The sequence below is a fragment of the Phytohabitans rumicis genome (assembly GCF_011764445.1).
In the GTDB taxonomy this organism is placed as follows: domain Bacteria; phylum Actinomycetota; class Actinomycetes; order Mycobacteriales; family Micromonosporaceae; genus Phytohabitans; species Phytohabitans rumicis.
This window is the reverse complement of the sequence record NZ_BLPG01000001.1, coordinates 2,290,643-2,348,313: the sequence shown is the minus strand read 5'-3', so window position 1 is coordinate 2,348,313 and position 57,671 is coordinate 2,290,643. Positions and strand designations below refer to the sequence as shown.

Below are 57,671 nucleotides of genomic sequence, written 5' to 3'. Positions count from 1 at the left end.
GCGACGCGAGCACCTCGGTGCCGCCGCCCGCGGTGAGTGCGACGCCGTTGCGGTCGACGTACGGGCCGGTGATCGAGGCCGACCGCCCGACCATCACGCGGTACGTGCTGTCGGCTCCGCGGCAGCAGAAGTCGAAGGACGTGAACAGGTAGTAGAAGCCGCCGCGCCGGTGGATGACCGGGGCCTCGACGGAGCCGCTGACGCTCGACGGCCGGGTGGCCAGCGCGCGCACCGCTGTGTCCAATGTGGAACGCAGGCCGGTGGCGGGGTCGAGCCGGATCAGCTTGATGCCGCTCCAGAACGAGCCGAAGGTGAGCCACCACAGCCCGTTCGCGTCCACCGCCAGGTTGGGGTCGATCGCGTTGTAGTTGACCGACGAGCTGCTCTCGATGACCAGGCCGCGGTGCGTCCACGAGCCGGCCGCGCCGGTCGGGCTGGTGGCCAGGAAGATGGCCGAGCGCTGGGAGCCGAACGTCGAGGCGGAGTAGTACAGATAGTACTGTCCATTGTGGCGTGAGATGTCGGGTGCCCAGAGGTTGGCGGCGCCGCCGGTGTACGCGGTGGTCCAGGGGGCGCCGTTCGGCCAGACGGTGCCGGCGTTGCGCCAGGCGATGCGGTCGGTCGACGTCTTGATGGACAGGTTGTTGCCGGTGTGCACGAGCAGGTACGTGCCGGTGGGCGTCTTGACCACGCTCGGGTCGTGCGCGCCGGTGCTGCCGGTGACCCGGCCGGGGTTCGGGTACGCGACTGCCGCGGAGGCGGTGGCCATGCCGTTGAGCGCCAATCCGGTCGCTGCCACGGCGACCAGCGTGGCGACCCGCCGTCCAGTCCTCGTCATATAGATCATCGTCAACTCCCTGGAGGGGGTTGAAACGATACACGAGGCATCGGTCGCGCGGAAGGCCGGCGGAGGCGGCGCAGGGCCGGCCAGGCCGTGATGAGGCCGAACGCCATTGCCAGCAGGCCGAGGCCCACCGGTATCACGGTGCTCAGCAGGAACACGCCGCGCTCCTGGGCGGCCGCCGCCGCCCGCAGGTCACTGGCCGTCTCCGGCGCGAAGTGCGCCTCCAGGCTGAACACCGACCCCAGCGGAACGGTGAACGAGCCGAGCGCGAGCACGGCCTCGACGTCCTGCCGCTGGTTCACGTCCAGCACGTTGGCGGTGCTCGCGTCGACCCAGTAGGTGGCGTCGCTGCTCGCGGTCAGCGTCAGCGGCACCCCCGGCGGCATCATTTTGAGGATGTCGGGGTCCTTGACCGGCCCGCTCGCCTTGATGTTGAACCGGTACGCCGTGCGGTCGCCGATTTTCTCCGTCCCCACATAGCGGGCCTGCGCCACGGTCTGCGTGGCGAAATCCCAGAATGGATAGTCCCGCGCTTGCACATCCAGCGGAAATCCGGCGACCAGGCCCTCGTGTGGCTGCGCCCCGCTGCCTGGTGGCACCGGCGCCGCCGCGAACGTCCGGCGATTTATCGACCAGTTGCGCGTGGTATCCGAGAGAACGGCATTGTCCGGCCCCGTCACCGTGGACCGATTGGCGATAACCGCGTCCCCGTCCTGAGTGGAGACCACCTTCACATTGTTGACGATGGTGACCGGCACGTCCTCGCGGATGAGGTTTCGCACGTCGAACGACCGGATCGCCGCCTGGTCTACCAGGCTGGCCGTGCCGGTGAGCTCGATGCTCGCGTCCAGGTCGGCTGGCAGCTTCAACAGGCTCGGCAGCAGCACGAACCGTACGCCGATCGCCCCGGTGAACAGGACGACAGCGAGAACCAAAGCCACCAGCCGCCGTTTACTCATGTGCAATGCGTACGGGCCGCGGACCGGATGAGGATGTGGGTGGATCTGATACTCCATCCGGCCGCGGTTGTCATCGAACTGATAATCCGCCGGGACCGCTCGCGACATATACCAGGCGCTGCGCCGTGGCGCCAACACTCCATCTTCAACAAAAGCCGGAAGCCTACGTTCGCGCCGCCACAAACTCGGTCCGGTCCGTCCAACGTAGATGCGGACAAGTGGCCACACAGGTTTGTTGGGAAGTCCGGCGCACTCGCGCCGGCCTGAAAGAAAGTGGGAGATCGTGCGACAACTGCGCAATCGAAAGGTTCTGATCGCAGGCGGCTTCGCGGCGGTCTTGGTGAGCCTGGCGGCGGCCGGCCTCGGTTCGGCCAACGCGGACCTCCTGCCCGGCTTCGGCCAGGGCGCCAACACGGCCGCCGCGGGCACGAGCATGAACGCGACGGCCCGCGCCGCCCTGCGTGACGCGGCCCGGAGCCTGGCGGACGCCAGCGACGCGGCCATGGAGGCGGGCCAGAACGTGGAGCGTGCCTGCGATGACGCGGACACCCAGGCGGGCCAGAACGCCGCGGTGGCCGGTGAGCAGGCCGCGTCCACCGGCATGGCCGCTCGGGCCACCGCCCGGCAACTGCTGGCGGCCACCCGCAACGGCGGCTCGTCGAACCTGATGGCTGACGCCGAGGCCGCCTTCGCCGCCGCGCAGAACGCCATGCAGGAGGCCCGTGCGGCCGTCGCCGACGCGCAGGCCGCCGTCGCGGCGAACCCGAACGCATCGCGCGGCAGTGCGCGCATGCTCAACGGCGCGGTGGAGGACCTCGACGAGGGTGCGGCGGACATGGCCTCGGCCCGGACGTCCATCGCGAACGCCCAGACGCTCAGCGGCAACTGACGCGGTCATACCGGGAAAGGCCACCACACGATCCTGGATAGGGTCGTGTGGTGGCCTTCGGCCGTGTGCACATTTCGGTCACGCACCAGGGCCTGTTTTATAAGGGCTGGCCGGCCTGCGGCGGACCCAGACGACGACCGGCGGCACCGGTCGAAAGGCCGCATACAACACCGGTATGCGACCTTCCGCCCGGCTTGCCGGATCGCCGCCTGGGCCTCGCCTCGGCTCGACCGACCCTCATAAAACAGGCCCTAGTGCTGTGCGTGACCGTGACTACGTCTCAGCGTGACAGTGATGATGGCGGATGCGCTCACCTCGCGTACTGACGCATGCCTGCTTGGTCTGGCTTTCTGGGGTGCGTGAGGGTATCGGGCCTGGAACGAGTGCGTGATCTGGCACGGGTGACCTTCCGGCGGGGCCGCCACAGCCGGGTCACCCTGTGGACGTACGACACGTTCGCCTTGCACGGCCGGCCGCTGCCGGTGCGGATGGTGGCTGTGCTCGTACCGATGACCGCGGTGGCCGTCGCCTTCGGGTGGGTGACCGTGCTGACGTCGTTCAACCAGGCCCGGCCGCTGGGCGACGCGGAGCGGTACGCGGCGGTCAGCACGGCGAGCGTCCGGCTCGTGGAGCGGCTCCAGGACGAGCGGGACCAGGCGGCACGGACGGTCGCGCTCAGCGCGACCGGGCCGCGCCTCGATCCCGTGTACGCCGCCACGGAAGAGGCGGTCAAGGCGTTCGAGACGGCCGTCGGGGCGGTGCCGGAGTCGGCGTTCGGCGGGCAGGTGGCGCGGGCCCGCGCCGGCATCGCCGACCTGGCCGGGCTGCGCACCCGCGCGTACCGGCAGGGCCTGCCGCCGCTCGCCACCATCGAGGCGTACAGCAGGCTCATCCTGCCGGTGATCCACATCGGCAGCGGCGCGGACAGCCGGGCCATGCGGCTGTCCGGCAACTCAGGGGTGTTCGCGCGCACGGCCGGCCTGTACGACCTGGTCCTGGCGGCCGGCGCGGCGTCGCAGCGGCGCGCGTTGGTGACGGCCATGCTGTCCCGCGACGAGCCGTGGCCGGGCGAACGGGACGCGCTGCTGGTGTCCGGGTTCCAGAGCAGCGTCGAGCTGGAGGCGTTCCAGGCCAGCGCCGGCGCGCCCTCCCTGGCCCTGTTCCGGGAGGCGCAGGCCGCGCCCGCGGTCCGGGACACCGACGCGTTCGTGCGCCGGCTGCTGGGCAGCAGCGGCAGCTACGCCGACGCCGGGCTGTCCGTGGACACCTGGCTGACGGTCTCCGGCGCGCAGCTCGACAAGCTCCGGCTGGTCATCGGCAACGGCGTGCGCGGCGCCCTCGACGACATCCGCGACCTGCGGGTCGCCGCGTGGCGCGTGGCGGTGAACAACACCCTGCTGTTCGCGCTGGCGGGCGCGTTCGCCGTTGTCTTCGCCGTCGCGGTCGGCGGCGGCATCGTGTGCGACCTGCGCCGGCTGCGCAACGGCATGCTCGCGGTGGCGAACGACCGGCTGCCCCGGGTCGTCCGCGCGCTCTCCGAGCAGCCGCCCGAGTTCGTCGACCTCACTGTCCGGCCGGTCAGCGGCGCTTCGCGGGACGAGATCGGCGAGGTGGCCAACGCGTTCGACGCCGTGCACCGGGAGGCGGTCCGGCTGGCCGCCGCGCAAGCCCGGATGCGTACGACGGCCAACTCCGTGTTCAGCATCGTGGCGTGCCGGGCGCAGAAGCTGGTCGCCCAGCAGATCCGCGTCATCAGCGAGCTGGAGCGGGACCAGATCGACCCCATGCAGCTGGACGGGCTCTTCCGGCTCGACCACCTCGCCACCCGGATGCGCCGGTACGGCGAGGTGCTGCTCGTGCTCGCCGACGACGACCCGGGACGGCGGCGCAAGGACCCCGCGCTGCTGGCCGATGTCGTCCAGGCGGCCGTCGCGGAAAGCGAGCAGTACGCCCGGATCGAGCTGCTGTACCTGCCGGCGGTGAACGTGGCGCCCGACCTCGTGGTGGACCTCGTGCACCTGCTCGCCGAGCTGCTGGACAACGCCACCGACTTCGCCGAGCGGGGCAGCGCGGTGAACGTCATCGGCAGCCGGGAACGGGACGGCGACGTGCTCATCGAGATCCACGACGACGGTCCGGGCATCCCGGAGCGCGACGTCGACGACCTCAACGCCCGCCTCAGCGGCGTGCCCGGCATCAAGCTGGGCGAGGAGCCGCAGCTCGGGCTGTTCGTCGTCCGCCTGCTGTCGGCCCGCCACGGGGTACGCGTGCGGCTGTGGTCGGCGCGCGGCGGCACCACGGCGTCCGTGCTGCTGCCGGGCGAGCTGATCGCGCCGGCGCCGGCCGGGTCGCGGTACGAGCTGCCCGAGCCGGTCGGCTTCGGTCCTATCCAGGCACGCGTGTAAGCCGTCCACCTTCGACAAGTCCGAACCGCTTGTGCAGTCGGGTCAGGACCGGCGGCGCCCACCAGTTCCAGCGACCGAGAAGCGTCATGGTGGCCGGGACGAGCAGGCACCGCACCAGCGTCGCGTCGATCGCCACCGCGGCGGCGAGGCCCAGGCCGATCTGCTCGACCGAGCTCATCCGGGCCGCCGCGAAGCACCCGAGCACAATCACCATCAACAGCGCCGCGGAGGTGATCATCCGGCCGGTCTGCTGTAGACCCCAGCGCACGGCCGTGCCCGGCTCGACGCCGGCGTCGACGTACTCCTTGACGCGGGCGAGCAGGAAGACCTCGTAGTCCATCGACAGGCCGAACGCGAACCCGAAAATGATGACGAGGAACACCGGGTTGAACCCGCGCACCGTCACCGTGTCCAGGACCGAGCCGAAGACCCCGTGGTAGAAGACCACACTCATCACGCCGAACGTCGCGGCCAGCGACACCACGTTCATCACGATGGCCTTGACCGGCACGACCAGCGAGCCGGTCATCAGGAAGAGCAGGACGAACATCGCCAGCGCGGTCAGCCCGACGGCCCGGGGCAGCCGGGCGACGATCAGCGCGGACAGGTCGCGCAGGATCGCGGCGTCGCCGGTGACCCAGGACCGGTCGCCGGGCGGCCGGTCGGCGCGGATCCGCTCGATCAGCCGCCACACCGGATCGCCCTGCGGATCGCCCCGGACGTCGAACTCCACGATGGACATCTCCGCCGACAGCGGCGCGGCCGGGCGGACGGTGGCCACCACGCCCTGCTGGCGCCAGCGCGCCGCCCACGTGTTGAGCGCGTCCGGGGCGGTGCGGGCCACGACGGTCACGGCGGCGACCGGGGGCAGGCCGAACCGCTGGACGAGCGCGTCGGCCACCTGCACGCCCTCGATCGAGCGCGGCAGCGTCTCGACCGTGTCGAGGCGTACCGCCGTGGGCAGGATCGGTGTGGCGGCGGCGATGAGCGCCGCGGACGTCGACAGCGCGACCAGCCACGGCCGCCGCTGCACGCGGCGGGCGAGCCGGGCGAAGAAGCCGGTGTCGTCGTCGCCGTCCGGCGGCGCGATCCGGCGCACGCCGTGCCGCGCCGGCCGGATCCACCGGGTCAGCGATCCGAGCAGGGCGGCGGTGAGGGTCAGCGACGCCAGCATCGCGACCACCGCGATGGCCATGCCCGCGAGGCCGAGGGTGGAGATTCCGGGTACGCCGAACGCGAGCATCCCGACCAGTGAGGCGGCGACGGTGAGCGCGCTGAACAGGATGGTCCGTCCGGCCGTCGCCCAGGTGCGCTCCAGCGCCACCGGCGGCGGGTGCGGGCCGCTCAGCTCCTCCCGGTACCGGCTCAGCAGCAGCAGCGAGTAGTCGATGGCGAGCCCGAGGCCGAGCAGGGTGGTCACGGTGACCGCGTTGACATCCAGGTCGGTGGCGGCCGCGACGGCGAGCAGGACGCCGGTGGCGGCGGCGACCGACACCAGCGCGACCAGCACCGGCAGGCCGGCCGCCACCGCCCCACCGAACACCACGACCAGGGCGATCGCGGTCAGCAGCAGGGAGAGCGCCTCGCCGCGCGCCAGGTCGGTGCGGATCGCCTCGTTCGCCTGCAGGGTGACCGCGGTGGTCCCGCCGACCTGGACCCGCGCGCCCGCCTGCCCGGCGGCCCGCAGTTGGCGTTCGCCTTCGCGGAGCGCGCGGGTGACCGCGTCGGTCGCGGCGGCGAGCCCGGCCGGCTCCAGCCGGTCCAGCGAGACCTGGACGAGCAGGGCGGTGCCGTCCGCCGTCACCGGCGCGCCGCCCTCGTACGGGGTGACCACCGCCGTCACGCCGTCGATCGACGTGAGCTGGGCGGCGGTGGCCTGCACCTCCGCCTGGACCACCGCGGCGCGCACGTCGACCCCGTCCACCACCCCGGTGATCTGGCCGCCCTGGCCGGTGGCGCCGGCCAGCACGTCGATCGCGGCGACCGACTCCAGTTCGGACGGCCCGCGACTGACTAACCGGTCAAACAGCGGTCCGGCGGACACCCCGCCGGCCACCATGGCGACCAGCCAGATCGCGATGACCAGCCACGGGCGGCGGAAACACCAGCGGCCGGCGCCGGCGAGCACGCCGTCGATCGAGGCGGGCGGCCGGCCGGCGCGCGCCTTGTACAGCCTCACTACCGCAGCGTGACCCGCCCGTCGGGCGGCCACAGTGGAGCGCGCGCACGAATCCCGGCGCGATCCGCGCGCTCTTTGACAAGCCGACCCGGGTACGCGGAGGCGCCCGCCGCCGGGCGCGGGTGGTCACTCGGCGTCCACGTCTTGTTACCGCGGTGACAACAGTGGTGCGCCGAACTGTCGCTCCGGTGCGCGCGAGACCGGTCGCGGCCGGGCGTAGTACCCAGTGGCGGCGTCCCGTCCCCGTGGCGGGCCGACTTGGGAAAGGCGTGATCTGCGTGAGCGGTACCTACCTGCCTGTCTCCGCGGCCCAGCGGGAGATCTGGCTGGCGCAGCAGCTCGCTCCGCACCGCGGCGCGCACCAGATCGCGCAGTACGTGGAGATCCACGGGCCGGTCGACGCCCCGGCGATGGAGGCCGCGATACGGCAGACTGCGCAGGAGGCCGAACCGGTCCGTGCCCGGCTCGTCGAGGTCGACGGCGTCCTGACACAGGCGGTGGTCCCGCTGACCGGCTGGAGCCTGCCGGTGCTGGACGTCAGCTCCGCGCCCGACCCCCGCGCGTACGCCGAGGAGTGGATGCGCGCGAAGGCGGCCCTGCCGATGGACCTGGCGGGCGGCCGCCTGTTCACCTGCGCGCTCGTGCGGCTGGGGCCGGACCACTTCGCCCTGTTCCAGTGCATGCACCACATCGCCGCGGACGCGTACGGCTCCGCGCTGCTCACCCGGCGGATCGCCGAGCTCTACACCGCTCAGGTCACCGGCCGGCCCGCGGGACCGCCGCCGTTCGGGTCGCTACGGCAACTGGTCGAGGACGACGCCGGTTACCGGTCGGCGGAACGGTTCACCGTGGACCGTCGCTACTGGACGGAGCACCTCGCCGGACACCCCGAGCCGGCCACGCTCGCCGGTCCCCGCCCGGTCGCCGGTGCCCCGGCCGCGGATGCCGCCGCGCTGTGCCGTACGGCCGTCCTGTCGCCCGGGGAGGTGGAGCGGCTGCGGGTGGCCGCGCGCGCGCGGCGTACGCACTGGGCCAGCCTGCTGGTGGCGGCGACGGCGGGCTACCTGCACCGGGTGACCGGGCAGCGGGACCTCGTCGTGGCGCTCCCGGTGGCCGGGCGGGCCGGCCGGCACCTGGCCAGCGTGCCGGGCACGACGGCCAACGTCCTGCCGCTGCGCCTCGCGGTCACCCCGGCGACGCCGCTCGCGGACCTGGTCGGCGCGGCGACCGGCGAGATCCGGCACGCCCTGCGCCACCAGCGCTACCGGGGCGAGGACGTCGCCCGCGACCTCGGCCTGGCGGGCGGCATCGGCGACCTCGCGCGGGTGCGGGTGAACGTGCTGGCGTTCGAGGAGCCGCTGAGCTTCGCCGGGCTGCCCGCCACCATCCATACGGTGTCGGTCGGGCCGATCGACGACCTCGCCGTCACCGCGTACGACCGGGGCGACGGCATGCTGCACCTCGCCACATACGCCAGTCCGGACCGGTACGGCGCCGCCGACCTCGCCGGCCACCACCGGCGGCTGCTCACCATGCTGGGCGCGGTGGTCCGCGACCCGGCGACGCCGGTCGGCGCGGTCGAGCTGCTGGGCGCCGAGGAGCGCCGGCTCATCCTGGGGGAGTGGGCCGGGTCCGGCCGGGCCGCCGGCGGCGTACTACCGGACGCGTTCGCCGCCCAGGCCACACAGAGGCCGGACGCGGTGGCCGTGGTCGGTGGCGGCCGGGAGCTGACGTACGCCGAGCTGGACGCCGTCACGAACCGGCTGGCGCGGCGGCTGATCGCGGCCGGTGCCGGCCCGGAGCGCACGGTGGCCCTGGCGGTGCCGCGCTCGGTGGAGCTGGCCGTCGCGGTGCTGGCGGTCGCGAAGAGCGGCGCCGCGTACCTGCCCGTGGACGTGCGCTACCCGGCCGAACGGATCGCGCTCCTGCTGGCCGACGCGTCGGTCGACATCGTACTGTCCACAAACGACATCATCGACGCGCTGCCGGAGACCGACGCGCCGGTGCTGGCGCTGGACGACCGGGCGCTGACCGCGGCCTTCCCGGACGCGCCGGTCACCGACCGGGACCGCCGGGCGCCGCTGGATCCGCGCCATCCCGCGTACGTCATCTACACGTCGGGCTCGACGGGACTGCCGAAGGGCGTCGTGGTCAGCCACGAGGCCGCCAGCCGGCTCTTCGCGGCGACCCGGGACGAGTTCGGGTTCGGCCCGGACGACGTGTGGACGCTGTGCCACTCGGTCGCCTTCGACGTCTCGGTGTGGGAGCTGTGGGGAGCGCTGGCGCACGGCGGGCGCCTGGTGGTCGTACCCGATGAGGTGACCCGGAGCCCGGCGGACCTGCTCCGGCTGCTGGTCGACGAGCGGGTGAGCGTGCTGAGCCAGACGCCGAGCGCGTTCGCCGGCCTGGCCGAGGCGGCGCGGAGCGCGCCGGATCTGGACCGGGCGCTCGCCGTCCGCACGGTGGTGTTCGCCGGTGAGCCGCTCGACTTCGGCCTATTGGCCGAGTGGTACGGGCGGCATCCCGAGCACGCGCCGGTCATGGTCAACATGTACGGCACCACCGAGACCGCGGTGCACGCCACGCACGTCGCGCTGCGCCGGGCGGACGCGGTCGCCGGCAACGCGCTGATCGGCCGGCCGTTGCGGGACCTGCGGATGTACGTGCTCGACGCCGGGTTGCGCCCGGTGCCGCCGGGGGTGGCGGGGGAGCTGTACGTGTCCGGTGCCGGTTTGGCGCGGGGGTATCTGGGTCGGCCCGCTTTGACGGCGGAGCGGTTCGTGGCGTGTCCGTTCGGTGGGGCGGGTGTGCGGATGTACCGGACCGGGGATGTGGTGCGTTGGCGCCGCGACGGTCAGTTGGAGTTTCTGGGCCGGGTCGATGACCAGGTGAAGGTGCGTGGTCATCGGATCGAGTTGGGTGAGGTGGAGGCCGCGCTGGCCGGGTGCGACGGGGTCAAGCGCGCGGCCGCGGTGGTACGGGACGGCAGGCTGCTCGGCTACGTGACACCGGCCGATGTGGACCTGGCGGCCGTGCGGGAGGCGGTCGCCCGGCGGCTGCCCGGGTACATGGTGCCGGCGGTGGTCGTGGCGCTGCCCGACCTGCCGCTGACCGGCAGCGGCAAGCTCGACCGCAAGGCGCTGCCCGCGCCCGCGCACCAGCCGTCGCGGCCGCCCAGCACGGCGCGGGAGGAGGCGCTGTGCCGGGCGTTCGCCGCCGTGTTGGGCATCGACAGCGTCGGGGCCGACGACGACTTCTTCGGCCTGGGCGGGGACAGCCTGTCGGTGGGCCGGCTGGTGGCCCTGGTGCGGCGCGACCTCGGGGTGGAGATCGGCGTCCGGGACGTCTTCGAGGCGCCGACGGTGGCCGGGTTGGCGCCGCGGGGCCGGCCGGCCGCGCCCCGGGTGCCGCTGCGGGCGGGCGTGCCGCGTCCGGAGCGGCCGCCGCTGTCGTACGCCCAGGAGCGGCTGTGGTTTCTGCACCGGCTGGACGGGGCGACCCCGGCGTACCACATGCCGGTCGCCGTCCGGATCGCCGGCGACCTCGACGTGGCCGCGCTGCGGGCCGCGTTCGACGCCGTGGTGGCGCGGCACGAGGTGCTGCGCACCGTGTACCCGGAGGCGGACGGCGTGCCGTACCAGCGGGTCCTCGATCCGGCGTCGGCGGGCGGCGTCCTGCGTACCGCCGAGGTGAGCGCGGGCGCCCTGGACGCGGCGCTGGACCGCACGGCCCGGCTGCCGTTCGACCTCACGCGCGAGATCCCGGTCCGCGCCCACCTCTTCACTGTGGACGGTGGGCACGTCCTGCTGGTCGTGGCGCACCACATCGCGGTGGACGGCTGGTCGGCGGGGCTGCTGTGGCGCGATCTGGCGGCGGCGTACGAGGGCCGGTTGCCGGCGCCGTCGCCGGTGCAGTACGCGGACTTCGCGCTCTGGCAGCGGGAGGCGCTGGCCGAGCCGGACGACGCGTACTGGCGGGAGGTGCTAGCCGGGCTGCCGGAGCGCCTGGAGTTGCCGGTGGACCGCCCCGCGGCGGCTCCGTCGTACCGGGGTGATGTCGTGCCGTTCGCGTGGTCGGCCGAACTGGCGGCCGGCGTGCGCCGGCTGGCCCGCGAGCGCGGCGCCACGCCGTTCATGGTGGTGCAGGCCGGGTGCGCGGCGTTGTTGAGCCGGCTTGGGGCGGGGACGGACGTGCCGGTGGGGGTGCCGGTGGCCGGGCGGTCGGATCCGGCGACCGCCGACCTGGCCGGCATGTTCGTGAACACGCTGGTGCTGCGGGTGGACACGGCGGGCGACCCGAGCTTCGCCGAGTTGCTGGGGCGGGTGCGGGAGCGGAGCCTGGGCGCGCTGGCGCACCAGGAGGTGCCGTTCGAGCACCTGGTGGGGGTGCTGAACCCGGACCGGTCGGCGGGGAGGCATCCGCTGATTCAGGTGCTGCTGGCGTGGCAGCACGCGCCGGCGGCCGATGTGACGCTGCCGGGTCTGGTGTGCGAGCCGGTGCCGCTGCACACGGGCACATCCCGCCTGGACCTGTCGGTGTCGGTGGGCGAGCGGGACGGTGGGCTCGCGGGGACGGTGGAGTACCGCGCGGACCTGTTCGATCGGTCCACTGTGGAGGCGCTGGTAGGCCGGCTGGAGCGGTTGCTGGCCGCTGTGGTCGTGGACCCGGGGAGCCGGGTAGGGGACATCGAGCTGCTGTCGGAGGGGGAACGCGGGCGCATCCTCGGGCCGTGGGCGGGCTCGGCGGAGGGGGACGCCGCCGCGCTCGCGCCGGAGCTGTTCGCGGCGCAGGCCCGGCGGTCGCCGGACGCGGTCGCGGTGGTGTACGGGGACCGGTCGCTGACGTACCAGGAGTTGGACGCGGCGTCGGACCGGCTCGCCCACCGGCTGATCGCGGACGGGGTGGGTCCCGAGCAGGTGGTCGGGCTGGCCGTGCCGCGTTCGCTGGAGTTCGTGGTGGGTCTATTGGGGGTGCTGAAGGCCGGTGCCGCGTACCTGCCGGTCGACCCGGACTGCCCGGCGGAGCGGCTGGGGTTCCTGCTGGCGGAGGCGCGCCCGAGGTTCCTGCTGACGGCGGGGGACGTCGTCGTGGAGGGGCCCGCGCAGGCACCGGCGGGCGTCCGGCTCGACCCCCGCCATCCGGCGTACGTCATCTACACGTCCGGGTCGTCGGGGCTGCCCAAGGGGGTGGTGGTGCCGCACGGCGGCGTCCCCGTGATGGCCGCCGGACAGGTACGGCGGTTGGGGCTGGGCCCGGGGAGCCGGGTGCTGTGGTTTTCGGCGCCGACGTTCGACGCGTCGGTGTGGGAGTTGTGGGGTGCGCTGCTGTCGGGGGCCACGGTGGTGGTGGCCGGCGACGACCCGGTGGGGGAGTTGGCCGCTCGGGGCGACGTCACGCATGTGACGGTGCCGCCGAGCGTGCTTGCCGGGTTGTCGCCGGCCTCGGTCGGGGCCGGGGTGGTGGTGTCGGCGGGGGAGGCGTTGCCGGAGCGGGTGGCGGCGGCGTGGTCGGTGGGGCGGCGGTTGCTGAACGCCTACGGGCCGACCGAGGTGACGGTGTGCGCGTCGGTGAGCGAGCCGCTGTCCGAGGGCGGTGGGGTGCCGATCGGCCGCCCGATCGACGGCACCCGGGTGTGGGTGCTGGACCGGTGGTTGCGCCCCGTGCCGCCGGGCGTGGCCGGCGAGTTGTACGTCGCGGGTGCGGGGGTGGCCCGCGGCTATCTGGGTCGGCCCGGGTTGACGGCGGAGCGGTTCGTGGCCTGCCCGTTCGGCGTACCCGGTCAGCGCATGTACCGGACCGGGGACGTGGTGCGGTGGCGCGCGGACGGGCAGTTGGAGTTCGTCGGCCGGGCGGACGGCCAGGTGAAGGTCCGGGGGTTCCGGATCGAGCTGGGGGAGGTGGAGGCCGTGCTGGCCGGGTGCGAAGGGGTGCGGCAGGCGGCGGCCGCGGTGCGGGACGGCCGGCTGGTCGGGTACGTGGTGCCGTCCGATGTGGAGGGTGTACGGGAGGCGGTGGCGCGGCGGCTACCGGCGTACATGGTGCCGTCCAACATCGTGGGACTGGACCGGTTGCCGGTCAACGACAACGGCAAGCTCGACCGCAAGGCGCTGCCCGCGCCCGCGTACGCGCCGTCCCGGCCGCCGGCCACGCCGCGGGAGCGGGCGCTGTGCCGGGCGTTCGCGGACGTGCTGGGGTGGCGAGCGTCGGCGCCGAGGACGGCTTCTTCGACCTCGGCGGGGACAGCCTGTCGGTGACCCGGCTGGTTGCCCTGGTGCGGCGGGACCTGGACGCGGAGATCGAGGTACGGGACGTGTTCGAGGCGCCAACCCCGGCCGGGTTGGCCTCGCGGATCCGCCCGGCCGCGCCGCGCAACCCGCTGCGGCCGTACGCGGAGCGCCCCGAGCGGCCGCCGCTGTCGTACGCCCAGGCCCGGCTCTGGGCGCTGCACCGGCTGGACGGGGCGCAGCCGACGTACAACGTGCCGGTGGCGCTCCGCCTCACCGGCGCCCTGGACGTCGCCGCGCTGGAGCGGGCGCTCGGTGACGTCGTCGCCCGCCACGAGGTGCTGCGCACCGTCTACCCGCAGGTGGGCGGCGTGCCGTACCAGAAGGTGCTGGACGCGGACCGGGCGCGGCCCGCGCTGCGCGTCGAGGCCGTCGACCCGGCCGGCCTGCCCGAGGCGCTGAGCCACGCCAGCCGGTACGCCTTCGACCTGGTCGCCGAGGCGCCGCTGCGGGCGCACCTGTTTCGGCTGGCCGCCGACGAACACGTGCTCCTCGTCGTGACGCACCACATCGCGGTGGACGGGTGGTCGGCCGGCGTGCTGTGGCGCGACCTGGCGGCCGCCTACGGGGGCCTGCCGGCGGACCCGCTTCCGGTGCAGTACGTGGACTTCGCGCTCTGGCAGCGGGAGGCGCTGGCGGAGCCGGACGACGCGTACTGGCGGGAGGTGCTGGCCGGGCTGCCGGAGCGGCTGGAGCTGCCGGCGGACCGCCGCGCGGTGGCGCCGTCGAACCGCGGTGACGTCGTGCCGTTCCGCTGGCCGGCCGAGCTGCTGGCGGGGGTGCGCCGGCTGGCGGGGGAGGCCGGCGCGACGCCGTTCATGGTGGTGCAGGCCGGGTTCGCGGCGTTGCTGAGCCGGCTCGGTGCCGGCGTGGACGTGCCGGTGGGGGTGCCGGTGGCCGGGCGGTCCGATCCGGCGACCGCCGACCTGGCCGGGATGTTCGTCAACACGCTCGTGGTGCGGGTCGACGCCGCCGGCGACCCGAGTCTCGGCGAGTTGCTGGGGCGGGTGCGGGAGCGGAGCCTGGGCGCGCTGGCGCACCAGGACGTGCCGTTTGAGCACCTGGTCGGGGTGCTGAATCCGGACCGGTCGGCGGGGAGGCATCCGCTGGTCCAGGTGCTGCTGGCCTGGCAGCAGCCGCTCGGCGACCTGGCGTTGCCGGGGTTGGCGTGCGAGCCGGTGCCGGTGCACACCGGCACGTCCCGCCTGGACCTGTCGGTGTCGGTGGGGGAGCGGGACGGTGGGCTCGCGGGGACGGTGGAGTACCGTACGGACCTCTTCGACGAGTCCACCGTGGAGTCCCTGATCGCGCGGCTGGAGCGGCTGCTGGCGGCGATGGTCCAGAACCCTGATCGGCGGCTCGGCGACGTCGATGTGCTGTCCGATGTGGAGCGCGAGCTGATCCTGACCGGGTGGGCCGGCACCGGCCAGGACCCCGGTGGGCTGTTGACGGAGCTGTTCACCGCGCAGGTGCGGCGGTCGCCGGGCGCGGTGGCGGTGGCCTTCGAGGGCCGGTCGATGACGTACCGGGAGCTGGACGCCGCGTCCAACCGGCTCGCGCACCGGCTGATCGACGCGGGCGTGGGCCCCGAGCGGGTGGTCGCCCTGGCGCTGCCGCGCTCGGTCGAGCAGGTGGTCGCGATCCTCGGCGTGCTCAAGGCCGGCGCGGCGTACCTGCCGATCGACCCGGCGTACCCGGCCGAGCGGATCGACTTCCTGCGCCGGGACGCGGGCGCCGTGCTGACGCTGGGCCCCGGCGACGTGCTCGTCGAGGGGTCGGCGGTGCCGCCGCGCGGCGTGCGACTGGATCCGCGCCACCCGGCGTACGTCATCTACACCTCCGGGTCGACCGGCACCCCCAAGGGCGTGGTGGTCACCCACGGCACCGCGACCCGGCTCTTCCGCCCCGGCGCGCACCCGTTCACGTTCCGGGCGGACGACACCTGGACGATGTTCCACTCGTACACCTTCGACTTTTCGGTGTGGGAGCTGTGGGGCGCGCTGGCGCACGGCGGGCGGCTGGTGGTCGTACCCGAGGAGACGACCCGGACCCCGGCGGAGTTTCTCCGCCTGCTCGTCGGCGAGCGGGTGACCGTGCTCAACCAGACACCCACCGCGTTTTCGGCCCTGCTGGCCGCGGCGGCCGACCATCCGGAGCTGGCCCGCGCCCTCGCGGTCCGCACCGTGCTGGTGGGCGCCGAGGTGGTGCCGGCCGACGTGCTCGCGCCGTGGTCCGGGCGCCGGCAGATGCTCAATGTGTACGGTCCGACGGAGACGGTGGTCTTCGCGACGATGAGCGACCCCTACCGCACGGGCGACGGGGTGCCGCCGATCGGCCGCGCGTTCACCGGCACCACGCTCCGCGTGCTCGACGGCCGGTTGCGGCCGGTCCCGCCGGGCGTCCCGGGCGAGCTGTACGTCGCCGGCGCCGGCGTGGCCCGCGGCTACCTGGGCCGGCCGGCGCTGACGGCGGAGCGGTTCGTGGCGGACCCGTTCGGCGCGACCGGTGCGCGGATGTACCGGACCGGGGACGTGGTGCGCTGGCGCGCGGATGGGCAGCTGGAGTTCGTCGGCCGGGCGGACGACCAGGTGAAGGTCCGGGGGTTCCGGATCGAGCTCGGCGAGGTGGAGGCCGCGCTGGCCGGGTGCGCCGGGGTGCGGCAGGCCGCGGCGGTGGTGCGGGACGGGCGGCTCGTGGGCTACGTCGTGCCGTCCGATGTGGAGGGCGTCCGGGAGGCGGTCGCCCGCCGGCTGCCGGCGTACCTGGTGCCGTCGGCCGTGGTCGGGCTGGACCGGTTGCCGGTCAACGGCAGCGGAAAGCTGGACCGCAAGGCGCTGCCCGCGCCGGCGTACACGCCGTCGCGCGGGCCGGGCACGCCGGACGAGGAGGCGCTGTGCCGAGCGTTCGCCGCGGTGCTGGGCGTGGACGGCGCGGGCGCGGACGACAGCTTCTTCGACCTCGGCGGCGACAGCATCATGGCGATGCAGCTCGTCAGCCGGGTGCGCGAGGCCGGCCTGGTCATCACGCCGCGCGACGTGTTCACCGCTCGTACGCCGGCCGCGCTGGCCGCCGTGGCGACCCGGACCGCCGACCAACCACCGCCGGCGGACGACGACCCGATCGGTGCCGTGGGCGCCACCCCGATCACCGAGTGGCTGGCCGAGCGCGGCTGCCCCGTCGACGGGCTCAACCAGTCGATGCTGGTGCGGGTGCCGCCGGGAACGGCGTACGCCCACCTCGTGGCCGCGCTGCAGGCGGTCGTCGACCACCACGACGCGCTGCGTACGCGGCTGGTCCCCGGACCCGGCGGGCACCCGACCCCGAACGTCCGTCCGATAGGGACGGTACGCGCCGCGGACTGCCTGCGCCGGATCCTGGCCGGCGGGACCGACGAGCTGGTCGACCGCGAGTACGTCCGGGCCCGCGACCGGCTGGACCCCGCAGCGGGCGCGATGCTCCAGGCGGTGTGGTTCGACGCCGGCCCGGACGAGGCGGGGCAGCTCCTGCTCGTCATCCACCACCTGTGCGTCGACGGCATGTCCTGGCGGATCCTGCTGCCGGACCTGCACGCGGCATGGCAGGCGGCCGCCGCGGGCATCGCTCCCGCGCTGCCGCCGGTCGGCACGTCGCTGCGCCGGTGGAGCGCGGTACTGGCCGACCGGGCCGCCGATCCGCGGGTACGTGCGGAGCTTCCGATGTGGACCGGAATCCTCGGTGCCGGGCGGCAGCCGCTCGGCGCCGGCCAGCTGGACCCGCGCCGCGACACGCTCGCCAGCGCCGGCCACCTGACGCTGGAGCTGTCCACACCCGCCACCCGCCACCTGCTGACCCGGGTGCCGGCGCTCTTCCACGCCGGCGTGCAGGACGTGCTGCTCGGCGCGCTGGCCATCGCCGTACGGCGCCGGTACGGCCGCCCGGGCGGCGTGGTGGTGGACGTCGAGGGGCACGGCCGGCACGCCGGACCGGGGTCGCCGGTGGACCTGTCCCGCACGGTCGGCTGGTTCACCAGCATCCACCCCGTGCGGCTGGACCCCGGGCCGGTCGACTGGGCGGCGGCGGTGGCCGGCGGGCCGGAGCTGGCGCGCGCGGTCAAGCGGGTCAAGGAGCAGCTGCGGGCCATCCCGAACGACGGCATCGGGTACGGGCTGCTGCGCTACCTGAACCCGGAGACCCGATCCGCGTTCGCGGGCCTACCCACCCCCGAGATCGGCTTCAACTACCTCGGCCGGGTCACCACGCGCGACGGCTGGGCCCCGGTGCTCGGCGGGGAGCCGCGCCCCGGCGGCCATCCCAGCATGCCGTTGGCGCACCTGCTGGAGCTCACCGCGGTGGCGTACGACGGGGCGGACGGGCCGCGGTTGTCGGCCACCTGGACCTGGGCCGCCGACCTGCTGCCCGCGGACGGGGTGCGGGACCTGGCCCAGGACTGGTTCGCGGTGCTGCGCGCCCTGGCGATCCACGCCGAGCGCCCCGGCGCCGGCGGCCTGACCCCGTCGGACCTGCCCCTGGTGCGGCTGGTCCAGGACCAGATCGACGCGATCGAGGCGTCCTGGGCGGACAGCGACCCCGGGGTGCCGGTGCAGGATGTCTGGCCGTTGACCCCGTTGCAGGAAGGGCTGTTCTTCCACGCACTGACCGATGTGGACGCGCCCGACCCGTACACCGTCCAGTTGTCGCTGGACCTCGACGGCCCGCTGCGGGAGGCGGCGCTGCGCGACGCGGGTCAGGCCCTGCTGGACCGGCACGACAGCCTCCGCGCCGCGTTCCTGCACCGCCCGTCCGGGCCGCTGCAGGTGGTGCCGGCGCGCGCGGTGCTGCCGTGGCGGCGGATCGACCTGCGCCGCGTCAAGCCGGCGAAGCGGCCGGACGTGCTGCGGCTCGTGCTGGACCGGGACCGGGCCGAGCGGTTCGCGCTGCACCGTGGACCGCTGCTGCGGATGGCGCTGATCGCCCTGGGCGAGGCCCGGCACCGGCTCGTCATCACGGCCCACCACCTGCTGCTCGACGGCTGGTCGCTGCCGATCTTGGTGCGCGAGCTGCTCGCCGGCTACGCGTCCGGCGGGCGCGCCGGCGGCCTGGCCGCGCCGGCTCCGTACCGCGACTTTCTGGGCTGGCTGGCCGGGCAGGACCGCGCGGCGGCGCGGGCGGCGTGGCGGGCCGCCCTCGCGGGCGTCGAGGAGCCGACCCTGATCGCGCGGGAAGGCGGTGACACTCGACTGGCACCGCGATCCGTCCGGCGCGGCCTGCCGGCCGACACCGCGGTGGCGCTCCAGCGGCGGGTCAACGCCATGGGCGTCACGCTCAACACCGCCGTGCAGGCGGCGTGGGCGGTGGTCCTGGGGCTGCACACCGGGCGGACGGACGTGGTGTTCGGGGCGACCGTGGCGGTGCGTCCCACGGCGGCGCCGGGCGCGGCCGAGCCGGTGGGCCTGTGCGTCAACACCGTCCCGGTGCGCGTGCGGCTGGATCCGGCACGGACGCTCGCCGACCTGCTCACCACCGTCCAGGACGAGCAGGCGGCGCTCATTCCCCACCGGCACCTCGGGCTCAGCGAGATCCATCGGCTGGGCGGGCAGCGCCGGCTCTTCGACACCATCACGGTGTTCGAGAACTATCCGCTGCCGGCCGATGGGTTGGCCGCCGACGCCGCCGGCGTACGCGTCACCGCGGTGGAGGGGCACGGCGACACCCACTATCCGCTGTCGCTGACCGCGGCGTACCGGGACGGGCTCGAACTGACGCTGGCGTACCGGCCCGGACTGTTCGAGTCGTCCACAGTGGAATCGCTGCTCGCGCGTCTGGAACGGGTCCTGGCGACCCTGGTCGACGAACCCGATCGGCGGCTCGCCGAGGTCGACCTGCTGTCCACCCGGGAGCGGAGCCTGGTGCTGACCCGGTGGGCCGGCTCCGGCCGGGACGCCGGTGCGCCGCTGCCGGAGCTGTTCGCCGCGCAGGTGTCGCGGTCGCCGGACGCGGTGGCGGTCGAGTGCGGGGACCGGTCCCTGACGTACGCCCAACTGGACGCGGCCTCGAACCGGCTGGCCCGGTGGCTGGTCGAGGCCGGGGTGGGGCCGGAGCGGGTGGTGGCGCTGGTGCTGCCGCGCTCGGTCGAGTTCGCCGTCGGGATGCTGGCCGTCGCGAAGGCCGGCGGGGCGTACCTGCCGGTGGATCCGCGCTATCCGGCGGAGCGGATCGCGTTCCTGTGCCGGGACGCCGGGGCCGGCGTGGTGCTGCGGGCCGGGGACGTCTATCCGGGCGGCCCGGCCGAGCCGGTACCGGCGGCGCGGTGGGACCCGCGCCATCCGGCGTACGTCATCTACACGTCCGGGTCGTCGGGCGTGCCGAAGGGCGTGGTGGTGCCGCAGGGCGGCGTCCCGGTGATGGTGGCGGCGCAGGTGCGGCGGTTGGGGTTGGGCCCGGGGAGTCGGGTGCTGTGGTTTTCGGCGCCGACGTTCGACGCGTCGGTGTGGGAGTTGTGGGGTGCGCTGCTGTCGGGCGCGACGGTCGTGGTGGCCGGCGACGACCCGGTGGGGGAGTTGGCCGCGCGCGACGACCTGACACATGCGACGGTGCCGCCGGGGGTGCTGGCGAGCGTGCCGGCGTCGGTTCCGGTACCGACGCTGGTGTCGGCGGGGGAGGCGTTGCCGGAGCGGGTGGCGGCGGCGTGGTCGGTGGGGCGGCGGTTGCTGAACGCGTACGGGCCGACCGAGGTGACGGTGTGCGCGACGGTCAGCGAGCTGTTGGACGGGAGCCACGGGGTGACGATCGGGCGACCGATCGAGGGGACGCGTGTCTGGGTACTGGACGGCTGGCTCCGCGCGGTCCCGCCGGGGGTGGCGGGGGAGCTGTACGTGTCCGGTGCCGGTTTGGCGCGGGGGTATCTGGGTCGGCCGGCTTTGACGGCGGAGCGGTTCGTGGCGTGTCCGTTCGGTGGGGCGGGTGTGCGGATGTACCGGACCGGGGATGTGGTGCGTTGGCGCGACGACGGTCAGTTGGAGTTTCTGGGCCGGGTCGACGACCAGGTGAAGGTGCGTGGTCATCGGATCGAGTTGGGTGAGGTGGAGGCCGCGCTGGCCGGGTGCGACGGGGTCAAGCGCGCGGCCGCGGTGGTGCGGGACGGCCGGTTGGTCGGTTACGTCGTACCGTCCGATGTGGAGGGTGTGCGGGAGGCGTTGGCGCGTCGGCTGCCGGGGCACCTGGTGCCGTCCGCCATCGTCGGGCTGGACCGGTTGCCGGTCAACGGCAGCGGCAAGCTGGACCGCCGCGCCCTGCCCGCACCCCCGTACGCGCACGCGCCGTCGCGAGAACCGGCGACACCGGTGGAAGAGGCGCTGTGCCGGGCGTTCGCGGCGGTGCTGGGCGTGGACGGCGTCGGCGCCGACGACAGCTTCTTCGACCTCGGCGGCGACAGCATCATGGCGACCCGCCTCGTCGGCCACATCCGCGGCGCGATGCGGGCGGGGATCAGCCTCCGCACGGTCCTGGAGGCGCCCACCCCAGCGGGACTGGCCGCCCGGTTGGACGCTCGGGACACCCGCCACGACCTGGAGGTGCTGCTGCCGCTGCGGACGCACGGGAGCCGGCCGCCGCTGTTCTGCGTGCACCCGGCGAGCGGGGTGAGCTGGCCGTACGCCGGCCTGCTCCGCTACCTCGGCCCGGAGCAGCCGCTGTACGGCCTGCAGGCCCGCGGGTTCACCGACACGGACGCGCTGCCGGCCACTGTGGAACAGATGGCGGCCGACTACCTCGACCGGATCCGCTCGGTGCAGCCGGCCGGCCCGTACCACTTGCTCGGCTGGTCCTTCGGCGGTCTGGTGGCGCACGCGATCGCGACCCGGCTCCAGGAGGAAGGGGAGCGGGTCGCCCTGCTGGCGGTGCTCGACGCGTACCCGATCGGGGTGGAAGCCGTCGACGTCGACCTGGCGGTGTCGAGCGTGCGGGGTGAGGTCGACCTCTCGGCCACCTCGCTGGCCCCCGGGACCATCGACGCCGTCGTCGCCAACCACATCAAGCTGCACAACGGCTTCACGCCCGGCGCGTACGACGGCAATCTCCTGCTTTTCCAGGCGGTGCCGGGCATTGCCGGAGCGGACAGCGTGTGGCTGCCGTACGTCACCGGGCGGATCGACCTCCACCGGGTGGCCTGCGACCACCAGTCGATGCTGCGGCAGCCCGCGCTGGCGCGGATCGGCCCGATTCTCGACCGCGAAATCACCACCATCAACCAGGTGCAATCCGTGAGGAGCTGAACCGTGGCCAATCCCTTCGACGACCCGGACGGCAGGTATCTCGCGCTCGTCAACGACGAGGGCCAGTACTCGCTGTGGCCGGCGTTCGCCGACGTGCCGGACGGGTGGGCCGTCGCGCACGCCGAAGACAGCCGGGACGCCTGCCTGGCGCACATCGAGCAGCACTGGACGGACATGCGGCCGCGCGGCCTCGTCGCCGCGATGGAGGAGCACGCGCGCGAAGGGTAGGTAGCTGACGATGGAGTTCTTCCTCCGGTACCGCCCGGCGCATCGCGCCGCCATCGCGGTCCGTTCGTCGTTCGTGGTGGTGGTCGGCGCGTCGCTCGGGGCCGTCCTGCTCGGCTCGCTGGGCGCCGGGTACGCCAGCGGCGTCATCGGCTCGGACGGCTGCGCCAACCCGCTGATCGTCGACGTGGCGGCCGCGCCGGCGATCGCCCCGCTGGTCACCCGGGCGGCCGCCGACGTGCCGGCGGACACCGCCGACGGCTGCTTCCGGATCACCGTGAAGGCGCTGGAATCGGCGTCCGTCGCGGACCGGCTGTCGGCCCGCCGGCCGGCCGGGCTGCCGCACGCGTGGCTGCCCGAGTCCAGCTGGTGGCTGCGGCAGGCGGGCGGCGGGGAGGTCGAGGTCCCGGACACGGGTACGTCGGTGGCCAGCTCGCCGGTCGTCCTGGCCGTGACCGAAGCGGTCGCCACCGACCTCGGCGCGCCGGAGACGCCACTGACCTGGGCGGCGCTGCTGCGCCGGGCCGGGCCGGCGCGCGCCCTCGGCCTGCGAGACCCGGCCGTGGACCCGGTCGGGCTGTTCAGCCTGCTGGAGATCCGGCGGCTCGCCGGCGAGACCGACGACCCCGGGGCCGCGAACGCCCAGATCCTGCGGCGGCTGTCCCGCACCGCCGCGCCGGCCGGTGCGGACCTGCTGTCCCGGGTCGGCGGGGACGCACCCGAGGCGCTGGAGGGCCTGTTCGGCAGCGAGCAGGCGATCCTCGCGTACAACGCCCTCGGCGGCAACGCGCCGCTCATCCCGGTGTACCCGGACCCGGCCACGCCGGCGCTCGACTATCCGTTCGTGGTGCTGCCCGGCGCCAGCGACGCCCAGCGCACCATCGCCGAGCGGCTGCTGGCCGCGGTGCGCGACGGCGGGGCGGGCGCGCTGTCCCAGGTCGGCCTGCGGACCCCGGACGGCGCGCCGGTACGGGAGGGCGGGCCGGCGATCCAGCCGGCCCCGCTGCCCCCACCGGCCACTGTGGACGAAACGCTGCGGGACTGGGCCGGCGTCAACCTGAGCGCCCGCATGCACAGCGTCGTGGACGTGTCCGGCTCCATGGCGATCGGGGCCGGGGAGGGGAGACCCGGCTCGCCGCGGCGGTGTCCGCGGCCGGGCAGATGCTCGGCATGCTCCGCGACACCACCGAGGTCGCGGTGTGGGAGTTCGCCGCCGATCTGGAGGGCGGGCGCGACTTTCGCGAGGTGCTGCCGCTGGTGCCGCTGTTCGAGCAGCGCGGCGACGTGTTCGCCGCGCTCAACGCGTTGCGGACCGTGCTCGGCGCCCAGACCGGGCTCTACGACACCACGCTCGCGGCGTACCGCCAGGCCCGAGGGCTGTGGAAACCGGGGCGCCTCAACCTCGTCCTGATCGCCACCGACGGGTACGACAACGACCCGTACGGCATCGGGCTCGGCGAGCTGGTCGACAAGCTGGACAACCTGCAGGACCCGGCCCGACCGCTGCCGATCATCTTCATCGGCATCGGGACGGACGTCGACGTGCCCGCCCTGGAGGCGATCAGCGACACGACGGGCGGGCGGACGTTCCTGACCCGGGACGGAGCCGGCATCCGAAAGGTGTTCTTCGAAGCACTCGACTTCCTCATCAAAACCGCCGCCCCACCCCGCTAACCCCCGCCCTCTCGTGCGTCGATCAAGGGCATATGGTCGTGCTTTGATCTCCAAACCACGACCGTTTGCCCTTGATCGACGGCGAATTCCTTTTACCCCGGTCCGTGTCACCTGCGGGCCGCATGCTCCCGCGGGCACCGCGCAGGTCGGCGGCTCGCAGAGCGAGCCGAAATCCCCGACCTACGCTGCCAGGTCCGCGAGACAAGCCCGCCCGGGGGTATGGGTCGTCAACCGCGAAGGGTGCGGCCGCGGGAGCAACGGCCCGGACCGCGACGGACGTCGCGGTAGCTCAATCTCCATCTTCAATCGGCAGCCGGAGGCCGCAGAAAAGGCAGCCCTGGGGCGTGACTGGAACACCAGTGCTGTCATGGCGGTCGGATAACAGCACTGGTGTTCCAGTCACACGGGTGTGGGTGCCGGGTGGAGCTCCCGGCGCGGCCGGGGGCTGATCGCGGTCGTGCGGTCGTGCGGTCGCCTGTCCACCGCGCGCCGATCAAGGAATTCGCCGTCGATCAAGGGCAAACGGTCGTGGTTTGGAGATCAAAGCACGACCATATGCCCTTGATCGACGCACGAGAGGGGCACGAGCGGGGCACGAGCGGGGCACGAGAAGGGGCACGAGAGGGGGCGCGGGCGGGCTAGCTGGCGGCGGTGCGGGCGCGGCGGATGTTCCGGGCGCGTTCGGCGCGTAGCGCGATCTCCAGCTCGAAGCGCAGGTCCGGGTCGCGGATCTGGTTGCCGAAGAGCTGGGCGAGCTGGCGCAGGCGGTGCCGCACGGTCTGCGGGTGCACGTGCAAATGAGCGGCCACCTCGTTGGCGTTCATGTTGAATTTGAGCCAGGCCAGCAGGGTGTCGGCGAGCAGTTCGCGCTTGTCCTCGCGCAGGTGGGCCAGTGGCGCGAGCCGCCGCTCGGTGAGCGTGGCGAGCAGCGCCTGGTCCTGGAAGACGGCGAGTGCGGCCAGGTGATCGCCGCACCAGATGATGGGCTGGTGCGGGATGAGCCCCTTGGCGGACAGGTCCAGCGCGAGCCGGGCCCAGCGTAGCGACTTGCCGGCGTCCACAGGGGACACCGCCGGCCCGACCGCGGCGTGGTAGCTGGACAGGCCATTTTCCAGGGCTCGGACCTGGGCCAGTCCCTTGGGGTCGGGCACGATCAGGCACGGCCGGGTGTGGTCGAACGCGGCCAGGATCTCCGGCGACATGACCGGTGGCTGGGCGATCGGCCCGGCTACCGCGACGGCGGCGAGCCGGCGCGGTAATCGCCAGCCGGCCGCGGCTGCCGCGTTGGCCAGCGCGCTCGCCGAGGGCGGCGGGTCCGCGATGAACAGGTCGAGCAGCCGGCGCCGGCGCCGGTCCAGCTCGCCGGCCTCGGCCTCCTGGGCCTGGGCGTAGCCGTCGGTCGCCGCCCGCGCCACGTCGTCGACATTGTCGAAGATCGCCTCGGCGAGCCACGCGACCGCGTTCGGCGGCATCGCGTGGCGCTCGGCGAACGTGCGCAGCCGCCGGTTCGCCACCCGGGCGCAGAGGCGGATGGCGGCGTGCAAGGCGTCCAGGCTGCGCCCCTCGCGCATCTCGTTGGCGCCGGCCGCGTGGTACACCACACGCCAGTCGATGCCGTCACCGTCCCGCACGGCGGCCGGCCCGGTGTGCCCGACGTGCTGGTCGAGCAGCTCGACGTAGCGGCGTAAGGCCATCTCGACGCCGCGCCGCAGCCCACGGGCGAACTTGTCGTCGTCCGGTGGGGCGTACTCCGGCACGTGCGCCTGGATCTCTTGAACCATCTCGGCCACCGAGTCGAGCACGTCGGCCCGGAGCAGGTCCACCAACGCCGGTGGGATCTTGCCAGTGAGCCAGGTGACCGTCGTTCTATTGGGCATAGCCATGCTTGTGCCTCCCGCGCTGTCCGCTGGCGGAGCGCCGGCGCACACGGCCCATCCGCAACCACCCCATTCGTCCCCCGCCACGATCTACGGTTTTGAGGGCCCAGTCGTTCACCGTCTGACACAGAGCGGTATCGGATGATCACCAGCGGTGCCCGGCGCGCAGCGCGATCTCCAGTTCGAAACGCAGGTCGGGATCGCGGATCTGGTCGCCGAACAGGCGCCGGAGCACGCGCAGGCGATGGCGTACGGTCTGCGGGTGCACGTGTAGCTGGATGGCGACCGCGTTGGCGTTCATGTTGTTCTGGAGCCAGGCGAGCAGGGTCTCGGTGAGCGGCGTGCGCTGGCCGTCCCGGAGCGTGGCGAGCGGTGCCAGGCGCCGCTCGGCGAGGGCCGTCAGCAGGTCCTCGTCCTGGAAGACGGCCAGCGTGGCGAGGTGCTCGGCGCACCAGACCACCCCGTCGGCCCGGATCACGCCGCGGCGCGCGAGGCGCAGGGCCCGGCGTGCCCAGCGCAGCGACTTCGCCGCGTCGGCCACCGCCACCGGCGGCCCGACCGCGGCGTGGTACCGGGCCAGGGTGTTGACCAGGGCCCGGACCTGGGCCGCGGCCTTCGGCTCGGGAACGACGAGGCAGCGGTCCACGCGGTGCAGGCCGCTGAGCATCTCCGGGGAGAGCACGGGCGATGTGGTCATCCCGGCCGGCGCGTCGACGGCGACCACCGCCAGGCGGCGGGGCAGTGGCCAGCGCGCGGCCAGGGCGGCGGCGGTGAGGGCCGCGGCCGAGTGCGGCGGCTCGGCGACGAGGAGGTCGACCAGCCGCTGGCGCCGGCGGTCGAGCTCGCCGACCTCGGCGGCCTGCGCGTGGGCGTACCCGCTGGCGGAGGCGTCGACCAGGTCGTCGAGGTACGCGAAGATGGCCTCGGCCACCGGGACGATCGCGTCGGGCGCCAGCCCGTCCCGCTCCGCGGTGGCGGCGAGCCACTGCCAGCCGGCGCGCGCCCCGGTCCGGATCGCCGCGTGCAGGGCGTCGAGGCTGCGGCCCTCGCGCACCTCGCCCGCGCCGATCGTCCGGTACGCCTCGCGCCAGCCCTGGTCCGCGTCGGTGCGCCGGTCGAGCAGGTCGGCGAAGTGCAGCACGGCGTGCTCGACCCCGCGCTGCACGGTCCGGGCGTACGTCTCGTCGCGCGGGCGCGCGTACTGCGGCACTGCGGCCTGGATCTCCTGGCTGATCCGTTCGACCAGCTCGTCCAGGTGCGCGCGGAGCAGCCGCGTGACCTGGCGGGAGACCTGGTCGTCCGGCATTCAGCGGGCCGGTGCGTCGAGGGCGGCGAGCACCTGGTCGGCCATGTCCCGCATGCCGGCCGCGTTCGGGTGCACCGGTGCGGCGCCCTCGGCGCCCAGCACGCCCTCGACGAACCGGACGCCCGGGGCCTGGCAGCCGTCGTGGCCCTCGCTGGAGGTGAACGTGTCGACGAACACCGCCCCCGCGGCCGCTGCCTGGTCGGCCAGCACCTGGTTGAGCCGCTGGTTGAGCGAGCGCAGGTAGGGCACGTCGCCCGCGGCGATCGGCTGGAAGACCGCGCAGTCGGCCTTCGACTCCGGCAGCAGCGACGGGTAGCCGACCAGCAGCACGGTGGCGCGCGGGGCGCGCCGGCGTACCTCGGTCAGCACCGCGCCGACCTTCGGCCCGACGTCGTCGACGGCCTGGGCCAGGCGGTCGACCCCGTCCCCGGTGAAGTGCGCAGCACACGGCGCGCCGTCCTGGTCGAGCAGGCTGAGCACCACGCAGGTGGCGACGCTGGGGGCGAAGCCGGCGTCGTTGCCGCCGATGCCGAGCGTCACCAGCGTGGTGTCCGCGCTGAGCGCGTCCACCTGTGGCGGGACGCCGAACATCGGGCCGGTGACGTTGCCGGTGACGGCCCCGCTGCAGCTCACGTCGCGGAATTCGGTGGGTTGGACGGCCTGCGCCACCAGCGCCGGGTAGTTGGCGCCGGAGCGGGCGCAGATGCCGGTGTCCGGGCGCTGGACCGGCACTCCCGGCCCGGCGGTGTACGAGTCGCCCAGCGCGACGTACGCGCCGCGGGGCGGCTCAGGCGGTGCGCCGGTCGCCGCGGCGGTGGCCTGGAACGAAGCGGCGCCCAGCGCAGCCGCGACGGCGGCCGCCGCTGTGACAATCCACAAGGGACGGATGCGTGCCCGATGGTGAACCATGTCTCCCGATGCTGTTGCGGCGCGCCGCGGGCGTCAATCGGGCCGGGTCAAGCACTCTGCCGCCTCGGCTGTCACGTGAGTGCGTATTGCGGCCGGCGGTTTCGTGTTAACGCGGTCACGGCTTGTCAACGGGTGACAACGCTTCGGGCACCGGGCGCGCATGCCGGACAGATGCCGGACCCGCGCGAGCCGGAATAGCGTCCGCCTCAACAAACCGCCGGTCAAGGCGGCATCGGGTGGGAGGGTACATGAGCGCGATCGCCCAGTCACGGGTCATCCATCGGGTCCGGCCGGCGGTGGAGCCGGTCGCCGTGCCGCTGGTCGGGCGGATCGCCACGTGGGCGCGGCAGCGCCCCACCGACACGGCGTACACCTTCGTGGACTTCGGCACCGACCCCGATGGCGTGCGGCACGAGCTGACCTGGGGCGACGCGCACCGGCGGGCGACCGCGCTGGCGCGGCGGATCCGCCGGGTGGCCGCGCCCGGCGACCGGGTCGCGGTGCTGGCGCCGCCGGGCCTGGAGCAGGTCGTGGCGCTGTTCGCGGCCTGGTACGCCGGCGCGATCGCGGTGCCGCTCTTCCCGCCCGACCTGGCCCGGCACGCCGAGCGCCTGGCGGCGTCCTATGCGGACTGTGCGCCGCGGTGCGTCATCACCACCGCGGCGGCGCGGGAACGGGTCGCCGACTTCGTCCGGACCGCGGGCGGCGAGCCGACGCTGCTGCTGGCCGACGACCTCGACGACGGGGGCGGTGGCGACGGCGGGCCGCCGCGCTCCGCCGCGTTCCCGGACGACATCGCCTACCTGCAGTACACGTCCGGATCGACCCGCAACCCGGCCGGGGTGGAGATCTCGTACGGCAACCTCGCGGCCAACGTCCGGCAGGTGTGGAGCGCGCTGGCCGGCAACCGGACGAGGTTCACCTCGGTGAACTGGCTCCCGCTGTTTCACGACATGGGGCTGGTCGCCACGGTGGCGGTGCCGCTGCTGCACGGCAGCCGGTCGGTCTTCTTCGACCCGGCGGCGTTCCTGATGCGCCCGGAGCGCTGGCTGCGCCTGCTCGGTGCGGAGGAGGCCGCGTACACGGCGGCGCCCAACTTCGCGTACGACTACTGCGTACGACGGATCGACCCGGCCGCCCGCGCCGGCTTCGACCTGTCCCGGGTGTTCATGTTTCTCAACGGCGCCGAGCCGGTACGGGCCGACACGGTCGCCGCGTTCGCGGAGGCGTTCGCCGGCACCGGCCTCAACCCGTCGGTCCTGTGCGCGGCGTACGGCCTCGCCGAGGCGACCGTGTTCGTCGCCGCCGACCGGTCGGACCGCCCGCCCACCGTGACCCTCTTCGACCGGGTGGCGCTCGCGTCCGGGCTGGCCCGGGAGGCCGGCGAGGCCGGTGACCCGCAGGAGGCGTCCGCGCTGGTGTCCTGCGGCCGGGCGGCCGGGCAGCGGATCGCGATCGTCGACCCGGACCGGCGGGTCCCGCTCCCGGACGGCCGGGTCGGCGAGATCTGGGTGTTCGGCCCGAACACGGCCCACCGGTACTGGCGGCAGCCGAAGCGCAGCGCGGAGGTGTTCGGCGCGACGCTGGCCGGTTCCGGCGGCCTCCCGGTCGGGCCGTGGCTGCGCACCGGCGACCTCGGCGTCCTCCACGATGGACAGCTCTACGTCACCGGCCGCCGCAAGGATCTGGTCATCGTGGCCGGCCGCAACCACTACCCGCAGGACATCGAGGAGACGGTGGCGGTGGCGTCCCCGGTGCTGGCGGACGGCCGCGTCGTGGCCTTCTCCGTGCCGGTCGGGGGTGCGGAGGGCGCGGTCGGGGTGCGGAGGGTGCCGTCGTGGTCGCCGAGCGGTGCCGGTCCACCCCGCCGGGTGGCTGGCAGCCGGACGAGGTGGCGCGCGACGTACGCGGTGCCGTCTGGGCGGCGCACGACCTCGCGCTGCACGACGTGGTGCTCACCGAACCGGGTGGCCTGCCGCGTACGTCCAGCGGCAAGCTGTCGCGCAGCGTCGCCCGCGAGCGCTACCTGGCGGGCAGCTTCCCCGCGTGGCCGGCCAGGTAGCCCCCATGGAGATCGCCACCGTCCTCGCCGCGTGGGTGGCCGAGCGCTGCCGGGTGCCGGCCGCCGACGTCGACCGCGACCGGCCGCTGTTCGAGTTCGGACTGTCGTCAGTGGACGCCATCGAGTTGGCGGCAGACCTGGAGGCCCGGATCGGCCGGCCCTTGCCGCCCACCCTGCTCTGGGAGCACCCGACCATCAACGCGCTCGTGCGGGCGCTTGATGCGCCGGACGCGCCGCCGCTGGTGCGGAGCCGCCCGGATCGGGCCACCACGGCGGTGGACCGGGCCCGCGGCGAGGCGGTGGCGATCGTGGGGATCGGCTGCCGGTTCCCCGGCGGCGCGGACACGCCCGGCGCGCTGTGGCGGCTGCTGGTCGACGGCCGGGACGCGATCGGCTCGGTGCCGCCGGAACGCTGGCGCCGGTTCGCCGGTGCCGCGGCGGGCGCGGGCGCGGCCGGCCGGTGGGGCGGGTTCCTCGACGATGTCGCGGGCTTCGACGCGGACTTCTTCGGCATCAGCGCCGGCGAGGCCCGGCTGATGGACCCGCAGCAGCGGCTGCTCCTGGAGGTCACCTGGGAGGCGCTGCAGCACGCCGCCATCGACCCGGCGCGCCTGTCCGGCAGCCGCACCGGCGTGTACGTGGGGATCTGCGTCAGCGAGTACGCCCACCTGACCGCGGCCCAACTGGACACAGTGGAGGGTTGGACGGCCACCGGCGGCGCGCTGTCGATCGCCGCCAACCGGCTGTCGTACCTGCTCGATCTGCAGGGGCCGAGCATGGCGGTGGACTCGGCCTGCTCCTCCTCGCTGGTCGCCACCCACCTGGCGGTGCGCAGCCTGCGCTCCGGCGAGACCGACTGCGCCCTCGTCGGCGGCGTGAACCTCCTGCTCTCCCCGACCCTGACGGTCGCGTTCGGGCAGGCGGGTGGGCTGGCGCCGGGCGGGCGCTGCCGGCCGTTCGACGCGGCCGCCGAGGGCATCGTGCGGGCCGAGGGCTGTGGCGTGATCGTCCTCAAGCGACTCGCCGACGCGGTGCGGGACGGCGACCGGGTGCTCGCCGTCGTGCGCGGCTCCGCCGTGAACTCGGACGGGCGCTCCGGCGGGCTGGTCGCGCCGAGCCCGCGGGCGCAGGAGCGGGTGCTGCGCGAGGCGTACGCCGACGCCGGCCTGGATCCGGCGGCCGTGGACTACGTGGAGGCGCACGGCACCGGTACGCCGCTCGGCGACCCCATCGAGGCGGGCGCGCTCGGCGCGGTGTGCGGTGCCGGCCGCGATCCCGGCGACCCGCTGCTGATCGGCTCCATCAAGTCCAACCTCGGCCACCTGGAGGCGGCGGCCGGGATCGCCGGCGTCATCAAGGCGGCCCTCGTGTTGCAGCACGGCGTCGTGCCGCCCACCGTCCACTTCGCACAGCCGAACCCGCACATCCCGTTCGCCGATTGGGGTTTGCGGGTGGCCACCGCCCCGGAGCCGCTGGCCGACCGGGGTCGCGCGGCGCGCGCCGGGGTGTCCGCGTTCGGGTTCGGCGGCACCAACGCGCACGTCGTCCTCGAAGCGGTCGGCGCGCCCAGCGCGGGCGGCTCGAACGGCGCGGCGGCGCACTGCGTGCTGACCGACCTGTCCGCCGCCCGGGTGCGCAAGCAGGCCGGCGCGCTGGCCCGCCGGCTCCGCAACGCCGAGGTCAGGGACGTGGTGAGCACGCTCGCCCGCCGGGGTGAGCGCGGCCCGGCCCGCGCGGTCGTCGTGGCGGCCGACCGGGACACCTTGCGCGACGGGCTGCGCGCCGTCGCCGCGGGAGTGCCGCACCCACATGCCGTCACCGGAGGCGGCGGACGGGCCGCCGGCGACGGCGTGTGGGTGTTCTCCGGGTACGGCACGCACTGGCCCGCCATGGGACGGGAACTGCTCGACCGCGAGCCCGCGTTCGCCGCCGCGGTGGAGGAGCTGGAGCCGGCGTTCGACCGCGAGGTGGGCACCGGCCTGCGGACCGGGCTGCGCAGCGCGGCTCCGCACGGCCCCGCGCTCGCCCAGCCGTTCACGTTCGGCGTCCAGGTGGCGCTGGCGGCCCTGTGGCGCTCGTACGGCGTCCAGCCGGCGGCCGTCATCGGCCACTCGATGGGCGAGGTGGCCGCCGCCGTGGTCGCCGGCGCCCTGACACCGGCGGACGGCGTGCGGGTCATCGCCCGCCGCGCCGAGCTGCTCGCGCGGCTCGGGCCCGGCGCGATGGCGGTGGTCGAGTTGGGGGAGGAGGAGTTCGCCGCGCTCGCCGCCGGGCTGGACGGCGTGCACGTCGCCGTCGTGGCCGGCCCGCGCCAGCTCGTGGTCACCGGGGCGCCCAGCGCGGTGCGCGCGCTCGCCGCGCGGGTGGCGGCGCACCGGCGGCTGGCGCGCACGCTCACCACCGAGGGGGCGGGCCACTCGCCGGCCGTCGACCCACTGCTACCCCCGCTCGCCGAGGCGCTCGCCGGGCTGTGCCCCGCGCCGCCCGGCCTACCGCTCTACAGCACCGTCGTCGACGACCCGCGCACGGCGCCGCCGCTGGACGCGGCGTACTGGGTGGCGAACCTGCGCCGCCCGGTCCGCCTGGCCGCGGCGGTGGCCGCGGCGTCGGACGACGGCTACCGCTTCTTCCTGGAGATCTCGCCGCACCCGGTGCTCGTCCGGCCGGTCCGCGCGACGCTCCAGGCGCGCGGCGTGCCGGACGCCCTGGTGACCGGGACCTTGCGCCGCGACGGGGGCGCGGCCTCCTTCGCCCGCCAGCTAGCCATCTTGTACGCCCACGGGCTGCCCGTGCCGGCGATGGCGCGCGGGCGGATCGTCGACCTGCCGGCCGCGCCCTGGGAGCGCCGGCGCTACTGGTTCGACTCGCCGGAGGAATCGGAAGACCAGGCGCCGCCGGCCCTGCGCGGCCTGCTCGGCGTCGCCTGGCAGGAGGTGCCCTCGAGGCGAGCACCGGCCCGGGTACGCCGTTCACCGTCGCCGGCCCCGCCGACGACCCGTTCGTCCGCGCCGCCGGGCGGCCCGAGGAGACGGCAGGCGACGGTGCCCACCTCGTCGTCGTCGCTTCGCCCGGCGGCGCGGCGCCCGACCCGGTGGCCGCCGAGGCGTTCGCGCTCACCGTGGTGCGCGCCGCGGCGGCTATGCCCGCCCGGCTCTGGCTCGTCACCCGTGGCGCGGCGGCGTTGCCCGATGGTGCGACCGGCCATCCCGACCTGGCCTGGGTACGCGGCGCCGTGCGGTCGCTGGCCGTCGAGCAGCCGCGGCTGCGCGCCACCTGGCTGGACCTGGACGCCACGGCCGACCCCGCCGAGCAGGCGGCCACCCTGCGGGCCGAGCTCGCCGCGGACGGCGCCGACGACGAGGTCGCCTGGCGCGCCGGCCGCCGGTACGCCGCGCGCCTGTACGCCGCGGCCGCGCCACCCCGCCGGCCCGGCCCGGTGGTCCGCCCCGGCGCCGCGTACCTGGTGACCGGCGGCTACCGGGGCGTCGGCCTGCGCATCGCGCGATGGCTCGCCGAGCGGGGCGCCGCACGGCTGGTGCTGACCGGCCGGAACGGCCCTCCACAAGGGAGCGAGGTGGATCTGGCCGAGCTGCGCGCGCTGGGCGCCGACGTCCGGGTGGTCCGCGGCGACCTCGCCGTGCCCGGTGCGGCCGAGTCGGCCGTCGCCGCCGCCCGGGACGGCGGCACGCGGCTGGCCGGCGTGGTGCACGGTGCCGGAGTCCGCGCCGACCACCTGGTCGCCGACGCCGGTCCGGCGGACCTGTCCGCGGTGTGGGGCCCGAAGGCGCGCGGCGGGTGGCTGCTGGACGTGGCCGTCCGGGCCGCTGGCGCGGTGGGGGAGCTGGACTGGTGGGCGTCGCTGTCGTCGGCGGCGGCCCTGCTGGGCTCGCCCGGCCAGGTCGGGTACGCCGGCGCCAACGCGTGGCTGGACGCCTTCGCCGCCTGGCAGCGCGCCAACGGCGTCCCCGCCCTGTCGATCCACTATGGACCATGGGCGCGGGTGGGCGGCGCGACCGACGTGCGGCTCCCGGGGCTGCGCGCGATCGAGCCGGACGACGGGGTGGCCGCGCTGGAGGAGCTGCTCGGGCGCGAACCGGGCGCGGCCGGGGTGGTGCCGTTCGACGCGTCCGCCGCCGCGACCGCGTTCCCGGAAGTGGCCCGGCTGCCGTTCTTCGCCGCCCTGCTGCCCGGAAAGCCGGTGGCCGCGGCCGAGCCGGTCGCCGTCCCGATCCGGGAACGGCTGCGTGGCCTCGCGCCGCGGCAGGCCACCCGCCTGGTCGGCGACCAGATCGGCGCCCGGATCGCGGCCGTGCTCGGGGTCGGCGGGCTGCCCGACCGTGGCACCCCGCTGGTCGAGCTCGGGCTCGACTCGCTCGCCGCCATCCGCATCAAGAACCTGGTGGAGGCCGACTTCGGCGTCGCGATCCCGGCGGCGGTGCTGGTCCGCGGCGTGACCCTGGGCGACCTGGAGCAGTCCGTCGCGGCGGCGCTGGAGATCTGCGCGGACGGGCCAGCCGCCCCGGCGAACCGGACCCGCACGTGCCCGCCCGGGACGCGGCCGAGCGGCTGGTGCTGTGGGCGGTGCGGGACGTGGTCGGGCCCGTCGACGTGGGCGTCACCGACCGGCTCGACCGGATCGGCGCCCCGCCGCAGGCGCTGGCCATGATCGCGGCGCGGCTGCGGCGGCACACAGGGGTACGCCTCGGCGCGCACCTCCTGGACGGCGCGCCGACCGCCGAGCGGCTGGCCGCCCCGCTGCGCGCCGCCGACGAGGCCGAGGTACGCCGCAGCGGCCCGCTGCGGGTGCTGCGCCGCGGCGACGGGCGCCCGCTCTTCCTGGCCCACCCGGCCGGCGGCAGCACAGCGGTGTACCGGCAGCTCGTCGACCTGCTCGACGGCGACCAGCCGTGCTACGGCCTGGAACGCCTCGACCACGTCGGCCCCATCGAGGAGCGCGCCGCCCGGTACCTGGACGTGCTGGCGGGCGCGCAGCCGCACGGGCCGTACCGGCTGGGGGTTGGTCGTTCGGTGGCGTCCTCGCGTTCGAGATGGCCCGCCAGCTCGCCGCCGCCGGGGAGCTGGTCGAGTTGGTCGCGCTGATCGACGCCGGCCTGCCGGCCCGGGTCTCGCCACGACAGGACGCCGACATGCTGGTCGACCGGTTCACCGGGTTCGCGACGTACCTGCGGGAGACGTACGGCGCGCCGGTGCGCCTCACCGCCGACGAGCTGCGCGCGCTGCCCGAGGACGGCCAGTTCGACCTCGTGATGGCGCGCCTGGCGGACAGCGGGCTGCGCGACCGGCTGCCCGCGGCGATCCTGCGGCACCAGGTCACCTCGCACCGCGACACCCGGGCCCTGGACACGTACGCGCCGGGCGCGTACGCCGGCCCGGTCGTGCTGTACCGGTGCACCGAACCGACCCCGTGGAACGTCCACGACCCCCGCTACGAGCACGCCGACCCGACCCGCGGCTTCGGCCCTTCTGCGCGGACCTGCGCGTCGTGCCGGTGCCGGCGCACCACCTGAACGTCCTGGACCCGCCCGCCGTCGACCTCGTGGCGTCCGACCTCGGCCCGCTGCTGCGGGCGGCCGGCTGCGCCCCCGTACTGAGAACGGAGTGATCCGCATGTCCGAGCTGGCCGAGGCCGTGGTTGCCGGCGCGCCGCCCGAGGAGTTGCGCAGCTGCGCGGTGCCGCCGTCGTACCGGGCGGCGCACCTGCTGCGCTCGGACGTGGAGCTGTACGCCGGCGTCCCCGACCCGGACGTCCGTCGCAGCATCCACATCGGACCGGTGCCGATGCCCGCGCTCGCCCCGGACGAGGTGCTCGTCGCCGTCATGGCCTCCAGCGTCAACTTCAACACGGTGTGGTCGGCGACGTTCCAGCCGGTGCCGACGTTCGCGTTCCTGCGCCGGCACGCCCGCCGCGGGCCGTGGGACGCCCGGCACGACCAGCCGTGGCACGTGATCGGGTCGGACGCGTCGGGCGTGGTCGTCCGCGTCGGCGCCGGCGTCGGGCGCTGGGCGGTCGGCGACCGGGTCGTGGTCACACCGGCCTATGTGGACGCCGAGGATCCCGCCGTGCACAGCGACGCGATGACCGGCGACCAGCGGGCGTGGGGCTACGAGACGAACTTCGGCGGGCTGGCCGACTTCGCGGTCGTCAAGGCCAGCCAGCTGCTGCCCAAGCCGCCGCACCTGTCGTGGGAAGAGGCGGCGTGCAGCACGCTGTGCGCCGCCACCGCGTACCGGATGCTCATCAGCCCGCTCGGCGCGGCGATGCGGCTGGGCGACGTGGTGCTGATCTGGGGCGCCACGGGCGGCCTCGGCGGGTACGCCGTGCAGCTCGTCCTGCGCGCCGGCGGCGTACCCGTCGGGGTGGTCAGCTCCGATGCGAAGGCGGACCTGCTGCGCCGGCTCGGCTGCGAGCGGGTGGTCAACCGGGAGGCGTTGCCGCAGACCGCCGACGGCCTGCGCGACCCGAAGGTGTGGCGCGCGCTCGGCGAGGAGGTGCGCGGGCTGGCCGGCGAGGACCCGCACGTCGTGTTCGAGTACACCGGGCAGGAGACGTTCGGCGCGTCGGTGTATGTGGCGCGCACCGGCGGCACGATCGTCACCTGCGGGTCCAGCAGCGGGTACGCGCACCAGTACGACAACCGGTACCTGTGGATGCGGCTCAAACGCGTCATCGGCAGCCACGGCGCCAACTATCGGGAGGCGGCCGAGGTCAACCGGCTGATCCGGCTCGGCGTGGTGGTGCCGACGCTGTCCCGCGTATACCCGCTGACCGAGGTCGGCGAGGCCACCCGGACCGTCCAGCATGGACAGCACGTGGGCAAGGTGGGCGTGCGCTGCCTGGCGCCCGCGGACGGGCTCGGCATCGACGACCCCGTTGCCCGCGCGGCGGTCGGCGAGGAGCGGCTCGGGGTGTTCCGCACGGCGGGCGCCGCGACGTGAAGCCCAGCCGGCTCCCCATGCTGGCCGGCATCCGGGTGCTGCCGGCGCTGCTCGTCTTCACCAACCACGCCGGTCTGCAGGGCGTCTTCACCAACGAGACCGTCAACTTCCTCATCGTCGGGCTGACCGCGGCCATCGGCGAGGCCGCGCTGAGCCTGTTCTTCATGCTCTCCGGCTTCGTGCTGGCCTGGTCGGCGCGCCCCGGTGACCGGGCCGGCCGCTTCTACCGGCGCCGGCTGGTGAAGATCTACCCCAATCACGTGGTGGTGGGCGCGGTCTGCCTGGTGCTGCTGGTCGTGACGGGCGGCGTGGCCACCGCCGGCACGGTGCTGCCCAGCCTGTTCCTCGTGCAGGCGTGGGTGCCGAGCGTGCCGGTGCTGTCCGGCATCAACGGCCCGAGCTGGTCGCTCTCCTGCGAGCTGCTCTTCTACCTGCTCTTCCCGGTGCTGCTGCGGCTGGTCGGCCGGATCCGTCCGGAGCGGCTGTGGTGGTGGGTGGCCGGGCTCGGTGCGGGCATCGCGAGCCTGCCGTTCCTCTCGCTGCTGCTGCCCTACGAGCCGACGCTCTTCGGCCTGCCGGTGCCGTTCTACCGCTTCTGGTTCGCGGTCTTCTTCCCGCCGGTACGGGTGCTCGACTTCGTCATCGGCATCGTGCTGGCGCGGATCCTCGCCGAGGGTCGGTGGCCCGCCGTACGGCCACGGGTGGTGCTGGCCGTCCTCGCCGGGTGCTGGGCGGTGGCCCTGGCGCTGCCGGTGCCGTTCAACTTCGTCGGCCCGTTCGTGGTGCCGGTCATCCTGATCCTCGGCACCGCCGCGGCGTGGGACGCCGACGGCCGGCGGTCGTGGATGAGCAGTCCGCTCATGGTGCGGCTCGGCGACCTGTCGTTCCCGTTCTACCTGCTGCACTGGCCGGTGCTCCACTATGGACATATGGCCGTCGGCACGGGGAGCTGGTCCCCGCCGGTCGCGATCGCGTTCCTGATCGCCGCGCTGGCGACCACGGTGGGGCTCGCCTGGCTGCTCGCCACGCTCGTGGAACGGCCGGCGATCCGCCGCTGGAGCGATCCCCGCCCGGCGCCGCGCCGGCCGGCCGCCGTCCCGGTGTCCTGAGGCGGCGGCGTGGACCGGCGCTGGGCCGTCCGGGGCGTGGTGGGGCTGACCGCGTTCATCACGATGCTGGACAACACCGTGGTGACCGCCGCCGCCCCGTCCATCGCCCGCGACCTCGGCGTCGCACTGCCCACATTGGAGTGGGTGGCGGCCGCGTACATGGTGGCCTTCGCCGGGCTGATGCTCGCCGGGGCCGGCTCGCCGACGGGTACGGGCACCGGCGCGTGCTGCGGTACGGGCTCGCCGCGTTCACCGCCGCGTCGGCGCTGGCCGCCGTGGCCGGCACGGCCTCCGTGCTGATCGCCGCGCGGGCGCTCCAGGGCGCGGGCGCGGCGCTGGTCGTACCGGCCACGCTCGCGATCGTCGCGGCCCAGGGCGAGCGGGAACGGATGCGGTGCATCGCGATCTGGACGGCGGCGGGCGCGGTGGGGCTCGGGCTCGGGCCGACCACCGGTGGGGTGCTGAGCGAGCACGCCCACTGGAGCTGGATCTTCCTGATCAACCTCCCGGCCGGCGCCGCCGCGCTAGCCTGCTGCGTCCCTCTCGCCGAGCACCGGCCCGCCGGAGCGGCGCCGGTGGACTGGGCCGGGTTGGCCACCGGCAGCCTCGGGCTGCTGGCCCTGGCGTACACGTTGATAGCTGGCACGGCGCGGGGGTTCGACGCGCCGGCGGTGCTGCTGGCGGCGGCGGTCGCGGCCGGTGCCGGCGTGGCGTTCCTGCCGGTCGAACGGCGATCCGCCGCGGCCCTGGTGGACGTGCGCCTCTTCGCCCTGCGGGCCTTCTCCGGCGGGATCGCGGTGCAGGTCCTGTGGGGCCTGGGCGTGAACGGCGTCTACTTCTACACCGCGCTCTACCTCCAGTCGGTACGCGGGTTCACGCCGACCGGGGCGGGACTGGCGTTCCTGCCGCTGGCGCTCGCCGTGGCGGCCGGCGCGCCGCTCGCCCCGCCGCTCGTGGCCCGGTTCGGCGCCGCCGGCACGGTCGCGGCCGGCCTGACGCTGGTCGCCACCGGCATGGCGGCGGTGGCCGTGGGCGGCTCCGTGGCCACGCTGCTGGCCGCGCTGGCCGTCATCGGCTTCGGCTCCGCCCTGACGGTGCCGCTCGGTGCCTGCGTGCTCGGCGCGGTGCCGGCGGACCGGGCGGGCGTCGCGGCCGGCGTGTTCGGCGTCGCGCGGGAGGTCTCCGGGGTGCTCGGGATCGCCGTGATCGGGGTCGTGGTGGCGGGCGCCGGGCCGGGGCTCTCCGTTGGCTACACCTACGGGCTACTGGTGGCGGCCGCGTTGGTGCTGCTCGGCGCGGTGCTCAGCCTGCGAACGCTGCCGTACGCGCGCCAAGGTGACACTCTTCGCCGCTAATACCGTCATTTAGCGATGTACCCCGAGATAGGGCAATTCGTTAGCTTCGTGCCGACCAAGCGCATCCCGTCGACAAACAGAGGTGATCAGTCATGCGCTTATCCAATCCGGGCGGCCGATGGCGTACCAGAGCCGTGCTCGCCGCCTCCCTGCTCGCCGCCGGCGGCGTGGCGGTGGTGACCATCCCCGGGGCGTCCGCCGCGGAGTGCTCAGACGTCGAGGTCGTCGTCGCCCGCGGCACCGGCGAGCCCGGAGCGCTGGGGCTCATCGTCGGCGACCCGGTCTTCGACGCGATCCAGGACCGGCTCGGCGGCGCGGCGGTGACCAGCCACGCGGTCGACTATCCGGCGAACCTGCGCCGCGACTCGCCGACCGACGGCAACCAGGCGCTCGTCGACCACGTGACCAGCCAGGCGCAGGCGTGCGCGGGCCAGCAGTTCGTGCTGGTCGGGTACTCGCAGGGCGCCAACGTGGTGGGCAACTCGCTCGGCACCAGCTCCGACGGCGCGCTCGTGGGCGGCCCGGTCGTCGCCACCATCCCGGACGCGATCCAGGACCAGGTCGCGGCCGTGCTCGTGTTCGGCTACCCGCTGCGCAAGCAGGGCGGCGGCATCGAGGGCGCGGTCGCGCAGCGCACCCTGGACCTCTGCGCCGACGGCGACGTGATCTGCGACCCCGCCGGCGCCAGCATCGCCGCCCACCTGAGCTACCGCGCCAACGCCGGGGAGGCCGCGGACTTCGCGGTGGCCCAGCTCTCCGCTCTTGCCTAGACCCCGTTGATCATGAAGTTATCGCCCCGACAACTCGGCGTGTCGGGGCGATAACTTCATGATCAACGGGGTCAGGAGAGGGGGTTAGCAGCGGGCGGGGCGGAAGAGGTTGTCCGCGTCGGAGGTGCCGTCGCGTTGGACGGCGCTGAGGACTATGTCGGCCACGGCTGGTTCTTGGTCCAGGGCGTGGTTGAAGTTGAAGCGGCCTAGGCAGGCGAATTCCATGCGCTCGTTGTTCACCTGGCCGGGGTCGCCGCCTTTGAGGGTTTGGCTGTCTGGTGGGGTGATGACGTCGTCCAGGACCGACCAAGGGACCGTGTAGCTGGGGCCGGGTACGACGTCGCCGTCGGCGTTGAGCGTCGCGAGGAAGGCGGAGTCCGGCTCCAGGTCGGCGCAGGCCGCGCAGTCCGGGAAGTTGGGGTCTTCCAGCGGGGTGTCGGTGCCCCGGGTGGCGGGTGCGATGCCGACGATGTCGTCGACCTGGTCGGCGAGGCCGAGCGGGCCGACCAGCTGGCGCGGGAGCAGGCCGCCCTGGCCGTGGCCGACGAAGTCCACCTTGGTCGCCCCGGTGGCCGACAGCACGCCGGTCATGAACGTCTGCAACTCGGCCGCGCTGTCGGCCAGCGGCGCGGTGCCGTTGTTGCCGTAGTCGAGCGCGAAGGCGCACAGGCCGGCGCTGGCGATCTCGGGCGCGAGTGTCGCGAACGTCGACGCCCCGTCCCGGAAGGTGTCGTGCACGAGGATCACCGGGTCCGGCGCGTCGCCGTCCTCCGGCACCGCCGGGTCGGCGACGCAGGCGAAGTCGTTGGCGCCGGCCAGGTCGGGGGTGGCCAGTGCCTGGGCCGCGGCGACCGCGTCCTGGTCGGCCGGGCCCGCGTCACCCGCCGCGCGCGGTGGCGTGCCGTTGCCGCCGGCGTTGGCCACCGCTAGGCCGGCGCCGAGCATCACCGCCGCGGTAACGGCGATCACGCCGGCGCGTAAGGCGCCGCCGTTGCGTTTCTTCCTCCTGGACATGCTTTCTCCCTGCCGGTAGGTGATTCCTGACGTCTGCGCGGTACGGCCGGCGCGGAGGCCGGGCTCAACGCGGCGGGATAGTCGTGCGTAGCACGCGAACATCCGGCCCGGCCCTTGTCGCGCGATGAGTACCGGGCCGGGATGCCGCGTGGCTACGGTCGGCGCCATGAGCGGTAGAAAGCGTTTTGTCCTGTCAGTGATGACCGTCGCCGGGCTGTTGACGCTCGGCGTGGTGGTGGCGCCCACGGCGAGCGCGAGTGTCGAGCGGGACGAGACGCCCGTGCGGTCCGGCTCGCCGGTGTCCACTGTGGTGGAAACGGTGGTGCGGGTGAAGATACCGCTGCCCGCCTCGGCCGGCGCCCGCCCGGCCGCGTGCGACTGGCTGTCGTACCTGCGCTACCGGCACCGGGACGGGCCGGCGGAGTCGTCCGCCGCCGACAAGATCCTGGTGGCCCAGCCGGGCGTGCTGGAGGGCGCCGGCGCGTTCGACGCGGTGGCGCGCAACACGATCGTCTCCGCCGCGGCGCAGGGCCGGCACATCGAGTTCTGGGCGCTGGACCGCCGGTCGAACTGCCTGGAGGACAACCGCGGCGTGCAGGCCGCCCTGGCGGCGCGGAACGCGAAGGTGGCGGTGGACTACTACTACCGCGGCACGCCGGTCAGTGGGCAGCGGTTCGCCGGCTACCTGGGCAACGACCAGGTGGAATTCCTGCAGCACGTGGGCCTGGAGCAGACCGTGCGCGACCAGTTCGACCTGCTCGTCGCCGAGCTGCCGGAGCAGCGGCTGCGCAAGCAGAAGGTGGTCTGCGGCGGGCACTCGCTCGGCGGCATCCTCACCGCGTTCTTCGCCAGCTGGGACTTTGACGGCGACGCCGGCACCCGCGCCGACGCCGGCTTCAACCAGTGCTCGGGCTACTTCGCCCTGGACAGCCAGATCTCCACCTCGCTGCCGGACATCGCGGGCAGCGCCCAGATGATGCCCGCCGGCATGATGCCCGACCCGGGCCTGAGTTTCGCGCTGGTCCAGGCCGGGCTGCGTACCGGCGTCATACCGCGCGCCCTGTCGGCGCCCGCGGTCATCAACGCCGAGACGATGAACGTCCTGACGCTCGCCGGCCTGGCCGCGCTGGTGGCTCCGCGGGCTCAGTCCACATTGGTCGACGACCTGGGGAGAACGCCAACCTCGACACCACCATGCGGCTGCTGCTGTCCAAGAACCTGCTCACCTTCCTCACCGGAAGCCCGTCGGCCGGCGACTTCCGGCTGACGAACGAGGCGGCGCTCGGCGCACTGCTGGACGACAACTCGCAGCCGCTGGCCTTCCTCCAGACCAGCGTCGGGTTCTTCGCCGGCGGTAAGGTGGCGGACAAGGAGTTTCCGTTGCCGCGCAACGTCTCCACCATTCCCGTCATCTCCGGCCTGGCCGCCATGTTCGGGCGGGAGGCGCGGGCCATCCCGGACCAGCCGGACGGTCCGCTGTACGCCTGGCGCAACTACAACGGGTTCCGTGCCGGCGACGGCCCGGTGCCCAACGCGGCGGACGGCACCCCGTTCACCACCGCGGGCAAGGAGGTCACCGACATCCAGCAACTCGCCCGGAGCATGGGCGAGCAGCCGCTGGACTTCACCGAGGACTACTTTCCCACCAAGATCGTCACGGACATCTCGCAGTCGGGCGCGGACGAGATCGCCCGCAACGCCGTACACCGGGACGGCATCACCGCGAACCCGACGATCACCCTGGTCGCCGGCGACGGCCTGCGGGGGCCGGACGCGCCGCCGGCCCCGTTCGGCTTCACCGTCGTCGCCCCCGGATACCAGCACCTGGACGTCCTGACCGCCGACCGGGTGCAGAACAACGGCCGCCCGGAGCCGGTCTCGACCGCCCTCGCGACGTTCGTCGTCACCGGTAGGCCCTGAGCGCGGCCATCATCCGCGGCCAGGAGGCGTGCAGTTCCCGCCGCCAGTACGGCCAGGAATGGGTGCCGCCCAGATAGATGTTCGTGGTGGCCGGGATGCCCGCAAGCAGCAGGCGCCCGGCCATCACGAACGTGCTGGCCCCGAGCATCGCCTCGCTGAACTGCACCGGGCTCCACGAGCCGTTCGGATCGAACTCGCCGGACAGGCCGGTGGCCCCGCTGGACAGGTAGATCCCCGTGCCGCGCAGGTTGGCGACCAGGTCGAGCGGGTTGTGTCGCTTCCAGTTGTCCCCGTGCGTGATCGGGTTGCCCCACACCGCGGACAGGTCGTCGCCGTTGTCCGCCACGGTCCGGCACAGGACCAGCTGGATGGCGATGTTGGTGATGTCCAAGGGTGCGCTGTAGCCGGCCGCGTACGCGAACATCCCCGGGTGCCGGGCGGCGTACGTGATGGCGCCGTACCCGCCCGCCGAGATGCCCGCCACGGCCCGCGCGGGGCCGGCCCGGTACCGGCCGCGCAGCACGCTCCACAGTTCGGTCAGGTGGAACGTCTCCCACTTACCGGCGTTCGGGCCCGCCGTCGGCCGGTGCCAGTCGGCGTACAGGGCGTCCCGGCCCGCGTCTGGCATCACCACCAGCACCTGGGCGGCGGCGCTCAGCTCCTCGATGTCGGTTTCCCGGGTCCACGAGGTGTAGTCGTCGTTGCCGCCGTGCAGCAGATACACCACCGGCCAGGTGCGCGTGGCCGTGCGGGACCAGCCCGGCGGCACGAGCAGCCGGACCGGGTACGCGCGGTTGTTGGCCGGGGAGTGGACGGTCAGGTCCACCGTGCGGGGACCGAGCCACCGCTCGGCGAGCACCCTCGACGAGGCCGCGGACGCGACCCCGTCGAGGACGCCCGACCCGGCCAGCGCGGCGAGCAGGCCCACCGCGAGCCGGCGCCGCTTCACCGGCCACCGATGATGGGGGACCAGAGGGCGCAGTTGTGGTCGTCGAAGACGCCGGTGGTGAGCCGGTTGCCGGCCGAGTTGAGCTCGATCGTGCGGGGTCGCCGCGGCGTCCAGGCGGGCCACGCGGTGCCGCCGACCGCCTCCGGGTCGCCGGTACGGGCGAACGCGGTCCACGCCGCCACCATCTGGTCGGAGAGGCGCTGCTGGTTGTCGTTCCGGATGGCGGGTATGCCCTGCAGCGCGTTGAACAGGTACAGCACGTCGGCGCCGTGGAAGTTGCCCATCGGCATGAACGGGTCGACGCCGGCCAGCGGCGGGTCCGCGTCGTTGAGCTCGAACGCGAAGATCCGGGCGCCGGTCGCGTCGGCCTGCTCGATGTGCAGCTGCGCCGGGCAGGAGAACGAGCTGTCGGTCAGCACCGTGGCCTTGGCCAGGTCGGGCGAGTCGAAGCCGGACACCGGATACGCCGCGAGGACCGCGCCGGCGTCGTCGCCGAACGAGTCGCGGACGAACGCCTCGTACTCCTCTTCGCTGACCGGGGACACGGTCAGCAGGTGGTCCAGGAGCGCGATGAAGGTGCGCCCCTCGTCGCGCGTGCCCCCGACGATCAAGGGCATCTTCTGGTACGCGCCGGTGCGCCACGCCTCGTCCAGCGAGCGCGGCACGATGAAGCCGTCCACGCTGGGCACCCAGGTCAGGTCCAGCTGGAACTGGAGCGTCTCCGAGGACAGCAGCCGGTCCTGCGGCAGGGCGCGCAGGCAGGCCACCTCGCGGGCCTGGTCGGTGCAGCCCAGGTCCCGGGCGAACGCGCGGCTGCGGCGGCGCATCTCGGCCTTCGACACCGGGGCCAGCCCGTTGGAGCCGGCGCAGGAGCCACTCTGGACGATCGCCTTCTGGAAGAGGCCCGCCGCCTCCGGCGAGGCCACCTGGTGGCAGACGCTGGCGCCGCCGGCCGACTCGCCGAAGAGGGTGACGTTGCCGGGATCGCCGCCGAAGGCCGCGATGTTGCGGCGTACCCAGCCCAGCCCGGCCTGCTGATCCATGAGCGCGTAGTTTCCGGACGTGCCGCTGCCGGCCTCGGCGTCCAGGCCCGGCAGGGACAGGAAGCCGAACGGGCCGAGCCGGTAATTCACCGCGACGACGATGACGTCGCCCTTGGTCACCAGGGGAGTGGGGTCGTAGCCGCTGTTGGCGCCGAGCGTGAAGGCACCGCCGTAGATCCAGACCATGACCGGCAGGTCGGTGCCGGACCGCACCGGTGGGGTGTAGACGTCGACCGTCAGGCAGTCCTCCGAGGAGATGAACGCCCCGACGACCGGGATCGCTTGCGAACACGGGGTCCCGGACCGCGTGGCGTCCCGGGTGCCTGACCAGGCGGCGGCCGGCCGTGGGGCGCGGAAGCGACCCTCCCCGGCGGTCGGCGCGGCGAAGGGGATGCCGAGGAACTCGCGGTGGTCCTCGGCCACCCGGCCGCGGACCGTGCCGGTGTCGATGGTGACTTCCGCGCCGGGGCGCGCCGACCGGGCCGACGCGGGCGCACCGAGCAGACTCGCCGCTACCGTTGCCAGCACGAGGGAAATGAGTGTCCGATGTGGACGCGAATGTGTTCTCACGCGCGCCAACCTAGCCACTCCGGCGGCGTGGCAGACAGTAACGCCAGGCAAAGGTTCGCGGCGCCGGGTTGTCACTCGCGGGGCGGCTTGTCACCGCTCTGACATACCCCGCCCGGGATGCTGTGTCGCGGACGCGATGATGCCCGCACCCGCCCGGTCGTACCGTGGCCCCCTATTCCCAGGAGTAGGAAGGGAGGGCTCCCGTGCCCCCGATCAGGAAGCGGGTGGCGGTCGCCGGAACCGCCATGTCGGCGGTCGCCGCCGCCGTGGTGGCGCTGGTCTCCGTGACCACCGCGCCCGGCAAGCCGGCCCCCCGGCCGGTGGCCGGGGCGGCGCAGCACGCGGCACACACGGCGGGCCCCGAGCCCACCGCACCGGCCACCGAGGACACGCCCCCGGTGGTCCCGCCGGTGACGAGCGCGCCGGCGCCGGTCAGGGCCAAGAACCCGGGCACGCTCACCCGGACCATCCGGCACGGCCCGTACGAGGTGCCGGCCGCGGTGGGTGACAAGGACGGCCGCAGCCGCAACATCATCGAGCTCGGCATCGAGACGCCCTGCGGCGACTGCTACATCACCAGCATCAAGCCCGACATGCTGTACGCCGACGGGTCGGTCGCCAATGTGGACACCGGCCCGGGGCTGCACCACTTCCTGCTGACCAACCAGTTCCGCTCCGACCCGGTCTGCGGGCGGAGCCTGCCCAACCCGTCGGTGTTTCTCGGCGAGCGGTTCGCGGCCGCCGGAAACGAGCGCACCGAGATCGCGATGCCGCTCGGGTACGGCTACTACAACGACGGGCTGCACCGCTGGAACATGGCCTCGGACTTCATGAACCACGCCGAGGAGCCGAAGACCGTCTACGTCGAGATCACGTACGAGTACGTGCCGGACGATGTGGCGGAGTTGAAGCGGCTGCGCCCGGTGTGGCTGGACGTCGCGCCGTGCGGCAGCGTCCGCGACATCTACGAGGTACCGGCCGGCGGATCCACCGAGACCTGGGACTGGGAGGTCGACGTCCCCGGCCGGGTGATCGGGCTCGGCGGGCACAGCCACATGGGCGGGGTCAACGTCAAGGCCACCAACGTGAGCACCGGCGAGGTGATCTGCGACTCGGTGGTCCGGTACGGGGAGACGCCGCGCTACATCAACATCCACGGCGAGGAGGAGGTCTCGTCGCTCAAACGGTGCATCGGAACCCCGGTGACCACCCTGGAGCGCGGACAGACCGTGCGGGTGGAGTCGACGTACGAGACGGACGAGGCGATCCCGGACGCGATGGGGATCATGGTCGCCTACATCGAGGAAGAGGAGTAGGCGGGGTGCCGCGGATCTCAGAGCTTTCTCAGAATTCCGTCAAAAACCGAACTCTTCCACCATCTGGCCCGTACCGCGCATTGACGGAGAGGAGTGGATGAATGATCGCGCGACGAATGACCCCGCGCCGCCTGGCGACCACGGCGGTCGTCCTGGCCACGGTCGGCGCCGGCACGGCGTTCACCATCAGTGCCAATGCCGGCACGGCCCGTGACCCCGGCGCGGCCGTGACCACCGATACGCCGAGCGTGTCGCCGGAGATGCGCGCCGCGCTGCGGCGCGACCTGTCCCTGACGGACGCGCAGCTCGACGCCCGCCTGCGCCGGGAGGCGTGGGCGGCGCAGACCGCCAGCGCCCTGCGCCAGAGCCTGGGCGACGGGTACGCCGGTGCCTGGCTCACCGGCGGCGGCCAGCAGCTCACCGTGGCGGTCACCGACCGTGCCCTCACCAACCAGGTACGCGCCGCGGGCGCGCGGGCGGCGGTCGTGGCGCGCAGCGCGAGCGAGCTCACCACGGTCAAGCGGGCGCTGGACCGCCGCGCCGGTGCCGCCTCCACCGCGGTCACCGGCTGGTACGTCGACGTCGCGACCAACACGGTGGTGGTACGCGCCGCGCCGGCGCGGATGTCGGCGGCCCGCTCGTTCGTCCGGAGCACCGGCGTGGACACCGACGCGGTACGCCTGGTCGCCTCGGACACCACGCCGCGGCTGCTGTACCGGCCCAAGCCGACCCCCAGCTACTCGCCGCCCTCGCACGAGACACCACCCCCGTACGAGACGGCTCCCCGGAGGAGACCGAGCCCCGGAGGAGACTGAGCCCCCGGAGGAGACCGCGGCCCCGGACGGGCAGCTCGTTCGCGGCGGTGACCCGTACATCATCGAGGCGCAGGCGCGCTGCTCGGTCGGGTTCTCGGTGGAAGGCGGCTTCGTCAGCGCCGGTCACTGCGGTGACGAGGGCGATGCCACCGCCACCGAGGTCGGCCAGGAGTTGGTCGCTCAGGGCCAGTTCCAGGCGTCCTCGTTCCCCGGCAACGACTTCTCCTTCGTCGCCACCGGCGACGGCATCACGCCGGTCGGCGAGGTCAACAGCTTCGGCGGCGAGAACGCCGGCGCGGCGGACCGCGGCGAGCCACTGCCCGTCGCCGGGTCGCAGGAGGCCGTGGTGGGCACCTCGGTGTGCAAGTTCGGCTCCACCACCGGGGCCAGCTGCGGCGAGATCCAGGCGCTCGGTGTCACGGTGCGCTTCGCCGACCCCGAGGACGGCATCGGCACCGTGGCGGTGGGCGGCCTGATCGGCACCAACGTCTGCGCCGAGCCGGGTGACTCCGGCGGCTCCCTGCTGGCCGGTGACCAGGCTCAGGGCGTGGTCTCGGGTGGTTCCGGCGACTGCGACCAGGGCGGCGAGACGTTCTTCCAGCCGGTGAACGAGATCCTCGAAACCCTCGGCCTCACCCTGATCACATCGTCGTAAACCCGCCGCGCCCGATCAAGGACTTTCGCGTCGATCAAGGGCAAACGGCCGTGGTTTGGAGATCAAACCGCGGCCATTTGCCCTTGATCGACGGCTCGGCCCTTGATCGGCGCGAAGTCCGGGCGGCTCAGTCCTTCAGGCCCGCGTTGATGTCCGCGTTCATCACGTACCGCTGGAAGACCAGGTAGATGAGGACGAGCGGGATCATCGAGAGCACCGAGGCGCCCAGCAGCACCGACCAGTTGACGTTCTCCGCGCCCACGATGGTCGCCACGCCGATCTGGAGGGTGTACTTGTCCGGGTCGTTGAGCACGACCAGCGGCCAGATGTAGTCGTTCCAGCGCCACTGGAACGAGAAGATGGCCAGCGTCAGCATGATCGGTCGGGACAGCGGCAACATGATCCGGATGAACGTCGACAGTTCGCCCGAGCCGTCGATGCGCGCGGCCTCCAGCAGGTCGTTCGGCACGGTGAGGAAGAACTGCCGGAACATGAACGTGCCGGTCGCGGTGATCACGGCCGGCACCACGACGGCCGAAAGGCTGTTGTACATGCCGAGGTCGCGCACGACGAGGAACAGCGGCGAGAGGATGACCTCCGCCGGCAGCATCGTGGTCGCCAGGATGCAGATCGTGAACGCCTTGATCCACCAGTTGTTGTACTTCGCCAGCGCGTAGCCGCACGCGGCGCTCGCCACGATGGTGAGGAGCGTGGCGGAGACCGCGACGATCAGCGTGTTGAGGAAGTAGTGGGCGACGTCGAAGCTGGTCCACGCCTGGGTGAAGCCCTTGACCGTCGGGTTCTTCGGGAAGAGCGTCAGCGGGTACGAGAACAGCTCGCCGGCCGGCTTGAAGGAGCTGAGCAGGAACCACAGGACCGGGAAGCCGTACACGACGACCATGAGCCACATGACGGCGGTGGCCCAGACCCGTTTCGGCATTTCGCCCGTCGTGCGGGCCTTGCGGCGGCGGCGCAGGGCCGGCGGCCGCTGCGGCGCGGTGGTGACGGCCATGTCAGGACTCCTTCCGCCGGTTCATGGCGAGCTGCACGATCGCGACGACCATGAGGATCAACATGAGTACGAACGACGCCGCGCTCGCGTAGCCGATCTGGGCCCGCTCGAAGCCCTTCGTGTAGATGTACTGGACGAGCAGGTTGTTCGCGGTGCCCGGGCCGCCGTCGTTGATCGCGGCGAACAGCGCGTACTCCTTCATCGAGTGCAGGACGCTCAGCAGCACGACGATGAAGGTGGTGGGCGCGATCGCGGGCAGCGTGATCCTGCGGAACTTGGCCCACGAGCCCGCGCCGTCCAGGGACGCCGCCTCGTAGTACGCGGTCGGCACGTTCTTGAGCGCGGCGACGAACAGCAGCATGTTGAACGCGGTGCCGCCCACGCCGCGGCGATGATGACGACGAACATCGACAGGTTCGCGTTGGACTGCCAGGCCACCTCGCTGCCGCCGAGCTTGGTGATGACGTAGTTGACGAGGCCGAAGTTCTCGCCGAAGATCCAGCGCCAGATGACACCGGCGATGATCGGGGAGATCAGCCAGGGCAGGAAGAAGATGATCCGCGCGACGGTCTTGCCCTTGGTGTAGTCCGTGACGAGCAGCACCGCCGTGCCCAGCGAGAGCACGATCGTCAGCGGCACCACGCCGGCCGTGTAGATCAGCGTACGGATCAGGGCCGAGTAGAACGCGTCGTCCTGCAGCAGCCGCTGGTAGTTGGCCAGCCCGACCCACGGCGCGTCGCCGACGCCGGTGTAGCTGGTGAAGGAGTACAGCAGGCCGGTGGCGGCCGGCCAGACGAAGAACGTGGCGAACAGGAGAAGGTTGATCGAGATGAGCACAAAGGGTGCCCCGGTGTACCGGTTCAGCCGTCGCCGTCGCCATCGTCGCTGGCGCGGCCTGACCGGCTCCGGCCCGCGCCGTACCGGAATGCTCGGCGCGTCGGCCTCGGCCGGCGGGTGGATGCTGTCCACCATGGGGCTCTCCTGTCCTCCTCCGACGTGCGGTGCCCGCCGGCATCGAGCGATGCCGGCGGGTCTCCGCGGGTAGGCGTCAGCTGATCTGTTCGTTGAGGCCGTTCACGATGTTGTCGACGGTCTTCTGCACGTCCTGCTCGCCGTTGATGAACTTCGCCATCTCGGCCTTGGTCGGGTCGTCCTGGATGGACTTGCCCGCGATGATGAGCTTGGTGCCGTTGGCCTGGCCCGAGGCGGAGATCGGGTCAGCCAGCTCGATCTCCTTGTTGTAGAGCGCGAAGGCGTCCAGCGCGGTCTGCGACTTGAACGGGTAGGCCAGGGTGAGGCCGGTCTCGACGGACAGGTACCCGTTGGTCTGCGCCAGCTTGGTGTAGTTGTCCCGCTGGAAGAGGAAGTCGACCCACTTCTTGGCCGCCGACGCGGTGTCCTTGTTGTTGAACGCGACGACCTTGCCGCCGGTGTTGATGTCGGTCGCGTGCACCGGGCCCGGGGTCGGCGCGCTGGTCCACTCGAAGCTCGTGATGCCCTCGGCGAAGTCCGGCACCTGCCAGACGCCGGAGAAGTAGGCGACGACCTGGCCGCTCTTGAACAGGGCGTTCGGGTCGGCGCCGGAGGTCCAGACCGACTTCGGCATGATCTTGTCGTCGTTGATCGCCTTGAACTGGGTCAGCGCGTCGATGGTCGCGGCGTCCGGGGTGGCGTACTTGCCGTCGGAGCCGAGCTGGAAGCCCTTGCCACCGTGGTTGTAGATCCAGGCCCGGATGCGGGCGGGGGAGTTGTCGTAGACCAGGTCGTACTTGGCGCCTGTCGCGGTGCGGACCTTGGTGGCCGCCGCGAGGAAGTCGTCCCAGCTCCAGGTCTGGTTGGGGTCCGTCGGGTAGGTGACGTTGGCCTTGTCGAACAGGCTCTTGTTGATGAACAGGCCGGCCGCCGTGACGTCCGAGGGGATGGCCAGGACCTTGCCGTCCTGCTCGGTGACGAGGTCCTTACGGATCTTGTTGGTCTCGTTGTTCGCGGTCGCGCTCAGGTCCTGGAGCTGGTTGATCCAGATCGTGTCCAGCGAGGGCACGCTGGCGGCGTCGGGCAGGGAGTTGGCCTGCGCGGACTGCCGAAGCTTGTCCTGGTACCCGTCGTAGGGCTGGTTCACGATCTCGACGGCGATGCCTTCCTTGGCCTCGAACTCCTTGGCCAGGTCGGTGTAGCCCTGGATCTGCGCGGACGTGGACAGCCAGAAGGTGATCTTCTTAGCGTCCGTGCTGCCGCTGTCGCCAGAGTCGTCCGAGCTGCCGCAGGCGGTGAGGGCGACAGCCGCGACGACGACTACCGGCAACCACCGCAAGCCTCTGAGCCCCTTCGTGAGTGTCGTGGAACGGGTCATCAGGTATCTCCTAAGTTATCTACGCCTTGTAAGCGACGGACGTTAACGGGTAAGCGCTTACCACGTCAATAGTCAGGACATACGGTCTTAACGATTGTCCTGACATACGGACGTCATGTGCATTGTTCGGCGGAAGCGATGGGAGCGCTATCAGGGCGCGTTTCCGCTGATCAGAAGCCTGACGTGGGCGGGGACCCGCCCGCTGAGATACAGCCGAGGGCCCGAGACGGCGTCCGTGCCGGCGAGGTAGCGGTACTCTTCGCCCGGTTCGTACGCCGGCTCAGCGTTCGCAGTCGGCATCGCGTTGCCCTGCCCGTCGGATACATCGAGTAACATCACGCTGATCGCGCTCCCACCGATCTGGTACGCCGCGGCGGCCTCCGGTGCCGCGTCGAGCTGCCACCGGTCCGGGCCGAGCGCGCGCGCTCCGGTCACCGTGCCGCCGGGCTGAAACGCCAGTTCGAGCGCCCAGTCCAACACGGCGCCGGTCAGGTCCAGGACCAGTTCCACCCCGGCCGCCGTCAGCCGGGCCCGCACCGTCGTGGTCAGCGTGACGTCGTCCCGGGTACGCCGGCCGAAGTCCATCGCCGCGCTGAAGCGCCCCTCGTCGACCAGCCGGTAGTGCCCCTGGGCGTCGTGGTGCTGCGGCGCCAGCGGCTGGTAGTACGCGGCGGACTCGGTCTCCGCCAGCGTCACCGAGTCCCCGTCGACCGCCAACCCGTCGGCGCGGAACGGCCCCTTGCCGAAGAACGTCCGCGACAGGCGGGCGCTGGACAGGACCGCCTCCCCGGCGAAGAGCCGCAGGAACGTCGGTGAGTTCGCCAGGCCCGAGCGGATCCGCCCGTGGCGCGGGTAGTCCGAGCCGCCGAAGAGCACGGTCGTGGTCGCGGGGCGGTGTTCCATGAGCAGCCCGGCCGCGCCGAAGACGCGCCGGCGGGGTCGCCGCGGCGGCGTGGCGGGCGGCAGGTCGCGCCCGATGCCGGGGTCGAGCACCAGGCGGGTGGCCGCGTCGGCGGGCGAGAAGATGCCCTGGGCCAGCGCGATCTCGGCGGCCCAGGCCAGGTCGCCGCGCCCGCGCAGCAGCGCCAGGTGGCGCAGCGGCAGCAGGTACCCGGCCAGCGGCATCGGCCGGTGCTGGTCCTGCCGGCGGGACAGCACCGTCTCCACCGACCCGTCCGGCAGGAGCAGGTCGAGCGTGGCGTCCAGGTTCCGTTCGACGGCGGCGACGAGGTCCGGCCGGTCGAAGACCTCGGCGATGGTCAGCAGCGACGGGTTGGACACGTGGGCGGCGTAGTTGGCGCTGCGCTCGGAGTAGAGCCCGTCGCCGTCGATGTCGACGCCCTCGGCCAGCCACTGCTCGACCCGGCTGGCCAGCGCCGGTTCCGGCGAGATCAGGAAGAGCCGGGCGAGCGCGGCCGACAGCTCCCAGCGGTGGTTGGGCGTGTGCACGCCGCCCTTGGCCAGCGCCGGGGTGGCGGTCGCGAGCAGGTGCTCGAGGTCGCCGGCGAGGCGGTGCGGCGTACCGCCGGCCTGGCGCAGCATCAGCAGCGCGTCGGCGAGGTCGTTGATGCTGAACGCGGAGTCGGGTGGGGAGTCGACGTTGTCCCCGCCGGTGAAGAGCCCGCTCGGCCCCTGGAGGTCCCGCAGCAGGGCGACGAGGGTGACCGCGTGATCGAGGAGCTCGGTGCCGCCCAGGTCGCTGCGCGTCGCCGCCACGAGCGCCTTGATCCGCTCGGCGAGGCTGCGGTGCTGCAGGCCCCGCCAGGCGCCTTCGGCGGCCTCCTCGACGATCGAGCGGACCTGCGCGGCCAAGGCGGTATGGACCTGGGCGGCGAACCCTAATGCCATGCTCTGTTCCGTTCGAGTCGTTCGTGGTGCTTCGAGGGGAAAACGCTTTCTTCGACACTGTAGCCGAGCCGCCTGGACTTCGTGATCAGGGCGTCCTTCAAGTCGTTCCAGCGACTTGAAGGACGCCCTGATCACGGTTGGGGGCTGGACGGGCGTCGATACACTCGCCGGCGATGGTTAACGAGGGCAGGCCGTTGAGGCCCCGCTACAGCCGGCCGGAGCCGCCGCGACCGGAGCGCCGGCCGCCCACGGTCTGGGTCATCTGCCTGCTGCTGGCCGCGCTCGGCCTGCTGGGCGCGTTCATCGGGGCGCTGCTCCTGCAGGACGCGGTCTCGCACGGCGAGGAGGACGAGTTCATCGCCGCCGTGGTGCTGAGCCTGCTGCTCTCGGCGACGCAGGTGGCCTCCGCCGCCGGGCTCTTCTTCGGCCGGCGCTGGGGGCGGACCGGGGCGCTGTTCGTCTGCGCCGCGCACATCGTGGTCATCATCGTCGGGGCCGCTACCGACAGCCTGGGCAGCGGGCAGGCATGGTCCGGGGTCGCCGTCAACGGCGCGCTGGTCTTCGCCCTGCTCGGCCCGAAGGTGCACGACTGGTGCCGGCCACCGGGCTAAGCGGGCACCAGCCGGAGAGTCGTGCCGCTGACCGGCGGCCGGACCATCGCCTGCGCCGGGCTGGTGTCGCCGTACTTGGCGAGGTACTCCCGGTCGATCGCCGCGTCGAGGGCGGCGTCGGTGACGGGCACGAACCGCACACCGCGCTCGCCGCCGCTGGTGACGACCGCGCCCGAGCCGTGCCGGCGGGCCCGGCGGTACCACCGGCCCTCCTGGCCCTTCCACGACCGCACGTAGAGGTGCTCGCCGAGGGGCACGACCCAGATCGGCGTGCGGATCGTGTCATGACCCGGGGCCGGCACCACGATGTCGAGGTCGCGTACGGCGGCCAACTCGTCGAAGGTCTGCGCGTCCCAGTCCATTCCGTCACGCTAACCCGGCCGGGATCCGCGGGACGGCGGAATGCGACTACTGGATCCTTGTCCTAGATCCGACGAGCGCTGGCGTCCGAAGTGGACTTGACAGCGTGCGATGGGACGGCGTCGCCATAGCAATAAGGCGAGCGCTAATCGCCCGGATGGACAAGAAACAAGTGTTCTCTTCTCGGTCCGTTTCGCGCGTGAGAACCTGTAGCCACTTTTCCGATCGGGCCGGGAATTCACGCTTTCCGCGGCCGGGTGAGGAGTCCTGCGTGTCGAACGTTGAAATGAAGATCGCCGCGACGATTGCGGGCCGCGCACGACACCGGCCGGCCGTTGAACGGGTCCGTGTCGCGTATGAGGATCTGGCCGGGCGGTTCGACGACGTACGACGTTTGGCCAAGGACGCCAGGCAGGAAGCCTATCGTCACTCGGCCCGGCCCGAGTTCGCGGCAATTGGCCAGGATCTCGCGGATTTTCTTGAAGGTCCGCGTTCTCTCGACACGCTGACCGAGCGAATCAACGAGCTGCGATCCCAGGTGATGGCGGTCCACGCGCGGGTGCACCGGGAGACGGTCAACATCGGCGTTCTCGGCCGAACGAAGGCGGGCAAAAGCACGATCCTGCGAAAGGTCGCCAACCAGGGTGAGGACGTCATTCCGTCCGGCTCGGACTTCCCGACGACCGCCGCGCGGACGCGCATCTACCATTCGCCCGATCGCCGCGAGGCCGTCATCACGCTGCGCACGTGGGAAGCGTTTCGCGACGAGTACGTGCAGCCGCTGCACACCAGCGCGGGACTGGGCGCGGCCCCGCGTACGCCGGACGAGTTCGCCGCCTATTCGTACCCGGCGTCGGTCACCATCGATTCCGGGACGCGGGGGGCCGGCGCGCCACCGGAACGACTGAGCGCCCAGCCGTTCCTCGTCAAGCTCAACCAGGCGCAGCGGTCCTTCCCCAGCTACCGGCAGATCCTGCTGGGGCAGGAGCGGGTCATGACGGTGCCGCTGGCGAGCCTGCGCCCGTACATCGCGTACCCCCTCGACCAGAACGGCGTGGACCGGCCCTACCACGCGGTCCGGGACGTCCACATCTACTGTCGTTTCCTCGTCGACCGGGCGCGCCTCGTGCTGGTGGATCTGCCGGGCGCCGGCGAGGCCGGGCTGGAGATCGACCGCCATTTCCTCCGCGACATCAACAACGACGTCGACCTGCTGCTGTGCATCAAGAAACCGATCAAGGACACCGTCCACCACGGCACCGACGATTTCGAGATCCTCCAGCTCGCGCAGGACGCCGGCCGCGACGTACGCCTCGCCGACTTCCTCATGATGGTCGTCAACCGGGACGCCGACCTGGGCGAAGGCTCGTTCCGCAACGCGCTGACCGCGGTCGAGGCGGTCACCCGGCCGCACGGCATCGAGGTGCTCGTCTGCGACGCCACCGACGAGGCGAGCGTCCGGGACCGGCTGCTGCTCCCCGTCCTCGATCGGCTCGCCGATCGGCTCGCCGACATGGACGCGATGGCCATCGAACGGATGCGCGGCGGCCTGGCCGACCTCGCGGACGAGGTGGGCGACCTGCTGTCCCGGGTCAACCGCAGCGCCGCCGAGTGGCGCCGGGTGCTGCCCGAGGACGAGGACGAGCTGTACCGGCAGGCGGCCAAGCTCCGGCGGTCGCTGAGCCTGGCGCTGCGGGAGCTCTACAAGGCGTACGAGGAGTCGGTGCGCGGCGGGACGCCGATCGACGAGATCGAGGCGGCGATCGACGACGCGGAACGGCGGGTCCGCGAGTGGGCGGCCCAGGGGTACGGCGTGGGCGGCCACTCCGAGTGGGAGGCCGAGACCGTGGCGGCGATGGCGACGGAGCCGTTCCGCGAGTACGAACGGCAGCTCAACGGCGCGCGGCACGAGATCACCCGCCAGTTCCAGCACATCGACGCGTCGCTGCACGCCGCCGTCGACCGGTTGTGGGGCGAGGTCGCGGCGGTCCTGCGCGAACGCCTCACCCCGGACCTCGTACCCGACGGCCCGGACGCGCTGCCGCGCCTGCTGGAGGCGATCGGCCACCTCAACGTGCCCGCCTTCCGGCGCGCGGTCGAGCGGCTCGCCCAGCTGAAGAAGGACTACGGGAGCCTGTTCCTGCGGGTGGCCACGCCGATCGTCATCAAGGTGGACCTGGAGAGCTGGCAGGCGCGGCTGATGGTGCACCGGGCCGGCGCCGCGCCCGCGCCCACGGCGACGCCGTCCGGCCGTACCGGCTCCGACGACGAATGGTGGTTGGACTACGAGGAGTCCGCCCAGCCGCGTACCCCTGGGGATGCCCCCGTGTCCCCGGCGCCGCGCCCCGGCGCGGGCTGGACCGAGCCGGCGGGCCTGGGTACGCCGGCCGACCACACGAAGAACCTCGCCGCATTGCTGAACAGCGCCATCGACGAGGCGCTCGGCGAGCTCACCGAGAGCCTGCGCCGCGAGTCGCTGTCGATCACCAGCGTGCTGGCCGCGACGCTGTGGGTGTTCTGGGACGGCGCGGGCCGTACGCCGGACGGGGAGCTTGAGTACAAGAAGATCTGCGGCCCGTACCGCACCACGATCTGGCCGGAGGTCTTCGACGGCTCGGCGGCGCAGCTGTCGGGGCGGATGGGCGCGCTGGACGAGGGCGTGGGCAGCCTCGCCGGCTCGGCCGCCACCCTCCAGCAGGCCCTGACCGGGCCGGCCGGCGCGTAGGGCAGCGATGACGGACAACCGGCCCTGGCCCTCCCTGGACGACTACCTGACCGCCCTGTGGCGGCCCACCCAGTCGCTGGCCGGCCGGCTCGGCAAGTTCGTACCGGTGCGGGATGCGGACGACACCGTCCAGCCGGTGCCGGGCCAGTCGGCGTACGTCTTCTACGGCGAGATCGAGGGCGAGCCCACCGTGCTGCGCTGCTTCCGGCGGCCGCCGGCCCCGTCGCTGCGCAAGCGCTACCAGCGGCTGTCCCGGTACGCCAAGGACGGCGGCTGCCCGGCGTTCGCCAGCTTCCGGTGGTGGGACGACGGGCTGTCGGCGGGTGGGCAGCAGGTGCCCGTGCTGAGCATGGAGGACCTCGGCGGGCGCTCGCTGCGCCTGCACCTCGACGAGATCAGGACCGATCAGGAGCGGCTGGAAAGCCTGGCC

General features: G+C 73.4%; 40 protein-coding genes and 1 pseudogene (2 of these 41 running past the window's edge). 25 read left to right on the top strand and 16 right to left on the bottom strand.

The window, feature by feature from the left end; translation table 11 throughout:
- Positions 1-838 carry the 5' portion of an arabinan endo-1,5-alpha-L-arabinosidase gene (locus Prum_RS09995; RefSeq protein WP_173075841.1) on the bottom strand. It extends 152 nt beyond the left edge of the window, so 838 of the gene's 990 nt are visible here — the first part of the coding sequence; its start codon is at positions 836-838; its stop codon lies beyond the left edge, outside the window.
- Positions 839-849: 11 nt separating this feature from the next.
- A complete protein-coding gene (locus tag Prum_RS09990; protein WP_173075839.1) occupies positions 850-1,938 on the bottom strand; it encodes a porin PorA family protein in 1,089 nt (362 codons plus the stop codon).
- Between the two features lie 205 nt (positions 1,939-2,143).
- Between Prum_RS09990 and Prum_RS09985 the strand changes: the two genes are divergently transcribed.
- On the top strand, positions 2,144-2,692 hold the full coding sequence (locus Prum_RS09985; protein WP_173075837.1) for a hypothetical protein: 549 nt from the start codon (positions 2,144-2,146) through the stop codon (positions 2,690-2,692).
- Between the two features lie 401 nt (positions 2,693-3,093).
- Complete coding sequence (locus Prum_RS09980) at positions 3,094-5,097, top strand: sensor histidine kinase (RefSeq protein ID WP_218577188.1); 2,004 nt, start codon at positions 3,094-3,096, stop codon at positions 5,095-5,097.
- On the opposite strand, the gene Prum_RS09975 is transcribed toward Prum_RS09980, so the two are convergent.
- On the bottom strand, positions 5,078-7,276 hold the full coding sequence (locus tag Prum_RS09975; protein WP_173075833.1) for an MMPL family transporter: 2,199 nt from the start codon (positions 7,274-7,276) through the stop codon (positions 5,078-5,080). The genes Prum_RS09980 and Prum_RS09975 overlap by 20 nt on opposite strands.
- Positions 7,277-7,554: 278 nt before the next feature.
- On the opposite strand from Prum_RS09975, the gene Prum_RS09970 reads away from it, so the two are divergent.
- From Prum_RS09970 to Prum_RS09950, 5 genes are read left to right on the top strand one after another with little or no spacing between them, the layout of a single operon-like run.
- The gene (locus tag Prum_RS09970) at positions 7,555-13,530 is read left to right on the top strand and encodes a non-ribosomal peptide synthetase (RefSeq protein ID WP_173075831.1); all 5,976 of its coding nucleotides are present in this window, start codon (positions 7,555-7,557) and stop codon (positions 13,528-13,530) included.
- Positions 13,470-21,809 carry a non-ribosomal peptide synthetase gene (locus Prum_RS09965; RefSeq protein ID WP_173075829.1) on the top strand — a complete coding sequence of 2,780 codons (8,340 nt, stop codon included), beginning with the start codon at positions 13,470-13,472 and terminating at the stop codon, positions 21,807-21,809. Before Prum_RS09970 ends, Prum_RS09965 begins: the two co-directional genes overlap by 61 nt.
- 3 nt (positions 21,810-21,812) lie before the next feature.
- Entirely contained in the window at positions 21,813-22,037 is a 225-nt protein-coding gene (locus tag Prum_RS09960) for an MbtH family protein (protein ID WP_173075827.1), read from the top strand.
- A gap of 10 nt (positions 22,038-22,047) precedes the next feature.
- Complete coding sequence (locus Prum_RS55005; RefSeq protein WP_173075825.1) at positions 22,048-23,445, top strand: substrate-binding domain-containing protein; 1,398 nt, start codon at positions 22,048-22,050, stop codon at positions 23,443-23,445.
- Entirely contained in the window at positions 23,349-23,708 is a 360-nt protein-coding gene (locus Prum_RS09950) for a vWA domain-containing protein (RefSeq protein ID WP_173072727.1), read from the top strand. The genes Prum_RS55005 and Prum_RS09950 overlap by 97 nt, the downstream gene beginning before the upstream one ends.
- Before the next feature lie 638 nt (positions 23,709-24,346).
- On the opposite strand, the gene Prum_RS09945 is transcribed toward Prum_RS09950, so the two are convergent.
- The 3 genes from Prum_RS09945 to Prum_RS09935 all read right to left on the bottom strand — a co-directional run bounded on the left by Prum_RS09945 (position 24,347) and on the right by Prum_RS09935 (position 27,770).
- Positions 24,347-25,585 (bottom strand): PucR family transcriptional regulator, encoded by a 1,239-nt coding sequence (locus Prum_RS09945; RefSeq protein WP_218577187.1) that lies wholly within the window; start codon positions 25,583-25,585, stop codon positions 24,347-24,349.
- Between the two features lie 145 nt (positions 25,586-25,730).
- Entirely contained in the window at positions 25,731-26,891 is a 1,161-nt protein-coding gene (locus tag Prum_RS09940) for a PucR-like N-terminal domain-containing protein (protein ID WP_218577186.1), read from the bottom strand.
- Entirely contained in the window at positions 26,892-27,770 is an 879-nt protein-coding gene (locus Prum_RS09935; protein ID WP_218577185.1) for an SGNH/GDSL hydrolase family protein, read from the bottom strand. It abuts the gene before it with no gap.
- A gap of 278 nt (positions 27,771-28,048) precedes the next feature.
- Between Prum_RS09935 and Prum_RS09930 the strand changes: the two are divergent.
- The 10 genes and pseudogenes from Prum_RS09930 to Prum_RS09900 form a co-directional block, all read left to right on the top strand.
- Positions 28,049-29,332: pseudogene (locus Prum_RS09930) on the top strand (AMP-binding protein); the annotation flags it as partial.
- Between the two features lie 535 nt (positions 29,333-29,867).
- Complete coding sequence (locus Prum_RS51240) at positions 29,868-33,329, top strand: type I polyketide synthase (protein ID WP_246277784.1); 3,462 nt, start codon at positions 29,868-29,870, stop codon at positions 33,327-33,329.
- Entirely contained in the window at positions 33,299-34,528 is a 1,230-nt protein-coding gene (locus Prum_RS49415; RefSeq protein ID WP_246278548.1) for a beta-ketoacyl reductase, read from the top strand. The genes Prum_RS51240 and Prum_RS49415 overlap by 31 nt, the downstream gene beginning before the upstream one ends.
- Complete coding sequence (locus tag Prum_RS49410; protein ID WP_218577182.1) at positions 34,453-34,962, top strand: thioesterase domain-containing protein; 510 nt, start codon at positions 34,453-34,455, stop codon at positions 34,960-34,962. Before Prum_RS49415 ends, Prum_RS49410 begins: the two co-directional genes overlap by 76 nt.
- Complete coding sequence (locus Prum_RS49405; protein WP_218577181.1) at positions 34,911-35,390, top strand: thioesterase domain-containing protein; 480 nt, start codon at positions 34,911-34,913, stop codon at positions 35,388-35,390. Before Prum_RS49410 ends, Prum_RS49405 begins: the two co-directional genes overlap by 52 nt.
- Before the next feature lie 100 nt (positions 35,391-35,490).
- Positions 35,491-36,819, top strand: coding sequence for a crotonyl-CoA carboxylase/reductase (gene ccrA, locus Prum_RS09920; RefSeq protein WP_173075819.1), 1,329 nt, complete (start codon positions 35,491-35,493; stop codon positions 36,817-36,819).
- Positions 36,816-37,928, top strand: coding sequence for an acyltransferase family protein (locus Prum_RS09915; protein WP_173075817.1), 1,113 nt, complete (start codon positions 36,816-36,818; stop codon positions 37,926-37,928). Before ccrA ends, Prum_RS09915 begins: the two co-directional genes overlap by 4 nt.
- Before the next feature lie 9 nt (positions 37,929-37,937).
- Positions 37,938-38,228 carry a hypothetical protein gene (locus tag Prum_RS09910; protein ID WP_173075816.1) on the top strand — a complete coding sequence of 97 codons (291 nt, stop codon included), beginning with the start codon at positions 37,938-37,940 and terminating at the stop codon, positions 38,226-38,228.
- Positions 38,153-39,283 (top strand): MFS transporter, encoded by a 1,131-nt coding sequence (locus tag Prum_RS09905; protein WP_173075814.1) that lies wholly within the window; start codon positions 38,153-38,155, stop codon positions 39,281-39,283. Before Prum_RS09910 ends, Prum_RS09905 begins: the two co-directional genes overlap by 76 nt.
- 92 nt (positions 39,284-39,375) lie before the next feature.
- A complete protein-coding gene (locus tag Prum_RS09900) occupies positions 39,376-40,053 on the top strand; it encodes a cutinase family protein (protein WP_173075812.1) in 678 nt (225 codons plus the stop codon).
- An 84-nt stretch (positions 40,054-40,137) separates the two neighbouring features.
- On the opposite strand, the gene Prum_RS09895 is transcribed toward Prum_RS09900, so the two are convergent.
- On the bottom strand, positions 40,138-41,067 hold the full coding sequence (locus tag Prum_RS09895; protein ID WP_173075810.1) for an esterase/lipase family protein: 930 nt from the start codon (positions 41,065-41,067) through the stop codon (positions 40,138-40,140).
- A gap of 166 nt (positions 41,068-41,233) precedes the next feature.
- On the opposite strand from Prum_RS09895, the gene Prum_RS49400 reads away from it, so the two are divergent.
- Both Prum_RS49400 and Prum_RS49395 read left to right on the top strand, forming a co-directional pair.
- The gene (locus Prum_RS49400) at positions 41,234-42,334 is read left to right on the top strand and encodes a hypothetical protein (RefSeq protein WP_218577180.1); all 1,101 of its coding nucleotides are present in this window, start codon (positions 41,234-41,236) and stop codon (positions 42,332-42,334) included.
- Complete coding sequence (locus Prum_RS49395) at positions 42,262-42,987, top strand: hypothetical protein (RefSeq protein WP_218577179.1); 726 nt, start codon at positions 42,262-42,264, stop codon at positions 42,985-42,987. The genes Prum_RS49400 and Prum_RS49395 overlap by 73 nt, the downstream gene beginning before the upstream one ends.
- On the opposite strand, the gene Prum_RS09885 is transcribed toward Prum_RS49395, so the two are convergent.
- Together Prum_RS09885 and Prum_RS09880 are read right to left on the bottom strand one after the other, a co-directional pair.
- A complete protein-coding gene (locus tag Prum_RS09885) occupies positions 42,971-43,936 on the bottom strand; it encodes an alpha/beta hydrolase (protein WP_173075808.1) in 966 nt (321 codons plus the stop codon). The genes Prum_RS49395 and Prum_RS09885 overlap by 17 nt on opposite strands.
- Positions 43,933-45,507: a carboxylesterase/lipase family protein gene (locus tag Prum_RS09880; RefSeq protein WP_173075806.1), complete on the bottom strand. Its 1,575-nt coding sequence runs from the start codon at positions 45,505-45,507 to the stop codon at positions 43,933-43,935. The genes Prum_RS09885 and Prum_RS09880 overlap by 4 nt, the downstream gene beginning before the upstream one ends.
- A 245-nt stretch (positions 45,508-45,752) precedes the next feature.
- Between Prum_RS09880 and Prum_RS09875 the strand changes: the two genes are divergently transcribed.
- From Prum_RS09875 to Prum_RS09865, 3 genes are all read left to right on the top strand, one after another.
- The gene (locus Prum_RS09875) at positions 45,753-46,865 is read left to right on the top strand and encodes a hypothetical protein (RefSeq protein WP_173075804.1); all 1,113 of its coding nucleotides are present in this window, start codon (positions 45,753-45,755) and stop codon (positions 46,863-46,865) included.
- A 101-nt stretch (positions 46,866-46,966) separates the two neighbouring features.
- Positions 46,967-47,680 (top strand): S1 family peptidase, encoded by a 714-nt coding sequence (locus Prum_RS09870; RefSeq protein WP_173075802.1) that lies wholly within the window; start codon positions 46,967-46,969, stop codon positions 47,678-47,680.
- A 97-nt stretch (positions 47,681-47,777) separates the two neighbouring features.
- Positions 47,778-48,335 carry a S1 family peptidase gene (locus Prum_RS09865; protein ID WP_308785345.1) on the top strand — a complete coding sequence of 186 codons (558 nt, stop codon included), beginning with the start codon at positions 47,778-47,780 and terminating at the stop codon, positions 48,333-48,335.
- 127 nt (positions 48,336-48,462) lie between these two features.
- Here the strand turns inward: Prum_RS09865 and Prum_RS09860 are convergent, their stop codons facing one another.
- From Prum_RS09860 to Prum_RS09845, 5 genes are all read right to left on the bottom strand, one after another.
- Positions 48,463-49,347 carry a carbohydrate ABC transporter permease gene (locus Prum_RS09860; protein WP_218577178.1) on the bottom strand — a complete coding sequence of 295 codons (885 nt, stop codon included), beginning with the start codon at positions 49,345-49,347 and terminating at the stop codon, positions 48,463-48,465.
- Between the two features lies 1 nt (position 49,348).
- The gene (locus Prum_RS51235; RefSeq protein WP_246277783.1) at positions 49,349-49,678 is read right to left on the bottom strand and encodes a carbohydrate ABC transporter permease; all 330 of its coding nucleotides are present in this window, start codon (positions 49,676-49,678) and stop codon (positions 49,349-49,351) included.
- The gene (locus tag Prum_RS09855) at positions 49,564-50,319 is read right to left on the bottom strand and encodes a carbohydrate ABC transporter permease (RefSeq protein WP_246277782.1); all 756 of its coding nucleotides are present in this window, start codon (positions 50,317-50,319) and stop codon (positions 49,564-49,566) included. The genes Prum_RS51235 and Prum_RS09855 overlap by 115 nt, the downstream gene beginning before the upstream one ends.
- 76 nt (positions 50,320-50,395) lie before the next feature.
- Positions 50,396-51,649 (bottom strand): ABC transporter substrate-binding protein, encoded by a 1,254-nt coding sequence (locus Prum_RS09850; RefSeq protein ID WP_218577175.1) that lies wholly within the window; start codon positions 51,647-51,649, stop codon positions 50,396-50,398.
- 198 nt (positions 51,650-51,847) lie between these two features.
- Positions 51,848-53,545, bottom strand: coding sequence for a hypothetical protein (locus tag Prum_RS09845; RefSeq protein ID WP_173075798.1), 1,698 nt, complete (start codon positions 53,543-53,545; stop codon positions 51,848-51,850).
- 194 nt (positions 53,546-53,739) lie between these two features.
- Here Prum_RS09845 and Prum_RS09840 point away from each other — a divergent pair, with 194 nt between their 5' ends.
- A complete protein-coding gene (locus Prum_RS09840; RefSeq protein WP_173075796.1) occupies positions 53,740-54,156 on the top strand; it encodes a hypothetical protein in 417 nt (138 codons plus the stop codon).
- Here Prum_RS09840 and Prum_RS09835 read toward each other — a convergent pair.
- Both Prum_RS09835 and Prum_RS09830 read right to left on the bottom strand, forming a co-directional pair.
- The gene (locus tag Prum_RS09835; protein ID WP_173075794.1) at positions 54,153-54,518 is read right to left on the bottom strand and encodes a DUF2255 family protein; all 366 of its coding nucleotides are present in this window, start codon (positions 54,516-54,518) and stop codon (positions 54,153-54,155) included. The genes Prum_RS09840 and Prum_RS09835 overlap by 4 nt on opposite strands.
- Positions 54,519-54,754: 236 nt before the next feature.
- Positions 54,755-55,069 carry a hypothetical protein gene (locus Prum_RS09830; protein ID WP_218577174.1) on the bottom strand — a complete coding sequence of 105 codons (315 nt, stop codon included), beginning with the start codon at positions 55,067-55,069 and terminating at the stop codon, positions 54,755-54,757.
- On the opposite strand from Prum_RS09830, the gene Prum_RS09825 reads away from it, so the two are divergent.
- The gene (locus Prum_RS09825) at positions 55,058-57,241 is read left to right on the top strand and encodes a P-loop NTPase family protein (protein WP_173075790.1); all 2,184 of its coding nucleotides are present in this window, start codon (positions 55,058-55,060) and stop codon (positions 57,239-57,241) included. The genes Prum_RS09830 and Prum_RS09825 overlap by 12 nt on opposite strands.
- A 7-nt stretch (positions 57,242-57,248) precedes the next feature.
- A protein-coding gene (locus Prum_RS09820) for a BUD32 family EKC/KEOPS complex subunit (protein WP_173075788.1) crosses the window boundary here: on the top strand, positions 57,249-57,671 show its 5' end (the start). It continues 648 nt past the right edge of the window; the window shows 423 of its 1,071 coding nt (coding positions 1-423); the start codon lies at positions 57,249-57,251; its stop codon lies off the right edge, out of view.

Excerpts from the sequence above, each read along its gene's own strand:
- Prum_RS55005 (WP_173075825.1), top strand. The coding sequence starts at position 22,048 with ATGGAGTTCTTCCTCCGGTACCGCCCGGCGCATCGCGCCGCCATCGCG.
- Prum_RS09945 (WP_218577187.1), bottom strand. The coding sequence starts at position 25,585 with ATGCCCAATAGAACGACGGTCACCTGGCTCACTGGCAAGATCCCACCG.
- Prum_RS09940 (WP_218577186.1), bottom strand. The coding sequence starts at position 26,891 with ATGCCGGACGACCAGGTCTCCCGCCAGGTCACGCGGCTGCTCCGCGCG.
- Prum_RS51240 (WP_246277784.1), top strand. The coding sequence starts at position 29,868 with ATGGAGATCGCCACCGTCCTCGCCGCGTGGGTGGCCGAGCGCTGCCGG.
- Prum_RS49405 (WP_218577181.1), top strand. The coding sequence starts at position 34,911 with ATGGCCCGCCAGCTCGCCGCCGCCGGGGAGCTGGTCGAGTTGGTCGCG.
- ccrA (WP_173075819.1), top strand. The coding sequence starts at position 35,491 with ATGTCCGAGCTGGCCGAGGCCGTGGTTGCCGGCGCGCCGCCCGAGGAG.
- Prum_RS09900 (WP_173075812.1), top strand. The coding sequence starts at position 39,376 with ATGCGCTTATCCAATCCGGGCGGCCGATGGCGTACCAGAGCCGTGCTC.
- Prum_RS09895 (WP_173075810.1), bottom strand. The coding sequence starts at position 41,067 with ATGTCCAGGAGGAAGAAACGCAACGGCGGCGCCTTACGCGCCGGCGTG.
- Prum_RS49400 (WP_218577180.1), top strand. The coding sequence starts at position 41,234 with ATGAGCGGTAGAAAGCGTTTTGTCCTGTCAGTGATGACCGTCGCCGGG.
- Prum_RS49395 (WP_218577179.1), top strand. The coding sequence starts at position 42,262 with ATGCGGCTGCTGCTGTCCAAGAACCTGCTCACCTTCCTCACCGGAAGC.
- Prum_RS09870 (WP_173075802.1), top strand. The coding sequence starts at position 46,967 with ATGATCGCGCGACGAATGACCCCGCGCCGCCTGGCGACCACGGCGGTC.
- Prum_RS09860 (WP_218577178.1), bottom strand. The coding sequence starts at position 49,347 with ATGGCCGTCACCACCGCGCCGCAGCGGCCGCCGGCCCTGCGCCGCCGC.
- Prum_RS09855 (WP_246277782.1), bottom strand. The coding sequence starts at position 50,319 with ATGGTGGACAGCATCCACCCGCCGGCCGAGGCCGACGCGCCGAGCATT.
- Prum_RS09845 (WP_173075798.1), bottom strand. The coding sequence starts at position 53,545 with ATGGCATTAGGGTTCGCCGCCCAGGTCCATACCGCCTTGGCCGCGCAG.
- Prum_RS09835 (WP_173075794.1), bottom strand. The coding sequence starts at position 54,518 with ATGGACTGGGACGCGCAGACCTTCGACGAGTTGGCCGCCGTACGCGAC.
- Prum_RS09825 (WP_173075790.1), top strand. The coding sequence starts at position 55,058 with ATGGCGGTCCACGCGCGGGTGCACCGGGAGACGGTCAACATCGGCGTT.